Annotated in this window: 58 protein-coding genes and 1 CRISPR repeat array; of the genes, 36 read left to right on the top strand and 22 right to left on the bottom strand. The window is 41.5% G+C overall.

Going from position 1 to position 57,463, the window contains the following annotated elements; genetic code table 11:
- Positions 1-9: 9 nt before the first annotated feature.
- Positions 10-741 (top strand): hypothetical protein, encoded by a 732-nt coding sequence (locus H6G32_RS04770; protein ID WP_190455540.1) that lies wholly within the window; start codon positions 10-12, stop codon positions 739-741.
- A 73-nt stretch (positions 742-814) separates the two neighbouring features.
- On the top strand, positions 815-2,890 hold the full coding sequence (locus H6G32_RS04765) for a S9 family peptidase (protein WP_190455538.1): 2,076 nt from the start codon (positions 815-817) through the stop codon (positions 2,888-2,890).
- A 305-nt stretch (positions 2,891-3,195) separates the two neighbouring features.
- Here H6G32_RS04765 and H6G32_RS04760 read toward each other — a convergent pair whose 3' ends face one another.
- Positions 3,196-4,488 carry an ABC transporter substrate-binding protein gene (locus H6G32_RS04760; RefSeq protein ID WP_190455536.1) on the bottom strand — a complete coding sequence of 431 codons (1,293 nt, stop codon included), beginning with the start codon at positions 4,486-4,488 and terminating at the stop codon, positions 3,196-3,198.
- A gap of 9 nt (positions 4,489-4,497) precedes the next feature.
- Positions 4,498-5,160 (bottom strand): glycosyltransferase family 2 protein, encoded by a 663-nt coding sequence (locus H6G32_RS04755; protein WP_190455815.1) that lies wholly within the window; start codon positions 5,158-5,160, stop codon positions 4,498-4,500.
- A gap of 353 nt (positions 5,161-5,513) precedes the next feature.
- Here H6G32_RS04755 and H6G32_RS04750 point away from each other — a divergent pair, with 353 nt between their 5' ends.
- On the top strand, positions 5,514-6,797 hold the full coding sequence (locus H6G32_RS04750) for a glycosyltransferase (protein ID WP_190455533.1): 1,284 nt from the start codon (positions 5,514-5,516) through the stop codon (positions 6,795-6,797).
- Here H6G32_RS04750 and H6G32_RS04745 read toward each other — a convergent pair.
- Complete coding sequence (locus H6G32_RS04745) at positions 6,784-7,707, bottom strand: S66 peptidase family protein (RefSeq protein WP_190455530.1); 924 nt, start codon at positions 7,705-7,707, stop codon at positions 6,784-6,786. The genes H6G32_RS04750 and H6G32_RS04745 overlap by 14 nt on opposite strands.
- Positions 7,708-7,797: 90 nt before the next feature.
- On the opposite strand from H6G32_RS04745, the gene H6G32_RS04740 reads away from it, so the two are divergent.
- Positions 7,798-8,541 carry a class I SAM-dependent methyltransferase gene (locus H6G32_RS04740; RefSeq protein ID WP_190455527.1) on the top strand — a complete coding sequence of 248 codons (744 nt, stop codon included), beginning with the start codon at positions 7,798-7,800 and terminating at the stop codon, positions 8,539-8,541.
- Positions 8,542-8,548: 7 nt separating this feature from the next.
- Here H6G32_RS04740 and H6G32_RS04735 read toward each other — a convergent pair whose 3' ends face one another.
- Complete coding sequence (locus tag H6G32_RS04735) at positions 8,549-9,742, bottom strand: peptidoglycan-binding protein (protein ID WP_242046496.1); 1,194 nt, start codon at positions 9,740-9,742, stop codon at positions 8,549-8,551.
- Between the two features lie 67 nt (positions 9,743-9,809).
- Complete coding sequence (locus H6G32_RS04730; protein WP_190455524.1) at positions 9,810-10,883, bottom strand: DMT family transporter; 1,074 nt, start codon at positions 10,881-10,883, stop codon at positions 9,810-9,812.
- Between the two features lie 230 nt (positions 10,884-11,113).
- Here H6G32_RS04730 and H6G32_RS04725 point away from each other — a divergent pair, with 230 nt between their 5' ends.
- From H6G32_RS04725 to H6G32_RS04710, 4 genes are all read left to right on the top strand, one after another.
- Positions 11,114-12,346 (top strand): cytochrome P450, encoded by a 1,233-nt coding sequence (locus H6G32_RS04725; protein WP_190455521.1) that lies wholly within the window; start codon positions 11,114-11,116, stop codon positions 12,344-12,346.
- A 426-nt stretch (positions 12,347-12,772) separates the two neighbouring features.
- Complete coding sequence (locus H6G32_RS04720) at positions 12,773-13,429, top strand: vWA domain-containing protein (RefSeq protein ID WP_190455517.1); 657 nt, start codon at positions 12,773-12,775, stop codon at positions 13,427-13,429.
- A gap of 16 nt (positions 13,430-13,445) precedes the next feature.
- Entirely contained in the window at positions 13,446-14,234 is a 789-nt protein-coding gene (locus H6G32_RS04715; RefSeq protein WP_190455515.1) for a PP2C family serine/threonine-protein phosphatase, read from the top strand.
- Between the two features lie 6 nt (positions 14,235-14,240).
- Positions 14,241-16,448 carry a protein kinase domain-containing protein gene (locus H6G32_RS04710; RefSeq protein ID WP_190455513.1) on the top strand — a complete coding sequence of 736 codons (2,208 nt, stop codon included), beginning with the start codon at positions 14,241-14,243 and terminating at the stop codon, positions 16,446-16,448.
- 183 nt (positions 16,449-16,631) lie between these two features.
- Here H6G32_RS04710 and H6G32_RS04705 read toward each other — a convergent pair whose 3' ends face one another.
- The 3 genes from H6G32_RS04705 to H6G32_RS04695 all read right to left on the bottom strand — a co-directional run bounded on the left by H6G32_RS04705 (position 16,632) and on the right by H6G32_RS04695 (position 19,281).
- A complete protein-coding gene (locus tag H6G32_RS04705; RefSeq protein ID WP_190455511.1) occupies positions 16,632-17,048 on the bottom strand; it encodes a type II toxin-antitoxin system VapC family toxin in 417 nt (138 codons plus the stop codon).
- Complete coding sequence (locus tag H6G32_RS04700) at positions 17,045-17,434, bottom strand: hypothetical protein (protein ID WP_190455510.1); 390 nt, start codon at positions 17,432-17,434, stop codon at positions 17,045-17,047. Before H6G32_RS04700 ends, H6G32_RS04705 begins: the two co-directional genes overlap by 4 nt.
- Positions 17,435-17,628: 194 nt before the next feature.
- Positions 17,629-19,281: a Ppx/GppA phosphatase family protein gene (locus H6G32_RS04695; RefSeq protein ID WP_190455508.1), complete on the bottom strand. Its 1,653-nt coding sequence runs from the start codon at positions 19,279-19,281 to the stop codon at positions 17,629-17,631.
- 359 nt (positions 19,282-19,640) lie between these two features.
- Here H6G32_RS04695 and H6G32_RS04690 point away from each other — a divergent pair, with 359 nt between their 5' ends.
- Positions 19,641-20,522 (top strand): 4-hydroxybenzoate solanesyltransferase, encoded by an 882-nt coding sequence (locus H6G32_RS04690; RefSeq protein ID WP_190455506.1) that lies wholly within the window; start codon positions 19,641-19,643, stop codon positions 20,520-20,522.
- Positions 20,523-20,556: 34 nt separating this feature from the next.
- Here the strand turns inward: H6G32_RS04690 and H6G32_RS04685 are convergent, their stop codons facing one another.
- Positions 20,557-22,362: a sensor histidine kinase gene (locus H6G32_RS04685; protein WP_190455504.1), complete on the bottom strand. Its 1,806-nt coding sequence runs from the start codon at positions 22,360-22,362 to the stop codon at positions 20,557-20,559.
- Between the two features lie 16 nt (positions 22,363-22,378).
- The gene (gene phnD, locus H6G32_RS04680; protein ID WP_190455502.1) at positions 22,379-23,272 is read right to left on the bottom strand and encodes a phosphate/phosphite/phosphonate ABC transporter substrate-binding protein; all 894 of its coding nucleotides are present in this window, start codon (positions 23,270-23,272) and stop codon (positions 22,379-22,381) included.
- Between the two features lie 1,030 nt (positions 23,273-24,302).
- Between phnD and H6G32_RS04675 the strand changes: the two genes are divergently transcribed.
- The 11 genes from H6G32_RS04675 (at position 24,303) to H6G32_RS04625 (ending at position 31,872) form a co-directional block, all read left to right on the top strand.
- Positions 24,303-24,881: a hypothetical protein gene (locus tag H6G32_RS04675; protein ID WP_190455499.1), complete on the top strand. Its 579-nt coding sequence runs from the start codon at positions 24,303-24,305 to the stop codon at positions 24,879-24,881.
- Positions 24,882-25,438: 557 nt separating this feature from the next.
- Positions 25,439-25,639, top strand: a complete 201-nt coding sequence (locus tag H6G32_RS04670; protein WP_190455496.1) for a hypothetical protein — start codon at positions 25,439-25,441, stop codon at positions 25,637-25,639.
- 31 nt (positions 25,640-25,670) lie between these two features.
- A complete protein-coding gene (locus H6G32_RS04665; protein ID WP_190455493.1) occupies positions 25,671-25,865 on the top strand; it encodes a hypothetical protein in 195 nt (64 codons plus the stop codon).
- The gene (locus H6G32_RS04660) at positions 25,862-27,103 is read left to right on the top strand and encodes a GNAT family N-acetyltransferase (RefSeq protein WP_190455490.1); all 1,242 of its coding nucleotides are present in this window, start codon (positions 25,862-25,864) and stop codon (positions 27,101-27,103) included. Before H6G32_RS04665 ends, H6G32_RS04660 begins: the two co-directional genes overlap by 4 nt.
- Positions 27,104-27,580 carry a Holliday junction resolvase RuvX gene (ruvX, locus tag H6G32_RS04655; protein ID WP_190455487.1) on the top strand — a complete coding sequence of 159 codons (477 nt, stop codon included), beginning with the start codon at positions 27,104-27,106 and terminating at the stop codon, positions 27,578-27,580.
- 138 nt (positions 27,581-27,718) lie between these two features.
- The gene (locus tag H6G32_RS04650; RefSeq protein ID WP_190455485.1) at positions 27,719-28,291 is read left to right on the top strand and encodes a DUF3727 domain-containing protein; all 573 of its coding nucleotides are present in this window, start codon (positions 27,719-27,721) and stop codon (positions 28,289-28,291) included.
- Positions 28,292-28,463: 172 nt separating this feature from the next.
- On the top strand, positions 28,464-29,003 hold the full coding sequence (locus H6G32_RS04645; RefSeq protein WP_190455482.1) for a YqeG family HAD IIIA-type phosphatase: 540 nt from the start codon (positions 28,464-28,466) through the stop codon (positions 29,001-29,003).
- Between the two features lie 237 nt (positions 29,004-29,240).
- Positions 29,241-30,350, top strand: coding sequence for a glutamate 5-kinase (proB, locus tag H6G32_RS04640; RefSeq protein WP_190455479.1), 1,110 nt, complete (start codon positions 29,241-29,243; stop codon positions 30,348-30,350).
- Between the two features lie 45 nt (positions 30,351-30,395).
- Positions 30,396-30,980, top strand: a complete 585-nt coding sequence (locus H6G32_RS04635) for a Uma2 family endonuclease (RefSeq protein ID WP_190455476.1) — start codon at positions 30,396-30,398, stop codon at positions 30,978-30,980.
- Between the two features lie 79 nt (positions 30,981-31,059).
- Positions 31,060-31,422 carry a papain fold toxin domain-containing protein gene (locus tag H6G32_RS04630; protein WP_190455471.1) on the top strand — a complete coding sequence of 121 codons (363 nt, stop codon included), beginning with the start codon at positions 31,060-31,062 and terminating at the stop codon, positions 31,420-31,422.
- Positions 31,423-31,455: 33 nt separating this feature from the next.
- Positions 31,456-31,872 carry a hypothetical protein gene (locus H6G32_RS04625; protein ID WP_190455468.1) on the top strand — a complete coding sequence of 139 codons (417 nt, stop codon included), beginning with the start codon at positions 31,456-31,458 and terminating at the stop codon, positions 31,870-31,872.
- Positions 31,873-32,027: 155 nt separating this feature from the next.
- Here the strand turns inward: H6G32_RS04625 and lysS are convergent, their stop codons facing one another.
- The 4 genes from lysS to H6G32_RS04605 form a co-directional block, all read right to left on the bottom strand.
- Positions 32,028-33,638: a lysine--tRNA ligase gene (gene lysS / locus H6G32_RS04620; RefSeq protein ID WP_190455465.1), complete on the bottom strand. Its 1,611-nt coding sequence runs from the start codon at positions 33,636-33,638 to the stop codon at positions 32,028-32,030.
- A 40-nt stretch (positions 33,639-33,678) separates the two neighbouring features.
- Positions 33,679-34,551, bottom strand: a complete 873-nt coding sequence (locus tag H6G32_RS04615) for an MBL fold metallo-hydrolase (protein ID WP_190455461.1) — start codon at positions 34,549-34,551, stop codon at positions 33,679-33,681.
- 161 nt (positions 34,552-34,712) lie between these two features.
- Positions 34,713-35,078: a DUF5615 family PIN-like protein gene (locus tag H6G32_RS04610; protein ID WP_190455457.1), complete on the bottom strand. Its 366-nt coding sequence runs from the start codon at positions 35,076-35,078 to the stop codon at positions 34,713-34,715.
- An 11-nt stretch (positions 35,079-35,089) separates the two neighbouring features.
- Positions 35,090-35,377: a DUF433 domain-containing protein gene (locus H6G32_RS04605; RefSeq protein WP_190455454.1), complete on the bottom strand. Its 288-nt coding sequence runs from the start codon at positions 35,375-35,377 to the stop codon at positions 35,090-35,092.
- Between the two features lie 595 nt (positions 35,378-35,972).
- Here H6G32_RS04605 and H6G32_RS04600 point away from each other — a divergent pair.
- The 3 genes from H6G32_RS04600 (at position 35,973) to H6G32_RS04590 (ending at position 36,710) form a co-directional block, all read left to right on the top strand.
- Entirely contained in the window at positions 35,973-36,176 is a 204-nt protein-coding gene (locus H6G32_RS04600; protein WP_190455451.1) for a type II toxin-antitoxin system HicB family antitoxin, read from the top strand.
- A complete protein-coding gene (locus H6G32_RS04595; protein ID WP_190455447.1) occupies positions 36,173-36,397 on the top strand; it encodes a type II toxin-antitoxin system HicA family toxin in 225 nt (74 codons plus the stop codon). Before H6G32_RS04600 ends, H6G32_RS04595 begins: the two co-directional genes overlap by 4 nt.
- 157 nt (positions 36,398-36,554) lie before the next feature.
- On the top strand, positions 36,555-36,710 hold the full coding sequence (locus tag H6G32_RS04590) for a DUF433 domain-containing protein (RefSeq protein ID WP_190455444.1): 156 nt from the start codon (positions 36,555-36,557) through the stop codon (positions 36,708-36,710).
- An 11-nt stretch (positions 36,711-36,721) separates the two neighbouring features.
- Here H6G32_RS04590 and H6G32_RS04585 read toward each other — a convergent pair whose 3' ends face one another.
- Complete coding sequence (locus H6G32_RS04585) at positions 36,722-36,946, bottom strand: type II toxin-antitoxin system HicB family antitoxin (RefSeq protein WP_190455441.1); 225 nt, start codon at positions 36,944-36,946, stop codon at positions 36,722-36,724.
- Positions 36,947-37,059: 113 nt separating this feature from the next.
- Here H6G32_RS04585 and H6G32_RS04580 point away from each other — a divergent pair, with 113 nt between their 5' ends.
- Positions 37,060-37,242, top strand: a complete 183-nt coding sequence (locus H6G32_RS04580) for a type II toxin-antitoxin system HicB family antitoxin (RefSeq protein ID WP_190455438.1) — start codon at positions 37,060-37,062, stop codon at positions 37,240-37,242.
- Position 37,243: 1 nt separating this feature from the next.
- Here the strand turns inward: H6G32_RS04580 and H6G32_RS04575 are convergent, their stop codons facing one another.
- The 4 genes from H6G32_RS04575 to H6G32_RS04560 all read right to left on the bottom strand — a co-directional run bounded on the left by H6G32_RS04575 (position 37,244) and on the right by H6G32_RS04560 (position 40,431).
- Positions 37,244-37,687: a type II toxin-antitoxin system VapC family toxin gene (locus tag H6G32_RS04575; RefSeq protein ID WP_190455436.1), complete on the bottom strand. Its 444-nt coding sequence runs from the start codon at positions 37,685-37,687 to the stop codon at positions 37,244-37,246.
- Positions 37,688-37,689: 2 nt separating this feature from the next.
- The gene (locus tag H6G32_RS04570; RefSeq protein WP_190455433.1) at positions 37,690-37,947 is read right to left on the bottom strand and encodes a DUF2281 domain-containing protein; all 258 of its coding nucleotides are present in this window, start codon (positions 37,945-37,947) and stop codon (positions 37,690-37,692) included.
- 194 nt (positions 37,948-38,141) lie between these two features.
- Positions 38,142-39,095 (bottom strand): heme o synthase, encoded by a 954-nt coding sequence (locus H6G32_RS04565; RefSeq protein ID WP_190455430.1) that lies wholly within the window; start codon positions 39,093-39,095, stop codon positions 38,142-38,144.
- A gap of 352 nt (positions 39,096-39,447) precedes the next feature.
- Entirely contained in the window at positions 39,448-40,431 is a 984-nt protein-coding gene (locus H6G32_RS04560; protein WP_190455426.1) for a COX15/CtaA family protein, read from the bottom strand.
- A 403-nt stretch (positions 40,432-40,834) separates the two neighbouring features.
- Here H6G32_RS04560 and H6G32_RS04555 point away from each other — a divergent pair, with 403 nt between their 5' ends.
- From H6G32_RS04555 to H6G32_RS04540, 4 genes are all read left to right on the top strand, one after another.
- The gene (locus tag H6G32_RS04555; protein ID WP_190455423.1) at positions 40,835-41,917 is read left to right on the top strand and encodes a cytochrome c oxidase subunit II; all 1,083 of its coding nucleotides are present in this window, start codon (positions 40,835-40,837) and stop codon (positions 41,915-41,917) included.
- A gap of 64 nt (positions 41,918-41,981) precedes the next feature.
- Positions 41,982-43,718, top strand: coding sequence for a cytochrome c oxidase subunit I (gene ctaD / locus H6G32_RS04550; RefSeq protein ID WP_190455421.1), 1,737 nt, complete (start codon positions 41,982-41,984; stop codon positions 43,716-43,718).
- 142 nt (positions 43,719-43,860) lie between these two features.
- Positions 43,861-44,487, top strand: a complete 627-nt coding sequence (locus H6G32_RS04545) for a cytochrome c oxidase subunit 3 (RefSeq protein ID WP_190455418.1) — start codon at positions 43,861-43,863, stop codon at positions 44,485-44,487.
- A gap of 157 nt (positions 44,488-44,644) precedes the next feature.
- Positions 44,645-45,391 (top strand): Uma2 family endonuclease, encoded by a 747-nt coding sequence (locus H6G32_RS04540; RefSeq protein ID WP_190455416.1) that lies wholly within the window; start codon positions 44,645-44,647, stop codon positions 45,389-45,391.
- Between the two features lie 28 nt (positions 45,392-45,419).
- Here H6G32_RS04540 and H6G32_RS04535 read toward each other — a convergent pair whose 3' ends face one another.
- The 3 genes from H6G32_RS04535 to H6G32_RS04525 form a co-directional block, all read right to left on the bottom strand.
- Complete coding sequence (locus H6G32_RS04535) at positions 45,420-46,478, bottom strand: WD40 repeat domain-containing protein (protein WP_190455413.1); 1,059 nt, start codon at positions 46,476-46,478, stop codon at positions 45,420-45,422.
- Between the two features lie 46 nt (positions 46,479-46,524).
- A complete protein-coding gene (locus H6G32_RS04530; RefSeq protein WP_190455410.1) occupies positions 46,525-46,821 on the bottom strand; it encodes a hypothetical protein in 297 nt (98 codons plus the stop codon).
- A 325-nt stretch (positions 46,822-47,146) separates the two neighbouring features.
- Positions 47,147-47,317, bottom strand: coding sequence for a chlorophyll a/b-binding protein (locus tag H6G32_RS04525; protein ID WP_190455407.1), 171 nt, complete (start codon positions 47,315-47,317; stop codon positions 47,147-47,149).
- Between the two features lie 320 nt (positions 47,318-47,637).
- On the opposite strand from H6G32_RS04525, the gene ald reads away from it, so the two are divergent.
- From ald to H6G32_RS04485, 8 genes are all read left to right on the top strand, one after another.
- Positions 47,638-48,729 (top strand): alanine dehydrogenase, encoded by a 1,092-nt coding sequence (gene ald, locus H6G32_RS04520; protein ID WP_190455405.1) that lies wholly within the window; start codon positions 47,638-47,640, stop codon positions 48,727-48,729.
- A 184-nt stretch (positions 48,730-48,913) separates the two neighbouring features.
- Entirely contained in the window at positions 48,914-49,054 is a 141-nt protein-coding gene (locus H6G32_RS04515; protein ID WP_190455402.1) for a hypothetical protein, read from the top strand.
- 62 nt (positions 49,055-49,116) lie between these two features.
- A CRISPR array of direct repeats spans positions 49,117-50,745; the repeat unit is 37 nt; unit sequence CTTGCAAAACATCAAAATCCCTATTAGGGATTGAAAC.
- A gap of 154 nt (positions 50,746-50,899) precedes the next feature.
- Positions 50,900-51,343, top strand: coding sequence for a hypothetical protein (locus tag H6G32_RS04510; protein WP_190455399.1), 444 nt, complete (start codon positions 50,900-50,902; stop codon positions 51,341-51,343).
- 521 nt (positions 51,344-51,864) lie between these two features.
- Positions 51,865-53,310, top strand: coding sequence for a cytochrome ubiquinol oxidase subunit I (locus H6G32_RS04505; RefSeq protein WP_190455396.1), 1,446 nt, complete (start codon positions 51,865-51,867; stop codon positions 53,308-53,310).
- Between the two features lie 291 nt (positions 53,311-53,601).
- Entirely contained in the window at positions 53,602-54,615 is a 1,014-nt protein-coding gene (locus H6G32_RS04500) for a cytochrome d ubiquinol oxidase subunit II (RefSeq protein ID WP_190455394.1), read from the top strand.
- A gap of 202 nt (positions 54,616-54,817) precedes the next feature.
- Positions 54,818-55,837: an ABC transporter ATP-binding protein gene (locus tag H6G32_RS04495; protein ID WP_190455391.1), complete on the top strand. Its 1,020-nt coding sequence runs from the start codon at positions 54,818-54,820 to the stop codon at positions 55,835-55,837.
- Between the two features lie 204 nt (positions 55,838-56,041).
- Complete coding sequence (locus H6G32_RS04490; protein ID WP_190455810.1) at positions 56,042-56,929, top strand: ABC transporter permease; 888 nt, start codon at positions 56,042-56,044, stop codon at positions 56,927-56,929.
- Positions 56,930-56,937: 8 nt separating this feature from the next.
- A complete protein-coding gene (locus tag H6G32_RS04485) occupies positions 56,938-57,327 on the top strand; it encodes a hypothetical protein (RefSeq protein WP_190455388.1) in 390 nt (129 codons plus the stop codon).
- Positions 57,328-57,463 lie beyond the last annotated feature (136 nt).

The following is a 57,463-nucleotide window of genomic DNA, read 5'->3' as shown; positions in this document are numbered from 1 at the left end:
ACTTAATATATGTCAACCGACTCCAACAGTTCCTCAACCGTCACCGATGACCAAAACCAACCCAATACAGGCAGGTTATTCATCCCGCGCTCCCAGCGCCGACGGTTCTTGATCCAGTTTACCTTGATCACTGTCCTGGGATGGGTCATAGGTGGAATTGCTAGTCTAGCTTTAGAAAACATCATTCTTGCCAACTTCCCCCCACCTAGTTCTGCCCAGTCGGCAATCTTGATTGGATATCTCAGCAACATTGTGTTTGCAGTGATTTTCGCCGCCAATCAAGCCCTGATTCTCCGCCGATATCTATCTGGTTGGTTGTGGTTACTGGCCACCAGTGTTGGTTGGCTGATTGCCAACACCATTTCTACAGCCTGGATTAACTATATTTTATCCATTGCTGCATCTTTAAATGAAAATTTATCTCCTCAGGCAAACATCATTTTTGGATTTTTCTCAACCATTTCATATATTCTGGCCGGAATTTGGTTAGGGCTTTGCCAATGGTTAGTGCTGCGGCGTTACACAATAAGAGCTTGGCGGTGGAATTTTTTACCATCCATTTCCTTTTGCTGCATTAGTCTCGTGATTTGGTCACTTTCTCTCATCCAAAATATTATTCCCCAACCCAATCGGACGCCGATATTCTATGGAATTGAACAAGGACTGACAGCAGTTATTTTAGGAATCATTCCAGCCATTGGTTTGTGTACCTTGAAGAAAAAACTCACACCGCAAAACTGAGATTTTCAGTTGCTAATATATCACAACAAGACTCAATCACCACACATCACAATCAAGGTGAAAAAATAAAATTATGAAACAAGATAACATTGTCCGAAATATTGTTAACGCACCCGTTGCCGACAAACAACCCCAGATTTTAGAGTTACATGGCGATCAGCGAGTAGACAACTACTTTTGGCTGCGCGATATTGACAACCCAGAAGCGATCGCCTATCTGGAAGCCGAAAACACCTATACAGCATCTATGATGCAGCATACAGAACAACTCCAAACAAAGCTCTATAAAGAAATGCTGGCACGGATTAAAGAAACCGACCTGTCAGTGCCATACCGCAAAGACGACTATTACTATTATACCCGAACAGAAGCAGGAAAAGATTATCCCATCTACTGCCGTAAATATGGAAGTTTAGATGCTGAAGAAGAAATTTTACTAGATGAAAATGTCCTAGCAAATGGGCATGATTTTTTTGAATTAGGAGTATTATCAATTAGCCCCAATCATCAAATCTTAGCTTATTCAGTTGATACCAACGGTTCAGAAGAATTCACGCTTTTTTTCCTAGATTTGACCACACATCAGTTATACGCCGAAAAAATTCCTGAGACTGATTGTTCTTTTGGTTGGGCTAACGATAACCAAACCACTTTTTACACCAAAGTAGATGATGCTAGCCGACCTTATCAACTATTTAGGCACACTTTAGGCACGCCAATTGACGAAGATGTACTACTTTATGAAGAACCAGATGATACCTACTCTTTATATGTAGACAAAACCTGTAGTCAAGCATATATATTAATAGCCTTGCAAAGCAACATCACTACAGAAATATACTATTTAGATGCTAATGCTCCCTATGGAGATTTGCAGTTAATTCACCCACGAACTACGGGGGTAGAATACGATGTTGAACACCATACTGATTACTTTTACATCGTTACTAATGACGCAGCAACCAACTTTAAACTAATGAAAACCCCCATAGCTGCGCCAACAAAAGAAAATTGGCAAACTGTAATTCCCCATAGAGATGATGTGATGCTATCAGGCATTAGTCTCTTTGCTAATTACTTAGTAATTTATGAAAGAAAAGAGGGGCTGGAAACGGCCAGGGTAAAAAACCTCACAACAAATGCAGAACATAGTCTTACCTTTCCTGAGCCTACTTATGCATTTTCTGAAGGTAATAACCCAGAATTTAATACTAATATTTTACGTTTTCATTACACATCATTCATCACACCGCCATCAGTTTTCGATTACAATATGGAAACCAATCAACGGGAATTGAAAAAAGAAACAGAAGTTTTAGGAGGATACGATAGAACTCAATATCAAAGTGAGTGGCTAATGGCTACTGCTAAAGATGGAACCAAAGTTCCCATATCGATTGTTTACAAACAAGGAATTAAAAAAGATGGCAAAAATCCCTTACTAATTACAGGATATGGTGCTTATGGTCAAGCCTATTTTGCATCTTTTTCATCAACTCAACTGACACTATTAGATCGGGGAATCGTGTTTGCTATTGCTCATATTCGCGGTGGCGAAGAAATGGGGCGCAAGTGGTATGAATCAGGCAAATTTTTGCATAAAAAGAACACTTTCACCGATTTTATCGCCTGTGCTGAATATTTGATTACCGAGGGTTGGACAGCAAGCGATCGCCTAGTAATTACCGGCGGTAGTGCAGGTGGTTTATTGATGGGAGCAGTCATCAATCTACGTCCCGACTTATTTAAAGCAGTAGTTGCCCAAGTGCCATTTGTAGATATAGTGACTACAATACTGGATACTTCCTTACCCCTCTCAGTCATGGAATGGGAAGAATGGGGAAATCCCAACGACAAACTTTATTACGACTACATCAAATCTTATTCACCCTACGATAACGTCGAAGCAAAAAATTACCCAGATATGCTGATTACTGCCGGCTTAAATGATTCTCGCGTCAAATATTGGGAACCAGCCAAGTGGACAGCCAAACTCCGAGAACTCAAAACAGATAACAATATTCTCCTGCTAAAAACCAACATGGATGCCGGACACGGTGGTGCATCTGGTCGTTATGAAAGTTTGCGAGAATTGGCTTTTGAATATGCCTTTATTTTAGATAGGTTAGGATCAGGATTAGAAGATTAGAGGATTAACAGGATTTATTTGAGAATAATTAATATTAATCCTCATCTGAATCCTCATCTGAATCCTCATCATCCTTTCATCCTTAAATCCTGATTGGGATTTATATAAGAATTATTAATATTAATCCTCATCATCCTTTCATCCTTAAATCCTGATTGGGATTTATATAAGAATTATTAGGATTAATCCTCATCATCCTTTCATCCTTAAATCCTGATTGGGATTTATTTGAGAATAATTAATATTAATCCTCATCATCCTTTCATCCTTAAATCCTGATGAGGATTAACAGGATTTTTATTGTCTTACCAAATCAGGTCTAAACGATCCTGAGCTTCTTTGAGAGCTTTTTCTGCGGAAGATTTACCCAATAATGTAGATTCAATCGCTCGACCAAGACTATCAGATAGACGACTATATCCAGCAATAATCGGTCTAGCACGTGCCACAGAAATTTGCTCTAGAAACACTTTTAAAACTGGTTTCTTACTGATGAATTGCTGAAAAGCGTCACTTTGAGCAGCTTTGATATTAACCGGCAAAAAGCCCGTACCGACACTCCATGTTTTTTGGAATTCTTCACTCAAAGCATACTCCAAAAATTTAAGTGCAGCTTGCTCTCTTGCTGGCTGAGTCTTCATCAGATATATAATTCCCGTACCTGTTACAGTAGCACGATCAACATTTGCAGGTATGGGGAAAACATCATAATCAACGTTAGACTTCAGAATGTAAGTCCAAGGGCCTGTGAGTTGCATAGCAACACGACCAGCAATAAAGTCGTCTTCTTCATAACCTCGTTCTGGAAGCGAAAGTTTTGCTGAACCATCTTTAATTAAGTCTTCCCAGAATTTTAAGGCAGCTAGAGCACCAGGATTAGTCAAATTTGGTCGGTTATTGGTGACAACCTCTCCCCCAGCGCTGAATAAAAAGGGGAACCAAGTAAAAACAGTCCATTCTTGCTTACCTAAAGGAAGCAACATTCCATACTGTTCCGGTCGCTTGTCGCCATTTTTGTCTATAGTCAATTTTTTGGCAACTTGCCTCAACTCTTCCCAAGTCTTCGGTAATTCCGTGATTCCCGCAGCTTTAAAAAGCTTAGGTCGGTAAAAAATCCCAATATTGCTGGTATACAGTGGAATTGACCAAATGTGACCGTTTAACTGCATATCCTCAAATAGACTGGGGACAATTTCCGACTTCAGCGGTAATTTTTCTAGCCAATCTTCTAAAGGTTTAATTGCCCCTAATTCTACAAACTGACCTGTAATTTGCGGGTCAAATAACAGAATATCTGGAGGTGCATTGCCAACGATGGCTGTTAATACCTTTGGTAATCCTTCTGCGTAGATAGATTCCACTTGAATATCAGGATGAGCCTGATTAAATTTATCTACCAGTTTTTGAAAAACATCTCGATTTGCTGGAGGATTAATTGCTTGCCAGAGTGTCAGATGAATTACCCCGTTGTCTTTCTGTGCTGAACCCTGACAACCAGATAAAAATATGAGACAGAAACTCAAGATAATTGCCAGAAGTGACGGCTGCCAAGCAGAATTAATAAATTTGATTGGGGATGTAAAAATGGTATTTTTCATACCAAAGAATTAGTTAGATGAGGAAACATTCTGAGAAAAATCCTTACTAACACTGGTTTCTGCTCTGGTATAAAGATAAGTTTGTGGTGCCGATATATTTTCGATGTTAAATATTTTTTCTGCCCGCTCCCACAAATCTGTATCTTCTCCATAAACCATGTGCTTAAATCCCTGCAACTCAAAAAATACGTGTCTTTTGCCAAAAAATGTTGGCCCGACAACGCAATCTTGAATATTAATTTTTTCGCCAGGCTTAAAATAATCTGCCACCCAAATTTCTTCTTCAGTGGCAAATCCCCCTTGAATCAAATCAACTTCTGGATGCGCTTTCATATATTCAAGTCTCGACTCCAGGTGATTTGGTTTATAGGCATCATCGCTGTCAAGAAAGGTGATGTATTTGCCAAATGATCCCTGGATTCCGGCATTTTTAGCATGACATTGTTTTTTATTTTTATGTTTAAAGTAGCGAATATTATTAAACTTCTCTACATAAGGATTGACAATTTCAAAAGTATTGTCTTGGCTACCGTCATCAACTATGACGAGTTCCCAATCTTTAAACGTTTGATTTATAACGCTATTAATTCCATTATTTAAGTATTTGCCTCGGTTATAAGTACATATAACAATTGATATTTCGGGAATTAAGTCAAAAATTACACTGCTCATCATGAATTGGTTTGAGTTGTTGTTAAAAATCGCCATGCCAATGCTAAGTTTCTCACCTTGATTAACAGACCAGAAACAGCATATATAAGCTGAGAATAATGCCCAAAACCCATAGATGTCAAGGTATAGCGCTAGTTAAGTTAGATAACAGCTTTTGCGTAGGATCACAAGTAAGGCTTGATTAATTTAGCACAAAAACTTATAGTAAAATTAGAGACTCTGGTTTGATTAGCCAGCTAGTTGCAAAGTTCAATGTACAAGAATTTATCCATTTAGATTCGGAGTGAGAAACAGAGAACAAACAACTCCTAGAGTCATCCCACCAAATATAATTACTCAGGCTTGTACATTTTATGACTCATTTTGGTACTATTTGCCCTACAGCAACCGGACACCTGAACACGATGACTACTTTAGGGCGCGAACTCAAGAAGCGTGGTCATCGTGTTACAGTTCTAGGTATGTGTGATGCAGAACCTAATGCCAAAGCTGCTGGTTTAGAATTCCGGGCTATTTCTGCGTCTGAGTTTCCTTTGGGCACAACAGCTAAATTTTATGAGCATCTGGGAAAACTTAATGGGCTGGCAGCATTACAATATACAACTAGTTTATCCGAGAAAACAACGGCTTTATTTTTGCAGGATGCGCCACAAGTAATTAAAGAAGCTGGTATAGAAGCACTGATAATTGATGAATGTATATTTGGGGGAAGTACTGTTGCAGAAATTTTAAATATCCCGTTTGTTACGGCTTGTTCTGCTTTAGTTAACGGTTTTGACGATGCTATTCCACCGTATTTCACAACTTGGAAATATAACCCTGCTTGGTGGGCGCGGTTGCGTAACCGTGCTGGTTATGGATTAACGCTGATTTTTTCCAAATCTATCCGGCAGGTAATTTCACAGTACCGCCGTCAGTGGAAGCTACCTCCCTGCACTAGCATCAATGATTTTTACTCTGTTTCAAAATTAGCACTTGTTAGCCAACAAACTGAAGAGTTTGAATATCCAAGACCAAATTTAGCTGGGTTACTTCACTTTACTGGCACTCACTTTGATGCTACTGCTAGAAAACCTGTTGATTTCCCCTTTGAAAAATTGAATGGGAAACCCCTAATTTATGCTTCGATGGGGACATTACAAAATCGGTTGAATCAAATTTTTTATTATATTGCCGAAGCTTGTGTGGGGTTGGATGCTCAATTAGTTATTGCTTTGGGGGGTGGGCTTGAAGCTAATTTGCTGCCAAACTTACCAGGAAACCCTTTGGTAGTCAAATATGCGCCGCAATTAGAATTGCTGCAAAAAGCTAGTCTGACTCTTTGCCATGCAGGAACAAATACGGTGTTGGAATCTTTAGCTTATGGTGTGCCTTTGGTGGGTATTCCTATTACTAATGACCAACCGGGGGTAGCAGCGCGTATTGCTTGGACTGGTGTGGGAAAATTTATTCCTACTTCACGTTTGAGTAGTAATAGGTTACGTCAGGCTATTCAAGAAGTGCTGACGGAACCATCTTACAAGCAAAATGCTCTCAGGTTGCAAACTGCTATTAGCCAAGCAGGAGGAGTCCAGCGTGCTGTGGATATTATTGAGCAGGTAGTATCGACAAATCAGCCGATGATTAATTTTGTTTGATGGACAATATTCCCAGATTCCCATCTAAAGTTACTTCCATACCCACGGGTAAGGCGGCATTGGGGCTATCATGACCAAAAGGCAGGTCAGAAACAATTGGAATACCCAAATCACCCAAGCGATCGCGCAATACTGATTCTACAGTCAAGCTGGGAACGTTTTTCGGGGATTCACACTGAGTAAAGCCCCCCAAAGCAATACCGCAGACTTTTGACAAAAGACCGCTTAAACGCCACTGGGTTAACATCCTGTCAATTCGATAGGGTGCTTCTGTGACATCTTCCCAAGCCAGAATTACACCTGCAAAATCTGGTTGTAATGCCGTAGCTAAAAGATGGGTAGCCACCGTGAGATTACCAGGTAGCAATATTCCAGTAGCCATACCACCACCCCAGCCACAACCTTTGAGAGGGGAGAGGGGACGACCTTCTACACAATCGAATAAGCGCTTAATTGACCAATCTGGCTCATCTGCAAGGGTGGTTAATACGGGGGCATGAACGCCAGAAATACCTGCTATATAAAGGCTCCACAGTAGGGCGGTGATGTCAGAAAAGCCAATTAGCCACTTTGCGGCTGTTGTGTTTTTTTGCCAATTCCAATCTTCGAGGATGCGGGTGCTACCAAAACCACCTCTAGCACAAAGGATACCGCGACAATCGGGATCTTGCCAGGCATCTGCTAGCTGGTGGCGACGATTTTCGTCTGTTCCCGCCAGATATCCCCATCTATCATCTATGTGAGGGGTAACTTCTACTTGATAGCCATGCGATCGCCAAATTTCCACCCCTCGCTCAAACTTATCTAGTTCTCGCAGAGCACCACTAGGGGCGATTACTCGTAGTAAGTCACCCGGTTTTAAGGGTGGTGGGACAATTTTTGCTTGAGGATTTTCAATTGGGAATTTCATTAATTCTTCAAACCAAGGATTTAGAAAAATAATAAATACAGATGATTAATTCAGTTTAAAATATTGAAGTTAATCACAGTGGCTCTACTTATGAATAAAATATCAATTCCGCCTTACTTAAACAGTTATTTTCCCGACTCATTTAACTTAAAACAGCATCTACAGGAATTTTTGCATGTAGATTCCGAAACACTAAATATCAAGTTAGAGGCTGGTCAGGGACAGATGGCTGAGTTAGGCCATAAAGATTTTGATTGGGAAGAAGCAACAGCTTTTTATCGTGAAAAGGTAGGAGAGGCTTACTTATTTGATTTGGGAGCATGGCATCTAGCAAGTCATGAATATATTGAAGATACGCTGTTGTTAATTACAGACCATGCCCAAGGTCGAGTGTTAGATTTTGGCGGTGGGATTGGAACTCATACGATTGCTACTGCCCTTTGCCCCCAAGTTGAGCAAGTAATCTACTGTGATATTAATCCTATTAGTCGTGACTTTGTTCATCATCGAGCCGAACAACTAGGGCTGAGTCAAAAAATCCTATTTTGTCAAGAAATTCCTCCACAAGAGACTTTTGAGACAATCATTTCTTTTGATGTTTTAGAACATTTGCCCGATCCCAGTCAGCAGCTGCTACAATTTCATCAAATTCTCCAACCTACGGGCAAGATAATTCTTAACTGGTGTTTCTTTAAAGGTGTTAATCAAGAGCATCCCTTTCACCTTGATGAGCCTCAAGCAGTAGATAATTTTTTCAAAACGATTCAGAGCAAATTCTTAGAAGTTTTTCACCCTTACAACATTACAGCCCGTTGTTACCGTAAATGGAGTTGAGTTGATCTTAATCTTGACGCGGTTCTTCCTCTAAATTTTCCGCCCGTTCCTCTTGTTTAGGCAACCCACGTATTCGATTTAGACTATTCAAAGCATATCGTGCTGTTGCCTGCACTTGAGGATCAGTATCTTCTGCCGCATGGCGTAATATCTGACTCATTTGCGCCATCATGTCATAAACGCGAGTTAGGTCACGGATAGCATTTTGCCGCACCTCTGGACTTTCATCTTGCATTGAGACTGCTAAGGCACGGTTCATTGGTTTCAGGGTGCGGATGCCAATTTCCGCCAAAGCTGCCAAAATTAAACCGTGTTGTTGGGAATCTGCATCAATCATCAGGTCTACCAATGGGGGAATTGCCCGCGAGTCTCCCTGCTGTCCTAAATCCCAAATGGCCTTACTCCGCTTCATTGGGTCAGGACTGTGTAAGTCTTTAATCAATTCATCAATAATATTCAGTTTAGCCAGACGGGAAGTTTTTTCTGGTGATAGTAATTTTGTCGCAGGTCGTGCTGTTGTTTGTTGAATAGTTTCAGATGCTGTATTATCTTCCGACTCTGGTAAAGGTGGTGTCACAGGGTCTTGATTAGCTGCACTCAATGTTTCTGGTTCTGAGGTTTCTGACTCTTGGATTTGTGGACTCCAACTAAACCTTCTGATGAGGTAGACAATTGCGCCAATAGTTCCCAGAAGTCCCAGTCCCAATAGTGACCACCAGATGAAACCTCGTCGAGTTGGTTGAGGTTTGGGGGTGGGTTTGGGGGTGGGTTTGGGGGTGGGTTTGGGGGTGGAGACAACTGAATTTTTGGCGGTGATTGCTGCTTGCAAGCTTTCCCTAGTCGTTTTTCCGGCAATACCGTCTGCTATCAAGCCTTTTGCTTCCTGAAATTTAGCTACAGCGATTTCGGTACTTTCGCTGTAGTCTCCATCTACCTTACCCTTGTAGTAACCTAACTCTTTTAATTGGGTTTGTAGTACCTGCACATCCGACCCTTGTGTACCGGAACTGAGTTCATCTGGTGAGGGGGGTACTGTAGAACTGGCTTGTGCAAGTTCTAAAATTTTAGGTGCTGGGTTAGGCGTAACTGTGCTGGCGTAATTTGGGTAAAAACCTAGGCAAGAAAAACAGGTGAATATCAAGATTGAGGAAGGCCATAGCCTCATATTCCAAGTTTCAGCCTGAACGTGCTTGTTAGTCATTAGTCATTAGTCATTTAGTCTTTCAGGACTGTTCTCCATCTCCTGCACTCCGCCCTCTGACTGTTATTTACGGTAAAAATTCTGGTTCCGATTCTCTCATGGTTACGGTGACAGGGTTAAGGTTTTTAGCGGCAGATGCTTCTAAAAGTGGTTGTGGCTGTGCAGTAGTTTTTTCACTAACAGTAACTATATTATTTTTCCCTGCTAAGGTATCGCGCTGATTGATGAGATAGATACTGATTAAAGTCAGAAAGACTCCTAGCAACTGCAATGGGCTAAGAACTTCTGAGAGGAAAATATAGCCAAATATCAGGGCAAAGACGGGTGTAAGGAAGGTGAGGGAACTAAGGCTGGTGAGATTACCACTCTTAGCAAAGTAGAAAAACAACCCATAGGCGATCGCACTACCAAATACTGTGGCATAACCTAAAGCTATCCACTCAGATGCTACAAGATTTTCCCACTGTTGGGACTCAACAACTGAAGAAATTCCCCATAAAGGCAACCCACCCAAAAACAAATGCCATCCTGTAGCGCTTACTGGGTCAGCATAGCGACACACATACCGAATCATCACCGTACCTATTGCCATTGACAATGCCGCCAGCAGCATCAACCACTCACCACTGGCAAACAAATCTTGCCAATTGCCAATTGTAATATCTGCGCCTGCACCTAGAAGATTAAATATCCACTCATCGGGCAAGCCGATTAAACTAATACCTGTGACTCCTAAACCTAACCCCAACCATCCCCATAAACCTATATGTTCTTGAAATAGCCACAAGGACAGCAAAGCCACAACTAAGGGTTGAGAGTCAATCATCACTGAACCTAAGCCAGCGCTGGTTCTGACCAATCCTTCTGCTAAAAAGCCTTGAAATAGCGTCCCATCCACTAGGGCAAATAAGCTAATCCACAGCCATGCAGCCCAACCTTGAGGCTGGGGTCTACCCATAACGACTGCGGCTATGAGAATTAATACCCCCGCAGGTAGCGATCGCACTCCCGCCATAAATAGGGGTGTGGTGTGGGGTATGACGCCTTTCATTGCCACCATTGCCGTACCCCAGAGGAAAAAAGGGGCAATTAACAACAGGGGAGGGAAGGAAGATGTAGATGCACTGAGTTTCAGTTGCATGGGTTTGCTGAAGCCTTTGGTTAACAAGCGCAAAAATTGCTTTACCCAATTTTACCTAATTATGTCTTTTTGTGAAGTAATTAATACTTATTAGTAGTAAATATTACAATAACCTAATTGCTACCTGCTTTAACTACAAGTACAGAATATAAGAATAAATTGAAGTTTCAACTCTCGTAGTCGCTGATGAAACTATCACCAACTTAGATATTGAAGAGGAACAATAGCATATGACAACCTTCCAAAAAGGTCAGACAAATTACGATTTATTCGCTCCAGAATTTTTGTTTAATCCCTATCCATTGTACAAACAGATTCGCTGTGAAGACCCTGTTTATTTTTATGAAAAAGGGGGTTTATGGCTTTTAACCAGATACCAAGATGTAGAAGCTGCATTTCAAGATCAGCGATTAAGTTCCAATCGTAGTCCTTTATTTGCTAGGCAATTACATGATTTAGATTTCAGCATAATTCAGAACTTCACTTTTCTGATGGCAAATATGATGCTGGAATCAGATCAACCTCAACATACAGCGTTACGGAAAATAGCACTTCCCGGATTTGCTGCGCGGGCTTTAGAAAGTTGGCGTTCAATCATTCAAGAAACAACAGATAGCTTACTTGATCAAGTAGAAGCGCAGCACACTATGGATATTGTCGCTGATCTATCTTTACAACTCCCGTCTCTGGTCATTACGAAAATCTTTGGTGTACCAGAAGAATACAGACAAGACTTTATTCAATGGGGAAAAGATATAGCTAATTTCTGGGGGGTGTCAGGTAGTGATAATATTGAGGCAATAGCTCGTAATGCTGACACAGCAGCAGCATCTTTTACCACCGCTATCAAAAACCTCATTGCGGAACGACAACAGCAGCCAGGAACTGATATGATTAGTTTGCTGATTGCGGCTTATTCAGATAATGAAATGAGTCTGGATGTACTGCCGTCTTTATGCATAGATATATTAGTTGGTGGTTATGTCGGCATTACTGACTTAATACCCAATGGTGTGAATGCACTTCTCAATCACCCGCAAGAATTACAACGACTTAAAGAAAATCCCGAACTAATTAATTCCGCAGTAGAAGAAATAATTCGTTTTGATACACCTGGGACACAATCATTACGAATCGCTAAAGAAAATTTGACTATTGGTGGTAAGGAAATTCCAGCAGGTAGTGTTGTGGCTCTAGTCATTGCAGCAGCTAATTATGATCCAGAAAAATTTGATAATCCAGAAGTTTTCAACATTACACGCTCACCAAATGAACATTTAGGTTTTGGTAAAGGTGCCCACTTTTGTATAGGAGCAGTTTTAGCTCGTATGGAGTTAACAATTTGCTTTTCTACATTGCTTAGAAGAATGCCAAATCTCACATTTGACCCTAATTCTGCCCCTATTCCGAGACGTAGTACCTTAGCATTTAAAGGTTTTGAATCATTGAGAGTGACATTTTAAGGGATTGTCTTTTTAATCAATTTATAGGTGCGTTACACTCCATTAACGCACCCTACAGGTAGGATGCATTCCCTAACGCCTCAAAAAAGCCTAAAAAGAGCGTAAATTTCTACGGTGCATAAGTCCTAGTTAGTCTACCTAGGTTGGGTAGAGGAACGAAACTCAACATCTAAAAAGAGGGTAAATTTCTACGGTGCATAAGTCCTAGCTAGTCTACGTAGGTTGGGTAGAGGAACGAAACCCAACATCTCCGCGACTTTGTTAGGTTGCACTTGGTTCTACCCAAGCTACAATTTTCTTAATTGAATTGTATTGGCTTAAAATCAGGTAATTATTAGCTTACTTTAAGTAAAAACACTATTACTAACGTAGTATGTTAAAAATAATATAAGTAATATATTTGTCAGATAAATCAGGAGTATTTGGATGCCTGTAGGACTGCCTGAATTTGTTGAAAATCCAGAAAATCGTTGCCCTGTAATTCTCTTAGTTGATACTTCTGGCTCCATGTCAGGTCAGCCTATACAGGAGTTAAATCGAGGTTTGGCAGCTTTTCAAGAAGATGTCATGAGAGATGCTCAAGCTTCCCTGAGTGTGGAAGTTGCTATTGTCACCTTTGGCCCCGTGCGACTGACCCAAGATTTTGTCACCATAGACCAATTTACAGCGCCTAAGCTAGAAGCAGATGGTGCCACACCAATGGGTGAAGCCATAGAGTACGCTTTGGATTTGTTGGAAAACCGGAAACAGACTTATAAAGATAACGGTATTCTCTATTATCGTCCTTGGGTATTTTTAATTACCGACGGGTCGCCAACAGATTATTGGGAAGGTGCAGCGCAAAGAGTGAGAGAAGCAGAAGCACAGCGCCGAATGTTGTTTTTTACTGTTGGTGTCCAGGGTGCAGATATTAACAAACTCAAACAAATTGCTCCCCCTGAACGTCCACCAGTGACCCTGAATGGCTTAGATTTTCGCTCTTTATTTGTTTGGCTTTCCACTTCCATGAAACGGGTTTCCAGTGGCAAAGTAGGGGAAGCAGTGGCATTACCACCTGTGGGATGGGGTCAAATTAATACTTAGATTTTGAGGATTTATTGTGGGTTGGAAAGCAATTGCCCGTTCGGCGACGGGAACGAGTCATCAAGAGCAAAAAATACCTTGTCAAGATTTTGGGCATTATCGCATTTTTAATGATGTGATTGTAGGCGCAGTTGCTGACGGTGCTGGTAGTGCTAAATATTCTGAAATTGGTTCTCAGTTGGCGGTAGAAACAGTACTCAAATACCTTTGTAAAATCAATGAATATCTTCAGAAGCGAAAAGGATTTTGGCAAAGATTTTCTCAACCACTTTCCGAAATAGAAGCAAAAAAGTTATTTACTAAAACTGTAAACAAAGTTATTGCAGAATTACACAAACAAGCAAATAAACAAGGCTATTCTTTTAATGAATTAGCTTGTACCCTTTTGGTTTTTGTAGCAACTCCTGACTGGGTTGCAGCCATGCAAATTGGGGATGGATTTATGGTGGTACGTTCCCAAGATTCAGAATATCAATTGTTGTTTGAACCAGACAAGGGAGAATTTTTCAACGAAACGACTTTTATCACTTCTGGTAAGGCGTTGGAAGAAATGCAGGTGCAGGTTATTTCAGGAAAGCAAGAGTTTATTTGTGCTTCTACTGATGGACTAGAAAAAGTTGCAATTCGCTTGAGTGACTGGAAACCCTTCCCGCCATTTTTTAAACCTTTTGACGAATACTTGCAAGAAACAGCTAATCCAGACGAAGAAGATAAATATATTATTGATTTCCTCAACTCTGAAAGGCTAAATTCTCGCACTGACGATGACAAAACTTTGCTTTTGTGCAACTTTGAGAAAGAGTAAAATTTGATGACAGTTATCACCTGTTCCAGTACGGGGAAATCAATTACTCTGTTGGGTAAACCAATAGATAGTGGTGAAGCCAAAGTTTGGCGAACTAATATAGATGGTTATTTAGCCAAAATTTACCATTCCCCAACTCCTGAACGTGTGCAAAAGTTAGCGGTGATGATAGCGCACCCGCCCACAGAGCCAAATTCCCACCTCAATCATATTTCTTTTGCTTGGCCTAAGTCAGCGCTGAAAAATGATCAGGGTGATTGTGTGGGCTTTTTGATGCCAGAAGTTAAGAATGCAAGACAACTTATTGATATTTATAATCCTCAGCGTTGTAAGAGGCTAAAGCTTGGTATTCATTGGCGTTTTTTGCATATAACGGCGTTGAATATTGCCTCATTTATTGCTGCACTTCACGATTCTGGCTATGTATTGGGTGACATCAAACCGCAAAATATTCTGGTTAATAATCGGGCTTTACCTTCAATTATTGATACAGATTCTTTTCAGGTTAAAAATCCTAAAAATGCTAAAGTTTATCGTTGTTTAGTTGGTTCAGAGGGATATACACCACCGGAACTGATTGGTAAAGATATTTCTAGCATTGAGCAAACGGAACTACATGATCGGTTTCGGTTAGCAGTAATTATCTATCAATTGTTATTTGGTGGTAATAGTCCTTTTCAGGGAAAGTGGACAGGTGCGGGGGAGACTCCAGAAATAAACGAACTGATCCGTCGAGGTTTATGGCTGTATGCACCAAATAGTTTTATTCAACCTGTAGAGAGAACAATTTCCCTTGATATTGTTCATCCAGAGGTGAAAAAATGTTTTCTCAAATGCTTTAATGACGGCCATCAAAATCCTAACTTACGCCCAACGGCTAAGGAGTGGATGCAGGCGTTAAAAATCGCTAGCAATGGACTAATTCTATGTGGAACGGTAAATAGTCACTACTTTAGCCGAACTTATGGTAAATGCTATTGGTGCGATCGCGCTACAAAACTTGGTGTTGATATATTTGGGGTTGATAAACAAAAGGAACAACCAGCTATCCATGCCACAACAGTAGAAGGAATCCTCACTATCACTGGACATTCCAACTCCGTTAATGCTATATTATACAGTCCAAATGGCAGTACTCTTGCTACTGCCGGCCGTGACAAAGTTATCAAACTATGGAATGCGTCTACAGGAGGGGTAATACACATTCTGACTGGCCATTCTGACTGGGTTAATTCCCTAGCATACAGTCCAGATGGCAAAGTTCTTGTCAGTGGTAGCCGTGATAAAACTATCAAGCTGTGGAATGTATCTACAGGTAAGGAAATACGCATTTTCGCGGCTCAGTCTAACTCGGTTTGTTCCCTCAGCTACAGTCCAGATGGTAATACTCTTGCTAGTGGTAGTGCTGACAAAACTATCAAACTATGGAATGTGTCCACAGGAAGGGTAATTTTTACACTCGAAGGACATTCCGACTCGGTTCTTTCCCTAGCCTATAGTCCAGATGGTAAAATTCTTGCCAGTGGCAGTTCTGATAACACTATCAAATTGTGGAATGTGTCCACCGGTAAGGTAATTCTCACATTGGTAGGACATTGCAACTGGGTTCGTTCTTTAGCTTATAGTCCAGATGGTAAAATTCTTGCCAGTGGCAGTTCTGATAGCACTATCAAATTGTGGAATGTGTCCACTGGTAGAGTCATCTTCACCCTTACAGGACATTCAGATTCTGTTCCTGCTTTAGCTTATAGTCCAGATGGCAAAATTCTTGCTAGTGGGAGTGCTGATAAAACTATCAAACTGTGGAATGTGTCTACAGGATGGGAAATAAGCACTTTGAGAGGGCATTTTAACTCTGTGCGTTCTTTAGCTTATAGTCCAGATGGTAAAACTGTTGCTAGTGGGAGTGCTGATAACAGTATTAAGATTTGGCCGATACTAGCACAAACAATTCACTCACCTGTATCTACTCCTGTATCTAAACCAATTCGCTCCCGTGCATCTACTCCTGTATCTAAACCAATTCGCTCCCGTGCATCTACTCCTGTATCGCAAGTAATTTTCAACCCTACTGTGCCAGCAGTAAATCAGCAAAAACATCAGGGATTATGGGGTGTTATTCTTTTATTTTGCTTACTAGGATTTTCATATTTTATTACTGTTACAAACAACGATTCTCAGACACCCAATGTTCATATTAAATCAGCACCATAAGGGAGTATATAGCAATTCTCGTTTCCCTGAGGTACAACTGTGCCATCTGGTTGATTTTCTATCAGCACCTTATCAGATGATTTACGTTTTCTATTTTTGTTACTTTTTATAGATAAAATCATGATATTTTTACCTTTCAACTTTTATATTAATTATAACCCTAAGCAAAAATGTTTGTAAAATTTAATTTTCCCGTAATAAAGCTACAAAACCTGCTTGAACAAAATGGATATCAGCCGTTACTGCATAAATTAACCCCTGTTCTTGCATAACAATAAATGAGATGCAGTCTGTCAAACCCCAACTTTTATCTTGACGACTGTGATAAAGTTCCAGCGCACGCATGAGAAGCGGTGTATCTACACTGATAACCTTAATATTATCTGTTTGATAACACTGATTAATAAACTGAACTGCTGCTGTCCGTTTAACTGCACTTAACGCATTACCAACTTCTATCAATACAGCTTCTGTCACCCATACTTCAGCCGCATTTTTCACTCTTGGTAATAATGCTTTGGCTTGATTGTGGTATTGATGATTCTTGTTTAGTAGAGCTTGAATAAATACGGTATCTAAAAATAGTTTTTCTTGATTCATTCTATAATCTCATCTGGATGTTTAGGCGTACTATACAAATAGTAATCATGTTGACTTGACCAATCACTTGGCGCTTCAATTGTTCCTGTTAATGTCTCTAGTAAATCCCAAGCGTTACCCTCATCCTTGATGATTCCTGCAAATTTAATCCGAGGATGTTCTGTTTTAGGTGGTTCGATTTCTAAAGTAACTATTTCTGGTTTTCGTGCTTGGAAAAGCTGAATGAGATTATTTAATGCTTCTTCTTTACTCGCACCTGAGCTTTTAACATCCGGTAAGCTGAGTAATGTTGCTTGAACTGTACCATCTTGTTGAGTTTCAATCAGCACGTCATAAGATAATTTAGGTACAGTTGTCGGAGGGGAAGTTTTTACAGATAAAATCATGATATTTTTAACTTCTCGATTTATTTCTGATGATAACATTATCAAATAACTAGGCACTAATTTTTATTGAGAATTTTTTCCTGTCTGGTTATTGTGGTTGTGGACGTCTGACAGAGGTATGATCTTATTCCTGATTATAAATCCTACTAAAATAAATGTTGTGTGGCGGTGCGTTAGGGAACGCACCCTACTTTTTAGGAAATATTGGTAATGGTAGAGTTTTCTAAACTAGCTACTAATTTCACCCCAAATTCTTCCTCGAATACTCCTTTTTTGTAATCTAAACTCCAGAGTTCTAAGGCGCAATCATCACCTAGCTGGGAGGGAAAAATTAGTAGTTTAAATTCCTGGCGATCAGGATGATAATTAGATTGAATTCGGGCTATGGCTCCAATTTGCCGCCGATCTAGAGCAACTGCTAATCTCAAGATGGCACTCAGTTGACTGACCATTTGCCGATGCTCTTTAGTTAAGAGATTGCGGTAATTTTCATGCTTTTTCTTGGGGGGCGATTTGCGATGATAACGGGCTAAATTGGCAATGATTTCAATTTCTGTTTCGGTGTAACCGAGTAATTCACCATTGCGAATTAGGTAGTAGGAATGCTTGTGGTGTGCTGAATGGCTGATGTAGTGACCACAATTATGTAATATGGCAGCTGCCCAGAGTAGTTGCCGATCGCCTTCGTGGCAGTTGTGGAAGGTGCCATAAGTCTGGTCAAATAAGCTCAGGGCGAATACTGCGACGCGATCGCCATATTCTAAGTTGGTCTGGTATTTCTTAGCAGTTTTCAGCACACTCCGCTGACGCACTGACCCTTGGTAACGCAGTCGGTCTTCAATTAAACCATGTGCCAACATCCAGTCTACAATCACCCCTTCCCGCAAGGAACGCTCACATACTGTTAGCGACTCAGCCCCCAAAAGGGTCATGGCTTCCTGTAAGATCACTGCACCAGCCAGTATTACTTCTGACCGCTTATCGGGCATTCCCGGAATTACGGCTCTTTCAACATTCGACAATCTCCGCAAGCGATTTACTAACTCCCGCAAGTCTTGGAGAGGGAATTGATAGCCATTGAGGGTGGAAGGGACATAACCCAGCTTTTCCCGTGCGTGGATTGTCGCTAAGGTTTCAATCGTGCCAGAAGTGCCTACCAACCGGGGAGATTCACCAAAATTGAGATTTGCCAACACCTCATCTACAGAACGTTCTAACATCCCCCGTGCATAAGCTTGCAGGTACTGAAACTCAATATTGCTAATGGGGTCAGTGGTGATTAACTCGCCGGTGAGTCGCACTGCACCAACTTTGGTACTGGTGAGACTGCGCGGTTCATGGCTATCTCCCAAAATTAATTCTGTGGAACCGCCGCCAATATCAATCATAATATGGGGCTGGTTGTGAAATTCCATCCCCGATAACACACCTAGGTAAATACGTCGTGCTTCTTCTTGTCCAGAAATTAAGTCAACGCTTAAACCTAACTCGGTTTCTATCCTGTGCAAAAAATCTTTACCGTTGGGGGCTTCCCGTACGGCGCTAGTTGCAACAGCCACGATGGTTTCTGCGTTGAACATTTTGGCAACTTCTTGGAAGCGTCCCAAAGCGGCGATCGCCTTTTTCATGATCTCCGGTTTTAGATTCCCAGTAGCAAGATCGCGATCGCCTAATCTCACAGTTTCCTTTTCTTTAGCGATCATGCTAAAAGATGGTAATGTCGGCTCAATTTGCACCACTACCATGTGTACAGAATTTGTGCCGATATCAATCGCTGCAATAATCCGGTGTTGCTTCACTGGCTGAGTTGGTATACTCGAGCAGTTAGCTGAAACTAAACTCAGCATCTAATTTTCTCTCTCTTCAAAAAGGATAGTTAGCAATTCAAAATTTAAAGTACATTCCCTGGAATCATCACGGGTATCTCGTCCCTCATCTGGATGCTTTCTTAAAAACGCGACAGCTTGAAAGCTGGTATTTCGGGGCAATTGGTACTAAATATTACTTGAAATAAATGTATTTCTCAGGTTGACTATTTGACGGTGCTGCCTGATGAATAAAATTCAACCTGCAACTGACAACCAAAGGAGCTATTTTGTATTCAAAGCAGCCATTTGAGGTTGTGTTTCAACAAATAGCAAATAACGATATTCTATAGATGTAAAGAAGTGTGTATTCATCTAGTTCCAGTTATTTCTTGAGTTCTATGCTAAAGACGCCAGAGAGCAACCAAAAACCCCTGTGGCTGGTGATTGTCCGCCTTTTGCGGTGGCATAAACCAGAAGGACGGTTAATTTTGATGATTCCTGCCCTGTGGGCTGTGTTTTTGGCGGCTGCTGGTAAACCACCTTTACCCCTGGTGGGGGTGATTGTGTTGGGTACTCTGGCCACAAGTGCTGCTGGGTGTGTTGTCAATGATTTGTGGGATCGGAATATTGATCCACAGGTAGAGAGAACACGCGATCGCCCCCTTGCATCCCGCGCTCTTTCGATTAAAGTTGGCATTGTAGTGGCGATCGTGTCAATGGCCTGTGCCGCAGTACTTGCCTTTTATCTTAACCCCCTCAGTTTCTGGTTATCTGTAGCAGCAGTACCCGTAATTCTGCTTTATCCAGGGGCAAAGCGGGTGTTTCCCATACCCCAACTGGTACTTTCCATCGCTTGGGGTTTTGCCGTGTTAATTAGCTGGAGTGCAGTCACACAAACCCTTTCCCTACCCACTTGGCTACTTTGGGGCGCAACTGTACTGTGGACATTGGGATTTGATACTGTTTATGCAATGAGCGATCGCGAAGATGATCGACGTATTGGTATCAATTCTAGCGCCCTCTTTTTTGGAAAATATGCTCCTGTGGCGATCGCCATTTTCTTTGCTGGCACAATTTTATTACTTACTTGGATCGGTGTCTTGCTTCAGCTTCACCAAGTCTTCTGGATTACCTTACTAATTGCATCTATAGCCTGGATTTGGCAATCTCTGCGCTTAAGACAGCCACAACTACCTAACCCCGTTTATGGTGAGATGTTCCGCCAAAATGTCTGGATTGGTTTTATTTTACTTGCGGGCATGATTGCTGGATGTTTGTGACATACTCCACTCTTGCCTCTTGCTTCTTACCTCATTAGTTAATTTTTGTTGTTGTAATTGGCAACAAGATTACAAACTCTGTCCCTTGATTAACTTCCGAAAATACCTCTATTTTACCCTTATGCTTTTCAATAATCTGGTAAGATATACTCAATCCTAAACCAGTACCTTTACCTACAGGTTTAGTTGTGAAGAAAGGGTCAAATAGCTTATTTAAAATCTCTGGTGGAATCCCATTCCCATTATCTTTAATTATTACTTTGATATGATTATCATCTACCATTGATGTATCTATCACAATTTGCTTACTGTCTTTAGTGCTGTCGTCTAGCAGTGCATCTAGCCCATTACTTAGTATATTCATAAATACCTGGTTGAGTTGCGCTGGATAACAATCAACTAAAGGTAAATGTCCATAATTTTTAATAATCTCCACCTTTTCCTGAAATCGGTGATTTAGAATTAATAGAGTGTTATCAATTCCTTCATGAATATCTACCTCTTTCTTATCACCTTCATCTAAACGAGAGAAGTTCCGCAATGACAACACGATTTGTTTGATGCGCTGAGTACCCATTTTCATAGATAACAGGATTTTTAACAAATCTTCACTGAGAAATTCCAAATCTATTGCTTCTATTTTTTCTGTAATTTCCAAGTTTGCATCGGGGTACTTTTGTTGATATAGCTTTATTAACTCAAGTAACTCTTCAATATAGTTATTAGCATATTCAATATTCCCATGAATAAAATTAACAGGGTTATTAATTTCATGAGCTATCCCTGCTACCATTTGTCCAAGGGAAGACATTTTTTCTGTTTGAATTAATTGCCCTTGAGTGTCTTTTAAATCTTGCAGTGCTTGTTGAAGTTCCTGAGTTCTTTCTTCTACCCGTTGTTCTAAAGTTTTGCGAGCTAACTCTAGTTGCTTAGTATATTGTCCTACCCATTCCACCAACCTATTCAGAGAGGTTGCTAAAACCCCTACTTCATCATTGCCTGTGATATTAGCTCTGAGATCAAAATTTGATTCTTGAGTAATTTTTCGGGCAACCTTAGTAACTGCTTCTAGAGGATGGGCGATGAGATGACTAGTATACACCGCTAGCACCGTTGCAATCACAGATGACAGCATGACACTGGCAATAATTATTTTTATTCGTAGTGATTGAGCGTTATTGAAATTCAAATTTGCTTGCTGTTTTTGAACCTCAGCACGTCCTATAATTACAACTAGCTCATCTGAAAGCTTCTCGAATTTTACATTTAGATTAACAGTTTCCTCCTCTTTGAGTAAAACTATTAGCTTCTGCTGGTGAGATTCTTTTGTTTTTGCTGACAAACTACCTGAGTCGATATAGCCCCAAAACTTTTTGACTATCTGAGTGTATAATACCGTATTATTATAGTAATTTTTTAATAAATTAGTGTAGTTTACACTATCTACTGCTAAATCATTAGGATGAGCTTTTACAAAATCTTCCAGATTAGATAAATGCTTATTAACCTGATTAACATTATTCAAAAAATTGTTTTTTTCAAATTGCAACCAAATAGAATCTTCTAATACAGTAACTAATCGTTGTGGATGCAGTCTTGTCGTTATTACTGCATTATCTAAATCTTTTAAAAGAAATTGTTGCTGATAAGATAGAAGCAATTGTTTTTGGGCAATATTTTCATAGTAATTACCTATTAGCAACCCACTAGCTGTGCCGAGAAAAGCAATACCAATTGTCAGAGTGTAGCCATAACTAATCTTTTTGGCTATGCTCCAGCTATGACTTAAATCACTGAGTCCAGTAAAAATACTTAATTTGTTTTTCAGAGTACCTATCATTCATTTAGTAACAATTTTATTGTAAGAATTTTCCCTGTCCTATTTTTTGATAAACTTCACGAATCATGTTGTAATCCGTATCACTAACCGGAATTAGTTTGGCTCCTTGATACTTTTGGTTGGCTTTAGCAACTAGAAGACTTTGAATGAGTTTTTCCTGATTCTCCAGCAGCCGCGATCGCATATCTGCTACAAAGCTAGATGATATCTGGCTACTAGCAACAAATAAATCACCAGGGAGTGTGTCCCCAGTGGAAATTACATAAAAATCCTCCTCAGATAAGCCTTCAGTGTCTAGGATCGTTTTATATGTATCAGATGAAATAGTCCAAGCATCTACCTCACCTTTCTTTAAAGCTTGTACTCCTTTAGCCCCCAACATGACAATTTTTACGTCAGTATTCGGATCTAATCCTGCATCTATCAGCATCTTTGTAGGTGCAATGTGAGCAGAGGTTGAGCCATTTTCTTTCATGGCAATTGTTTTACCTTTCAATTGAGCTAGGGATCTAATTTTGCTATCTGCACGGACGACGAAGGTGGTATGGTAGTTATTACGCCTGATGGCAATAATCGGAATAGCTTTTGCCCTAGCATTTAAAATTACGTATTCTGACGGCCCAGCGAATACGATATCTAACTGTCCTGATAGTAAAGCTGGTGCTGCTTCTGTCCTGTCTTTCACCGGATAAAATTCAATCTTTACGCCTAATATTTCTTCTAATGTAGTGCGAAAAGCACCAAAATTTTCCTGTAATTTTTCAATGCCAATAGCATCTGTAACTGCAAATTTCAGCTTTTTGGGCGCAGTTATTGCCAATTTATCTGAGTTACTTTTAGCAGTGTTTACTTCAGCCGTACAACCAACAGCAAACAGTGACGAATACCAAATAAAATTACGCCGTTTCATAAATTTAAATGAGCGCAGGATGAATTTGAATGCAGGATGAATTGACAAAGTAGCTTCTATATGAATTACCAGAGTTTCAGTAAAATACATATTTTACTGACCCGGCAGCAACTAAACCAATCCCTTCTAGTAAGTTATCAGAGCTTACTTAAGTATTTATGCAAATTCAAAAAAATTTAGAGGCAATACTAAATTTATAACAATAAGGCTCACTGATTTTTGTCATCGGCAAACCAGATAATTCCATCCTCCTCAAAGATTTGAAGGTAATTTATAAAATATGGCTTATCTACCCCTCCTTCAAATTAAGGTTGTATTAAAGGAACTGAAACGACAAAAAATGAGGCTATTTTATGGACAATATTATGGTTAATTTGTAAAGTGCCTAAATCCTAGGTTATTTAAAATAGCAATTTTTTTAGATTTTCTTTTAATTGGTTATGATTTATTTAACATAATATTGTATTTAATTATTAATATCTTCCGTGATATTACTAGTATTATTTATGTAATCAGTATTATACTTATGTAATATACGTAGCTAATTTTTTTCCCATTTTAAATGCATTTCAGGATTTGTTTAGCTTACTCTCTTTTTGCTAAATAGTGATATTACTTAATATTGCCAGCTTTTTACTTTAAAATATACAAAAATATATAATTCACCACACATAGCAGCTTTTGGTTAATTAGACCACTCTAGAAACGTTGCATACAACATCTCTACACGGGGAAAGAGCTTGTATTCTGTGGTTCATTTACCTGAAAATAGCTGTAATACGGCAGCGAACTACCTTTGACACTTTGAAAAGATATATTAAAAATTATTTAAAGACTTGAATTTCCAGTAATTTTAGACGGAATCTTTGCCAATAGGCAAACACAATATTATCTTAAAATTTTCATCTATTGCCTTCATGATAACTTTACAATTACTCGCTATTTTTAAATAATAGGCAAAGTTTTCCGAAATATTACGACAGTTTAGTAGTTGGATATATGCCTATAAAATTTAGACGTAGCCAACTCGATGAAGCAATCATATCTTCTTAAAATCGCCACGATAATTTTATTATCCCTTGGCAGCATGGGTATAGTTGCAGGAAGTTTTTTATTCAGAAATACTTTTAGCCGTGCAGGTGAAACCCAGATAATCACCGATACATCACGCTATCGAGAAATTCGTACTCAACTGTGGTCTGATATCCACGAAATCGAGCATTTTCCTTTAGATATTCCTGCTGAGGCTCAAGGTGTAAATATGGCTTACTCTCCTGGCTTAATGCAAGCAAGTAGTTTTTTCCAAATTCGCCTGAAACAACCACCAGAAAAAATTCAAAAATTACTTTCTCACTACAAAAATATTTCTCAGCATCAATATAGAGGTGGTGACACAAACGACCATACGAACCAACCGAATGGTGTGCCAACAACCTTTTTTTATACTAGTAATTCTGCTGGTGAATCCTTTCCAGCCACCTATGAAATATTGGTATTGAATGCCCAGAATCGTGGCAATCCAGGATTCAAGTGGAATCACGGCGATAGCTATGGTGTCGCAATTGATAGTTCAGCCTCAGAAATTGTCTATTGGGCGGAAAAGTGGTAGATTCAAAACTCAAACAGGACTTACCCAACTGGCACATTAGTAGGGTGCCTCAGATGTCAAAAATCTGTTTATCTGCCAGATATATCGAGTCTGACGCACCCTACAATAGATGTTTATTGTGATACGCAGCTTTAGTCCTATCAAAATTAAAATTCAGAAATACCTTTATTTACAAGCAACCTTGCTAATGTAGTCGATGATCATCGGCAGTAAAATATCTGATGCCGTCACATTAGCTTGTTCTGAATTTGTCAAGTACTAGGGTATCCGGCGAAAACAAGATGAAAAATATCGTGAGTGACGACCTACGGCAGAATAGATACATTGCGTCTAGGAACGTCATCTAGCTCAGGACTGATATTCAGCGGCTTCAGGTTGTTGACCTGGGAAAAACATAAAATATAACTGCTTCACAGGCCTGTCGATGCTGATCTGTGGACTATTGCCAACAACCGTTAAACTTCATTGCGAATTAACAAGGTAAGTAAAACAACGTGATAAGTTTTGATGATGTCAAGAAACGGCGCAAAACTAATCATAAGGAGAATCAAGTGGCAATGGAATCCAATTTACTAACGGGCGCAGGTGTAGAGCATGAAGATTTTAGTGAATACGTTGCCCACCTACAGCTGCACATGACTCTGCAAGCTCGCAATCTGGTTCCAACCCTACAGCAAACAGTGCAAGATAGTCGCCAGCAATTACTCCATCAAACCCAAGCCAACTTTGAAAAACTAGTTTCTCGACAAGGGCTATAGTATACAGAATTTTCAACCAAATTCCCATAAAATGAAAGCAGAAGTTGTCAGGGTAACGCCGAAGGCGCATTCAGGAGCTTCTGCTTTTTCTGTTTTTTTAAGTATTGAGTTAAGAAAATCACTCTTTTGGAGCAATAGCCAGGAGCGGAAAGCCGTTAAGATTATTGCAGCACTACTTCACCAAGAGCAATTAGTAAAGGCTAAATGGCGGCTTGAATCAAAATGACTTCACTACTCCCTCGAAATCTCAGCGTAGTAATCCGACCAGTCCAATACCGGGATCTGGATGGCATTGAACGCCTAACTCAAGAGTCATTCGCAGCCGGCTCAGACAAGGGAAGCTATGCAGCTATAGACAAAATGCAATGGCTGCGTAGCTGGTACGGGTTACTCAAATGTTTGAGTTGGTTCCCCAACCCGCTCAAGTATCGCTTCTGTAGCTATGTAGCAGAACAAGGGCGGATGCTTCTAGGGATGATTCAAGTGTCGCCGTTTAACCGGACACGAAGCACTTGGCGGATTGATCAGGTAATGCTTGATCGTGCTGCTGATAAGCAAGGAATTGGCTCGCAACTTTTGCGCCATTGTTTTGAATCGATTTTAGAAGCGCGCACTTGGGTACTGGAAGTTAACGTCAATGATATAGAGGCGCTGGCACTCTATCGGCAAAATGGATTTCAGCGGCTGGCAGAAATGACCTACTGGGAAATTGGCCCAGAGTTGCTAGCTGAATTGGCACAAGCAGAGCCAGATTTGCCCAACCTCCTACCAGTGAGTAATGCCGATGCCCAATTGCTATATCAATTAGATACAGCATCAATGCCACCTTTGGTGCGTCAGGTCTTTGACCGCAACACGCGGGATTTTAAAACCAGCTTGTTCGGTGTTTTAACTGATGCTGTGAAGCAGTGGGCAAGCAAAACAGAAGTAGTCAGTGGCTATGTGTTTGAACCCCAGCGCAAAGCTGCTATTGGCTATTTTCAGGTGCAACTTACCCGCAAGGGTGAAGCGCCTCATGTAGCAACGCTGACAGTTCACCCGGCTTATACTTGGTTGTATCCAGAATTGCTGTCCCAACTGGCTCGCATTGCTCAAGATTTTCCTCAGCAAGGGTTGCAACTAGCATCCTCCGATTATCAACCAGAACGAGAAGAGTATTTAGAGCAAATCGGGGCAACGCGCATAGAGCATACTCTGATTATGTCGCGCTCAGTTTGGCACAAGCTGAGGGAGTCTAAATTTGTCTCCTTAGAGGGAATTCAGTGGACTGAGGTGCTGCAAGGTCTGCAACCAGCACGCAAACCGATCCCCGGTGGTATGTCGTGGGTACAACAAGGGCAGCAGCCAAAGTTAGACCGACCAGTGCCAAGTAAGTCAGAACCTATTCCTTTTAGTAGCCCAAACTTTAACATAGATTCACCTGGGGCGGCTGAGTCAGCAGATTCACAGCAGGAGACGAAGTAGGTGAGCCATCAGGAGCAACCAAAGTTGTTGATATCAGCTTTGGGTTTGGATGTCGGTAGCAAGCGTATTGGCGTGGCGGGGTGCGACGGTACTGGATTGATTGCTACTGGCATCACCACCATTGAGCGCCGGTCTTTTAAGCAAGATGTGGAGCAGTTTCAACAAATAGTGTGCGATCGCCAAGTGCAAGTTCTAGTAATTGGTCTACCATATTCAATGGACGGCTCCTTGGGCTTTCAGGCGCGTTATGTCCAGAAATTTGCCACCAGACTGGCTCAAGCTCTCAACCTGCCTGTAGAATATGTGGATGAGCGTTTAACTTCCTTTCAAGCAGAACAGCTGCTCATAGCTGAAAACCGCTCCCCGTCACGTAATAAAGGTTTAATTGACCGCAAAGCGGCTGCTTTGATTTTGCAACAATGGCTGGATACCAAGCGCAGCCTCTCTGGCAGATCAGTGGCTGCTGTTCAGGATTGATACCTTTTAACATGATATTCTGAAGCTTATTACCCAACTGTTGTATCTACGTCTCCAGCTTTTTGGTTGACATCTGTCATTAAACAGTTAAGCGTTTTCCTCAGTTGCTAATATTTATTAAAGTTCGATAACTCGGTTATGTTTTCCTCAGAATTTCCCGAAGAAAATGATCACGCTCATGCGGGTTCTATCACTCTGACAGACGACAAAGAGCGATCGCTTGAATGTTACATTGAGCATTCGCTCTCAGTGAATGGACAAGAATATGTTTTACTTCTTCCTGTTGACTCACCTGTAGAAATTTTTGCTTGGCAAGGTGAAGGCGAAGATGAAGAAGCCATTCTGGTAGAAGATGATGATACAATTGACGAAATTTTTGCCACTGCCCAAGCCGTTCTTGCTGAACAAAACCTGATAGTTAAGAATACTGCCTATGCTTTGACAGTGGCTGGTGAGTTACCCCCTGTAGAAGATTCGGAACTCTTCACTTTAGAAATTGAAGACGAAGAGGAAGATTTAGAGCCAGAGCAACTACAGCTACTCGCTAGTTTTTATCATCAAGAACAAGAGTACGCAATTTATACACCCCTCGATCCACTGCTGTTTTTTGCCCGGATCACAAAAACGGGTAAGCCTGAATTGCTCTCTCCAGAAGAGTTCCGTCAAGTTCAACCCCTGTTAGAAGAACATCTGTTTAATCAAGTTGAATAATCAAAATTGAAAATTAAAAACTAAGAATTAAAAACGGAAATTTTTAATTGCAAATTTTTAATTTTTAATAGTTATGAGTTATTTATTATGAGTTTTAACTCTTAACTCTTCATTCTTACCTGGGGGTAAATCTCCAGGTTATGCTTGTTTATCTGACGCTTGAATCTTGACTATGACTTGGAACAATCTCTTACAGCCTGACTTAATTTTGTCAGGTTCCGTGTTGACTCTGACACCAAATATTATCCAACAGTACGGCTTGAAAGGGCTGGTATTGGATGTAGATGAAACTTTGGTACCGATTTCAGTCGGGATGGCTTCCCTGGAGCTACGAGAGTGGGTAGAACAAATTCGCGCCAGCACTGCACTATGCTTAGTCAGCAATAATTTGAGTGAAGCACGAATCGGTGGAATTGCCCGCTCTCTCAACCTACCCTATTACCTGGGTGCAGCCAAGCCCTCACGGCGCAAAATCAGAGCAGCACTCCGAGGGATGGATTTACCTAAGCATCAAGTGGGTATGGTAGGCGATCGCCTATTTACCGATGTCTTAGCGGGTAATCGCCTGGGGATGTTTACTATTTTAGTAGAACCCATTATCCACGCCGATACCGCCCTCCGTTCTCATCCGATCCGTAACTTTGAAGTTTGGGTATCGGAAATATTGGGAGCCTCGATTATTCCCAAGCACAAAAAAATCCCCAAAGACTGAAAAACCATCAGGAAAGTAAATCTAAAGAAATGCTTAAGAATTCTTTGGAAAATCCAAAAATCGGAGATTATAAATATCGATAACATCGGGGTCAGCCAAAAAAGACCCTAGCCGATAACAGATAAATATAACCCCGTAAAGCGTCAGCCTTCACTATAGAAGGATTGGCGCTTTATAATTTTTAGTCATTTGTCAATGACCAATGACTAATGACTAATGACCAATGACTAATGACCAATGACTAAAACGATTGTTGTCAAAATTGGCACTTCTAGCCTCACCCAACCAGAAACGGGACAATTAGCCCTTTCAACTATTGCGACTTTGACGGAAACTCTCTGCTGTTTGAGAAACCAAGGTCATCGCGTAATTTTAGTTTCCTCTGGCGCTGTCGGAGTGGGCTGTGCACGGCTGGGCTTAACCGAACGTCCCAAAGCGATCGCACTCAAACAGGCAGTGGCAGCAGTCGGACAAGGTAGGCTAATGCGCGTTTACGATGATTTATTTAGCATCCTTCAACAACCCATCGCTCAAGTGTTGCTGACTCGCGCTGATTTAGTGCAACGCAGCCGCTACCTTAATGCTTATAACACCTTTCAGGAACTGTTGGGGCTAGGGGTGATACCCGTAGTTAACGAGAATGATACGGTGGCTGTGGAGGAGTTGAAATTTGGCGATAATGACACCCTTTCGGCATTGGTTGCTAGCTTAGTAGAAGCGGATTGGCTATTTTTGCTCACTGATGTTGATAGATTGTACTCAGCTGATCCCCGTTCTGTACCAGATGCCCGTCCCATCGCTTTGGTAAGTAGTATGAAGGAGTTGGCAGAGTTACAGATCCAAACAGGGGGACAGGGTTCTGGGTGGGGTACTGGGGGGATGGTGACCAAAATTTCCGCAGCCAGAATTGCGATCGCCGCTGGAGTGCGAACTGTAATTACTCAAGGGCGTTTTCCTCGCAATATTGAGAAAATTATCCAAGGGGAACCGATAGGGACGCACTTTGAACCGCAACCAGAACCAACTTCAGCCCGAAAACGCTGGATAGCTTATGGTTTAGTGCCTGCGGGTAAATTATATTTAGATGAAGGTGCATTAAACGCCATTTTGCAGGCGGGAAAATCTTTGTTAGCTGCGGGAATTCAGACAGTAGAAGGGGAGTTCGATACCCAAGCAGCTGTGCAATTGTGCGATCGCACCGGTAGCGAAATTGCTAGAGGACTTGTGAACTACAGCAGCGATGAACTGCAAAAAATACGCGGATGTCATTCACGGGATATTTCCACAATTTTGGGTTATGCGGGTGCGGAAACTGTAGTTCACCGGGATAATTTGGTTTTGACTTAGTATAGAAATAAGCTCAAATTTGTAACTAGGGAGAGTAAGAAATATATGACTCAAGCCTTAGAAAGTTCTATTGGTTTACCAGAAGAAGAACAACGTTTCTACCGTCGGGGAGTAAGTTGGGAAAGATTTCAAGCGATTCAAAACAGTTTTGAACATCTACCAGGGGTGCGTTTATTTTATTGTGAGGGAGTTTTAGAAATTGTGGGTATTGGTAAAGCACATGAATTGATTAGTGGTTTAATTGCTGGACTGCTAATCATATACTTTGAAATTAAGGAAATTGAATTTTTCCCCAGTGGCAGTTTTAACCAAGTTATTCCCGGTGTAGTTGATTATCAAGCAGACTTATCTTATTGCTTTGAAACAGATAAACCTAGACCAGACCTTTGCATTGAAGTGGTTATTACTAGCGGTAGTCCCATCAAGTTACAAAAGTACAAATTAATGCAAGTCCCGGAAGTTTGGTTTTGGGAAGATGGAACTCTTGAGGTTTACTGTTTACGAGAACAGGAATATGAGAAAGTTGTTCAAAGCGAGTTACTACCAGATTTAGATTTATCTTTATTGAATCGTTGTCTTTTGTTATCTTCACCCCTAGAAGCGATTAGAGAATTCCGTCGGGGGGTTTAAATTCTTTCTGTTAACAGATTTTAGCTTTTTTGGAGGAATTCGGATAGTGTAATTAATTAGCGGAAAGTTGGAGGGTTGGGTGAGTACATTATCTCACAAAGAGATTTTTCAGGAACTTGGTAAAATCATTCAGAATTTTGAGCTTTATCAATGTGATGATTGTGCTAGGGCTATCTATCAATGGTTGAAAGACAATAAGATTAAAGGAAAGATCCTCAAATTAAAAACAACAAATCCGAAAGATGAATATATTTTGAGTTGGCGCTTAGAACGTCAAGATATTACTGAGTCAATTACAAATAATGGAACTCATTATGCAGTAGAAGTTTTGGGCAGAGTTTTTGATAATCTTTCAGTGGAGGGAATGACGCGAGAAGATTGGCTGAATGATTTTGACTGTCCCAGTCATCAATTTACTGTCACTGAGATAGATTCGTTATAGTAAAAGAAGCAGCGCCACAGCTAGGAGGTAGAGATGGGAGGAATTTATGAAGTTTTGCAAACAATAAAAGACAGACCAGGGATGTATATTGGTAAGTCTTCCATTACTATTTTAGGTCATTTTTTAGTGGGATATCAATTTGCACGGAGTGAATTAGGGTTAGAATTAAGTCAGGAAGATGCTGATTTCTTTAAGAATTTCCATCCTTGGATACAAAGACATTTTAATGTGCGGACTTCTAACTCTTGGGCAAATATTATTCTGTTATTTACCCGTGATGAAAAGGATGCGTTAAACAGTTTTTTTAGGTTACTGGATGAGTTTAAGCAGCGGGATAGAACTCTGGATGCAGAAGGTGAGAATGTCGTCACCAGTTATTCGGTAAAAGCTGGGAAGCAAGTTGGTGAGATATTGCAAGAGGAAAGGTTACACTCTGTTTCAGAAATATAAGTAGAAGTCTTTTGTTATTTCTAGTTTTCTCGTTCCCAGGTTCTACCTGGGAATGCAATCAATAAGGCTCTGCCTTCTGCTAACATTATATAGGAGGCAGAGCCTCTTAAACTGTATTCCCTGTCAGAGACAGGGAACAAGGAATTTCTATTTATCTAAACCTGCACTTTAGCTGCATTCAACTCTACCACATCTTGCAGACGCGAAATTACAAAAGACTTTTCCAAATAAGACAACAAACCACCTGCGCCTGGCCCCCGTTCTTTATTTAAAAAGGATAAGTACAAGGCTTTAAAAGCATTTGCTTGTTGAATCTGCAAGTCCAAAGCATTTGCTTGTTGAGTCTGCAACTCCTTAGTAGTAGAAAATATCAGAGTTTGTAATTCTTGAGCCTCCCAATTAGAAATATTCTGCAAATTCTCTGCCAGCTTTTGCAAATAAGCAACTTGTTCCGCAGTCAATTCGTTAGCTTTTTCTGGCACTTCTTCCAAATATAAAACTAACTTTTCTTCCTCATCTGCATAGTCTTTTAACCACCTTTGAGCCGCAGCAATTCTTTGATTAACAATTTGCTGATCATACTCATTTAAAGGCTGTTTACTGCGTTGTACTACCTCTTCCTGAATATTCAATCGAGGAATTTGCAACAGGGAAATCAAGGTTCTGAAATCAAACGGATAGAAAGATTTAATTTCATCCCCTAACTGCGCGTAAAATAACGGCATCAATTCTTCAGTCAATTCTGCACCATAAGCTTGATACTTGTTAATTAAAGTATCGTAGTCCCGGAAAAGTCGGGTAACTGTTTCATAATTCGGCGCAAAACTGATTACAGACTTCGGCTGAGTTCGCAACATTAAAAAGCGCAGTAATTCTGGCGGTAATAAAGCAGCAATTTCTTGAGCGCTAGAACCCACACCCTTAGAAGAACTCATTTTTGTACCGTTTACAAGAATAAATTCATAAGGAGAATGGAAAGGTGGTTGCTTTTGCAAAACCTTACGAGAGATAGCATTTGCCACATCTCTAGAACCACCCTTTTGAGAGTGGTCTTTACCTGCCATTTCGATGGTTACACCCAACACATCCCACTTAGCAACCCACTCAACTTTCCAAGGTAATTTACCATTACCATCAAAAGGAGAAACCCAACCAGAATGACCGCAACCTTTTACGTAATCTGTTGCATCTGGTTTGCAAGTGTAAAAAACTTCTGAGCCGTTATAATCTGTAGTTACAGTTGTGGCGATTTTGCCGCAATTCTCACAAATAACTTGAAAAGGATACCAATTACTTGGTCGGTCTGCTTTACTTACCTCTTTGTAAGCTTCTCTGACAAGGTGAGCATTTTTGAGAAAAGTATCGATGTAAGAATTCAGTTTACCAGTGCGATACAAATCTCGCAAAAAATAAGTTTCTGGTTTGATTCCTAAATACTCGAAAGTTTCAAAAAATTCCCCAATAAAATACTTAGCGTAATCACTCGCTGTATCTTCTGGAGAGGGTACGTTGCACAGAGGAAAACCAAGATAGGGAGTAAATTTTTCCTGGTCTAGGTATTTAGGAACGGTATCCAGGGCGTCGTAGTCGTCAACACCGTACAAAAACTTAACGGGCTTACCTGCGTGTTTCAAGGCACGGTAAATAACGTCATGGATAACCACACCCCGCAATGACCCTACGTGTACCCTGCCGGAGGGAGTCTTAGAATCATTAACTACCTGGTAGCCTTGTGCATCAGCAGCGATTTTATCAGCCCAAAACATTTTGACATCTATTTTTTTACGATGCCTTATATTTTAACTCTTACAAGCTTTTGATCAACTCAAGACACTTGTGCATCTGCTGGTGCATCGTTTGGGTATCAGCATGAAAGCGTCTACCGTGACCTGGTAACACCCACTCAAAGGAGTAATTAGCCAATTTCGCCATTGATTTAATTTGTTCTGTCCAGGAATACCAGCAGAAATCGTGAAACGCCGCTAGTTGATGAAGGTCTTCTGACCATGCGAGATGGTCGCCGGTGAAGAGAAACTTATTTTTATAGAGTAAAACGGTATGTCCTTTGGTGTGACCGGGAACGGGGATAATTAATAAATCGGGAGTTAACTGAAATGGTTCTGAACCAGTTAGCTGTATTTCTACATTCCGCGTACCTGTAGAAATATCATCTTGATGGAGGATGCGCTGACAATGAAAATGTTCAGCAAATTTTTGATGGTCTGCTACATCATCTTTGTGAGTTAGGTACATATAACGAATCTGTCCAAACTCTTCGAGACGCTTAACTAATGGTGGAGTAAAGCGGGGAGAATCTACTAAAATGTTACCTTCGGGAAGTTGAATTAAATAACTAGCAGCACCATAGGAACTTTCGGAATGATAGCCGCAATGGTAAACATTTTCGTCTACTAAAATCGGGAACCTTTGTTGAGCAACTTTGATATCTTTGGGTTTTTCAACTGTACCAATGGAACTAGTAGGACAAGCTAGAAGTGCTTGGAGTGCGGCTAATCTTTCGGCTTCGTTTGTTGGTTGGTGAAAAACTGCCGATTGTTCATCTACTCGATGGAATACTTCGGGTGTCATCCAGCGACAGGTATCGCAATCAATGCAGGTGGTATCTACATAAAAATCGCCGTTGATGTTTTGGGTGCGACGCTGATTTAAATGAGCCATGTAAAAACCTCTGGCTAGAGATAAATCTTATATTTCTAATTTAGCAAACATGAACTAATTTTGGGGAAATTAGATTAAAGCCCAGCGAGAATCTGTCTTCAGCTTCATTGAATAGTTACAAGAGGATTTACCTGGAAAAGCAGTTAGTGAAATCCTTGAGTTTATGAAATCCAATTACTCAAAAATTCTACTTGTCCCTGCATTTGTTCTGCTGATTTGGTGTTAATCAGCCGCAAAACTCCGCGCATCAATTCACCAATTCCGTATCGTTGCTGTGGAGCCAGAATAATCCCCGCATGGGATAATCCCTGTTCAATGAGAATAGTATGAAGTTGGTAGAAGTCTCTGACGTTGAAGCTGAAGATAATTCGGTTATTTTCTCTAGCCCAAGCTAGTTGTTCTTCATCCGAACGATAGAGCATTTCCACATCTGCTACTGTTAACACATCGACATTGCGGGATTTCAAAGCTTGTACGAAATCCTCATCCATTGAGTCTTCGTCAATATATAGAAGTATCTTGCTCATCACCAACCCTGTTAATCTTGCTTGGTGTGCAATGCTGCAAGTCTCCAATATTCCGCATCTGCTTCCGCTAAATCTGCCTCAATTTGGTCACGGTTAGCATGGTAATAAGCCAAAGCAGCATAAACTTGGGCTAGGTTTAGGTGACTCATGCGACGGGCAATTTCTTCAGCATTTGCACCTTGTTTATAAAGAACAACCACGCGACTTATAGAGGTTCTAGTCCCTGCAATCATTGGACGACCATTATTAATATCTGGAGAATGGGTTACTAGTGTACCGATGTTAGTAGCTGTCGGCATAGTTTACAAAGTTCTAAGTTAAGGTTCCTCAAGGCTAGTCTATCACTAGGATCACCTAGCCGAATATCTCTGGTAGATATACAGTATTGTATTGTATAATACTTATAGGCAATCTACCTATTGTGAATTGCAAAGGTGTATATCTAGAAATAGCTAGTTTAGTTTTCATAAAAAATCAGGAGGACATAAAATGTTAGAAAAAGTATTTTTATCATTAGTAGGTGGTAGAAGTGCAACTCCGACAATTATGGGTTCGCTTCAATTCCTTGAAGAATTTGACAGAATAAAATTTTTACTTTGCGAACATCCAACAAATCAATGCTATCAAGCTAGGTGGTAATTATTGTGTTCGGCTGTTTATTACAAATTCTCAAAAACTTGATGATGAATTTATAAATAAAGCAAAAAATAGACGAATTTTAGTTGTGGGTGGAGATCAATTAAAAGATATTGGTACTATTTTAAAAAAACAAATGAATGAGCCTGATTTTCAGAGAAGCTAAGTTTAAAAAAGCTTTAAATATTAGATCATGAGGCAGATTTTTGTTTGAACGCAATTTCTGTTTTACAATAATTCTATCCCAGAGGATTAGCTATGAAATGGCGCGTGATTCTTGAACAAGATCCAGAAACAGATGATTGGGCTGTATGGTGTCCAGAGTTACCAGGTTGCAGTTCAGCCGGAGAAACTGAAGCAGAAGCCTTGGAAAATATTAAGGAAGCTATTCAATTGTATTTACAGCCGGAATCGATTAAGTTAGCCCCTGGTGCGATCGCCCGAGAGATTACCGTCTTATGAGCGATCGCGTTCGTCGCATGACAGCTAGGCAGGTAGAAACTATTCTAAAACAATATGGATTTCAACTAATTTCTCAAAAAGGTAGCCACCGCAAATGGAGAAACGAAGATTTGGGGCTACAAGTAATTGTCCCTGAACACAAAGGGCGTACTTTACCTATTGGCACATTACTGAGCATCCTTCAGGGGGCAAAAATTCCTGAGTCCGAGTGGAGAGGTTGATGTAATCCTCCAAACTAGAAAACCCCCCTTTAAAACCTCAGCGATACTCCGCGCTAACCTCAGCGTTAAAAAAAATGCGATGCTGAAACGCCTGTCAAAGGCGATCGCACTTTCCGGTTTACAATAAAGTCATACCAGAGGATTTAGTCAGAAACCGATGCAAACCCTCACAAATATTGCCACTTTGATTGTTAGCACCGAAGGTAATTGTGGTGGTCGTCCCCGAATTACTGACACTCGCATCACTGTTCAGTATATTGTCAATGAAACTAGTTTAAGTCGAGATGAATTACTTATACTGCTTTTTCCATAAATATTAAAAAACTAATTAAGGTCAATACGATTAAGTATCGGTAGAGTATGACCCAAACGCAAACCTAAAATAATCCATCCTTCTAGCGCATCTTGCAATTCTTCCCGACAAGCTTCTAGAGTTTCAGCATTTGCCAATACACCTGGACATTCTGGAATTTCGCCATAAAAACTTTCATCTTCAAGCAACTCATAAGTTGCTTTATGCATTGCTGCATGGATGTAATTGATTAACATTTCTATTGTATTACAGATCGACTCTGCATTTAAAAAACCGATTTTTTTCAAAATATGGTAATGCCGTTGCAATTTCCATTTTACAATAATTTCATAGCCAAAAAATATTAGCTATGACTGAAATTGTATTTCTCATTGAAGACGATCCCGATGGTGGTTATACAGCAAAAGCATTAGGTGAATCAATTTTTACTCAGGCTGATGATATCGAAACACTGCGAGAAATGGTTCGTGATGCTGTTCAATGCCATTTTCCTGATAAACAAAAATATCCTAAAGTGGTGATGTTAATTTAAGTTATGCCCAATTTTCTAACGGAAATTCTTTTACCTGGCGCATTCGTTCAAAATCGCTATCACAAGAAACAATTATAAGTGAATGACGTATTGCGGTTGCAGCTATCCATAAGTCATTCTCACTAATACCAATATCTGTTAATTTAGTAGTTTTACGTTTACGCTTTTCCTTGGGGCCTAATTGCCTGATAATTTCTGATTTTAAATCTCCGTAAATTTCAGCAGTTTGATGATCAATTGCGTAAATATCAATCCGTTCTAAAAATGCCTGAATTTTAATGATATTAGCTATTTTTTGTTGGGAATTTTGCGCCATGAATCTCAATTCACCTACAACTATAGCACTCGTGGCTATGCTCACTTCACTTCTTTCTCGGAAGTTATTGACAACTTTTGCTTCACCTTCAATCAAGAAAGAACAATGATTAGTATCAAGCAAGTACATATTTATGGTTGCAGAGGCATACGGCTATCATGGACAAGTTGAAGGCATTCTCTAATATCATCTCCTGACCAAGAGCCTGCAAATTCTAGCAAATCCTTGGCTTTTGAACCCTTTAGTTTATCTGCACTCAAATTTGGTGCGGCTGGCGAATTTCTTTGGAGGTGACTAGCTTTAATGAAGCGAATAAAATCTAGTGCTTCAGTTAATAACTCTGGCGGTAAAGACTCTATTTCTTTAACTAATAATTCTTTATTTGTCATCTGGCAATAACCTTAAATATTTTTTCTATCAAGGCGAAAAGTAATTCTAATTATCTAATATCTCAACTACAAAACGATTTTCTTACATTTTAACAACTCAGCGCTCCTGGAGTGTTAAAAAGAAGCGATGGCACGGAGTGCCCGCCGGAAGCGATCGCACTATCCTCAGATAAAGCGATCGCAAATCCTTCCCTCTAGCTGATAAAATGCAGCTGATTAATCGCCGCAGTGATCAAACTATGGGTAATCGGCAAACTATCCACCACCATCCCTAGACACAACAGCATCATGTAGGAGATGGAATAAAGGAACAACTCTCTCGCTACAGTGCGATCCTCCGGGTTCTGCAACAACCGCCAAGACTTGTGAATAAAGAATCCACCCAAACTCAAGGCGATCGCCGCGTACAAGATTCCACTCGCCCCCAAAGGATAAAACAGCAGCACTGTGGCAGCTACTGTAATTAGGGTGTAATACCAAATTTGCCGCACCGTGGCCTTATCCCCTGCTACCACTGGCAGCATGGGGATACCAACTTTAGCGTATTCATCCCGAATCATCAAAGCCAGCGCCCAGAAATGGGGAGGAGTCCACAAAAAGACGATCGCAAAAATTAGCCATGCAGCCCAGCTTAAAGTATCAGTGACAGCAGCCCAACCGACTAATGCCGGGATTGCTCCTGCTGCGCCACCAATGACGATATTTTGAACGCTGTGGCGTTTTAGCCAGTGGGTATAGACCAATATATAAAAAACGATGCCAGAGAAGGCTAACAGCGCCGCTAGGAGATTAGCAAATACTGTTAGTAATGTGAAGGAACCCACTGCCAGTGCGATCGCAAAAATCAAAGCATCACGGGGCTGTACCCTACCCGAAGGCATCGGACGATGGCGCGTCCGCTCCATTTCATAATCTATATCCCGATCATAGATACAGTTAATCGTCTGGGCGCTAGCAGCCGCCATTGTGCCACCAATCAGTGTAACTAGCAACAGCAATGGGTCTACTTCACCCTTAGCAGCGATCCACATACTCCCAGCGGTGGTAATTAAAAGCAACGGAATAATCCGTGGCTTTGTTAGCTGGTAGTAGCTTTGAATCACTTGCAGAAAAGTTTCGTGGTGGCGAGAGACATTAGTCTCAATCATCTTGGCTCTAGTTCCTTATTTTTCAACAACTTATTCGCAACCCCTGCTCAGTCTCCCTTCTCTGAAATCGCCGACAACAACCCGCGCGGTTGCAACTTCCATGAAAGAGTGCTACTCAGAACTTTGTTTGTAGAGTCAGTTCATTACTCGTTACTCATTACTCAGCACTGTTTTGGGTGCAGGCGCGGATCATTGTTTTGTATCGTTCCACCACTTCTAGGTGCTAGGGGTTGATGCTAGATGTGATGTCAAGTTAGTTTCATCGCTAATTACTAAATGGCTAACGGCTAATTGCCATTAGCCATCAGTAAAAATGGCATTAGCAATATTGGGCAAACCAACTTGATTCGTGTTATTGATTTGATCCATTGGCTGGTGAGTTTGTCCCAGTGACTGTGAAACCAACGGGGTAAGAGCCGATTTCCCGGCTAGCAGCCCAATCCCGCAGTGCCAGAACCGTGAAAACCACCAAAGTACCCAGCAAAGAAGCTCCTACGGCTTGGTGAGAAACGGTGAGTGGCTCAACTTGCAGATGTAATCGGAAAGTAGCAACTCCCAACACAAGTTGTAAAATCAACAGTCCACCAGCCATATTTGCCAGTCGCCGCAAAGCTGGATGCAGTGCTGGTGTCCACCAGGAAATCAAGACTATTGCCAAAGTGGCTACCGTTGGCGGCACCAAGCCAATAATATGGCCATACATGACTCCACACAGTTGAGAATCACCAAAGCATTGGTGCAGCGCCCAGCGAGAACCGACTACAGCACCTAGTAAACTTTGTAGATAAACCAAAACAGTGGCAATTAAACCCACCCAAGGCAACTTACCAACAGTTCCCGTTCCCTGATAAGGGGTGAGTGCCGTGCCGACGATGAGGAGGGTAGAGAAAAACAATAGCGCCGTTCCCAAATGGGCGGTAACGATATCAAACCGCAACAGTTCGGTGACGGTGAGTCCCCCCAAGATACCTTGGAAGACGATTAAAAACAGGGCAAAAGTAGATGCCCAAGGCAGCCAGTTAGGTAAGGCACGACGATGCCACCAGGACAAACCGCAAAGCGCGATCGCGCTCAAGCCAATCAAAGCTGCATCGAGTCTGTGAAACCACTCCAAGAACACCTGGAGATTCATTTGTTTAGCTGGCAGCAGTTCCCCGTAGCACAAAGGCCAGTCTGGGCAAGCAAGTCCAGCATTCATCACGCGGGTGGCACTGCCTATTGCCATCAAAATCAAGGTGGCTATGCAAATTTTCCACACCAAGCGACGAATCAATTCCTTGGGCTTTTGCTGCACAAGTGCCGCTTCATTTTGTTGTTTTAGGACAATTTCGTTCATTAACGATACCTTCTGCCCGCTCTTGATTTAGCTCTCAAAATTCTCTATTTGTTAGTACAGACCTATCTCCACCCTAGCGTATAGGCCAGAATTTATAGATTGGCTTGCACTTATACTTTGAATCACTCTAGCTACTTTTAGCCGGAAGCTTTAGGTATTTTTTAAGATGTGAATACTTGATTTATGGCAATTAATTTAATCTTTCTAAAGTTTTCCTTAAATTTTCCCGCTTTTTGACATTTACTCTGGGAAATCTCCTATAAATCCCTTTTACTCAATATTAGTAACATAGTCAAAAAAATTAATAAAAATTTCAGACCATTAGACCCCATATCCCACAGCCTAGACTACCGTAGTAAGTGAGCAGTTTTGAAATAACGTAGTAAATTCATTTAAGTAAGTAGTGAAAATTCCAAGTTCGATCTGGACATTACTGATTGGCATTGTGCTCACCCTAGCCAGCCTTTGGTACGGTCAAAATCACGGTCTGCTGCCTACAGCCGCCACAGATGAAGCCACATTGGTAGATGGTCTGTTCAACACGATGATGATCGTCTCTACAGGTATTTTTCTGCTTGTAGAAGGTGTTTTAATTTACTGTGCATTTAGATATCGTCAGCGTCCTGGTGACAATGAAGACGGGCCACCAATTGAGGGTAATGTGCCTCTAGAAATACTCTGGACGGCGATCCCAGCAATTATCGTTCTCGGTATTTCTGTTTATAGCTTTGAAGTCTACAACGACATCGGCGGCTTCGATCCCCATAGCATTCATGAAGCCCCAATGACTCAGGAATCGATGACTATGCCTGGGACAGCCATCGCAGCAACTTTAAGCGATACACCGCCTAGCACAGAACCCAACTTAAATCAAGAAAAATCTGACGAGGCAATGCAAGACCCTGCTACCGCAGCAGTCCGCAATAGTGACCAAATTCCCCAACTGCGGAATGCCCCTGGTGTAGGTAGCGTGGCTCCCACCCTAGGAGCAAGTCCCGAAAATAAAGGTAAAGCACCCCAAATGGTGATCAACGTCACCGGTCTCCAGTACGCCTGGATTTTCACTTATCCAGAAACTGGCGTGACTACAGGTGAAATGCACATTCCCGTCGGGCGGGAAGTGCGCCTGAATATGACAGCTAACGATGTCATTCATGCCTTCTGGGTACCAGAGTTCCGCCTAAAACAGGATGTTATCCCCGGTAGACAGAGCGAGATTCGCTTTACCCCCAGAATTGCAGGTGCTTATTCCCTCATTTGTGCTGAACTTTGCGGCCCCTACCACGGTGCGATGAATACACAAGTGGTGGTGGAAACACAAGAAGCTTATGACCAATGGATGCAAGAGCAGCTAGTTGCTAGCCGTGAAACTCTGAATCAAGCCGTTGCGGTTAATCCTGCGGGTTTATCCCCAGATGAATTTCTTGCTCCTTACACTAAGGAAATGGGAATTCATCCAAAAATGCTTCATCAAGTCCACCATTAATCAATGCTGATTTAGTCAACTGCTGACTAATGACCCATGACTAATGACCCATGACTAATTGACAATGACACAAGCTACATTGCAAGAAACTGCTAATATCCCCCCCCTAAATGAAGAATCAGGGGAAAGACACTGGCGAGACTTTTTTGGCTTCAGCACCGACCATAAGGTAATTGGGATTCAATACCTAGTCACTTCGTTTATTTTCTACTGCATCGGCGGCGTCATGGCTGACTTGGTGCGGACAGAATTACGCACGCCAGAAGTAGATTTTGTCACGCCAGAAGTCTATAACAGCCTGTTCACACTGCACGCCACAATCATGATTTTCTTGTGGATTGTGCCAGCCGGCGCCGGATTTGCCAACTATCTGATTCCCCTGATGATTGGGGCTAGGGATATGGCATTCCCCCGGCTGAATGCTGTGGCCTTTTGGATGATTCCCCCGGCTGGTATTTTGCTCATCGCCAGTTTGGTATTGGGTGATGCACCGGATGCAGGTTGGACTTCTTACCCTCCCCTCAGCTTGGTAACAGGTCAAGTGGGTGAGGAAATTTGGATTATGAGTGTCCTGCTGCTGGGTACGTCATCGATTTTAGGATCGATTAATTTTGTCGTTACCTTGCTGAAGATGCGTGTCCCCAGTATGGGAATCCATCAAATGCCCTTGTTTTGTTGGGCAATGTTTGCCACTTCGGCCCTGGTGCTGATATCGACGCCAGTGCTTGCAGGGGCGCTAATTCTGCTTTCTTTTGATTTGTTAGCAGGGACAACATTTTTTAACCCGACTGGCGGTGGTGACCCGGTAGTTTACCAGCATATGTTCTGGTTTTACTCCCACCCAGCGGTTTACATCATGATTTTGCCTTTCTTTGGGGCAATTTCTGAGATTATCCCCGTTCATTCGCGCAAGCCGATTTTCGGCTATAAAGCGATCGCCTATTCTAGTCTAGCTATCAGCTTTTTGGGGCTAATAGTTTGGGCACACCACATGTTTACCAGCGGTATTCCTGGTTGGTTGCGGATGTTCTTTATGATCACCACGATGATCATTGCCGTACCCACGGGAATTAAAATATTCAGCTGGTTGGCAACTATGTGGGGCGGCAAAATTCGCCTCAACAGCGCCATGATTTTCGCCATTAGCTTTGTGGGTACTTTTGTGATTGGTGGTATTAGCGGCGTCATGTTGGCGGCTGTACCCTTTGATATTCACGTCCACGATACCTATTTTGTCGTTGCTCACTTGCACTACGTCCTCTTTGGCGGTAGCGTTTTGGGGATTTTTGCGGCAATCTACCACTGGTTCCCGAAAATGACGGGACGGATGATCAATGAATTTTGGGGTAAGGTTCACGCTATCTTGACTGTTGTCGGTCTAAACATGACCTTCTTACCCATGCACAAGCTGGGTCTGATGGGCATGAATCGCCGGATTGCTCAATATGATCCCAAATTTACCTCACTGAATGAAATCTGCACCTATGGGTCTTATATACTAGCGATTTCAACATTACCCTTTATTATCAATGCGATTTGGAGTTGGTTGTACGGGCCGAAAGCTGGTAATAATCCCTGGAATGCCCTCACTTTAGAGTGGATGACTACCTCACCACCAGCAATTGAGAATTTTGACAAACTCCCAGTATTAACGACTGGGCCATACGACTATGGCTTGTCTAAGGCTAAAGAAGGTGTACCCTTAGACGACCCCAATCCAGTTTTATCTGCTGGGCCAAACTCAGTTTTAAGAGCAAACCCTGATCCTGCGGTTGCTGCTAAGTCTGAAGATAGCAAATAGGAGATTGGGGACTGGGGACTCTTTACTGGGCACTGGGGACTGGGTGATCGTTATTAGTTTTCCCAATTACCCATTACCCATTACCCATTACCCATTACCCATTACCCATTACCCATTACCCATTACCCAATAATTAAGATTCATGCAAAGTCAAATAATTGACCCAGCTAAAACTGAACTGAATCATCACCACGCAGCGATAGCGGTAGATACTCATCACGAAGCACATCCTGACCATCGTTTATTTGGGCTAGTTGTCTTCCTGATAGCTGAAGGGATGATTTTTGTAGGGATGTTCGGAGCTTATCTGGCTTTCCGTTCTACTTTACCTGTATGGCCTCCAGTAGGCACACCAGATTTAGAATTATTACTACCCGGAGTCAACACGGTCAACTTGATTGCTAGCAGTTTTGTGATGCACAATGCTGATGTTGCTATCAAAAAGAATGATGCGCGGGGAATGCGGATTTGGTTGGCAATTACTGCCGCAATGGGCGCTATTTTCTTGGTAGGGCAGGTGTATGAATACACCCATCTGGAATTTGGTCTAACTACTAATTTATTTGCCAGTGCCTTTTATGTGTTGACTGGCTTCCACGGGTTGCACGTGACTATTGGTGTTGTGGCAATTTTGGCGGTGTTGTGGCGATCGCGCGTTCAGGGTCACTACAGTAACGAAAAGCACTTCGGTATCGAAGCTGCCGAAATTTATTGGCACTTTGTGGACGTAATTTGGATTATTTTGTTCGGATTACTGTATCTGCTCTGAGTATTAATTATGAGTTGTTCACTCCACTCGAATAACTTATCCGCCCCCTCTTGGGGGTTTTTTTATTGGTCGTACCTCTTTTCTGCGTGTCAATAACAGGCTTTTAGCTTAGACTTTCAATCTGTAATAGAATTATATATATGTAGAATATAATCTTATGTTTAACTACAATCCTTTAGCTTGCCTACCTTCTTCCGAAGAGTTACCAAGTTCTGATGATACTCCTGTGGATAATGAACTACAAATTTTAATTCCCAATTTATTGTTAGCTGTCTTAGCTACTATCTGGGAAAACCGGGATGATTGGTTTTTTGGCGTTAATATGGGGGTTTATTATACTGTTAATAAACCTGCCATTGTTCCTGATGCTTTTTTGAGTTTGGGTGTAGAACGTTTTGTTGGAGAACAAGGACGTTTAAGTTATGTTTTTTGGGAAGAAGACGGGATTCCCCCAATTTTAACTTTAGAAATCGTTTCCCAAACTTACAATTATGAGTATGAACAAAAGAAGTTAGATTATGCACAGTTAGGTATTTTATATTATGTAATCTATGCACCAACTCGTCTACGGAAGAGACGCCAACGATTAGAAGTTTATCGTTTAGTTAATGGTGAATATGTTTTACTACCAGGTGATCAAATATGGATGCCAGAAATTGGTTTAGGTATTGGTCGGGAACGGGGAAAATATCAAGGCATTACGCGAGAATGGCTCTATTGGTATGATGAAGATGGTAATAGATACCTAACACCAGAAGAAGTAAAATTTCAAAGTCAACAAGAATTAGCAGAAAGTCAACAAGAATTAGCAGAAAGTCAACAAGAATTAGCACGAAGTCAGGCACAATTAGAGGAACTGTTAATTAAGTTGCAACAGAGGGGAATCGACCCTAACACCCTTTAAGTTTTTTAATGCTTCGCCGTATCCCTGCTCAATTACTGCGCCAGATATTAATTTTCCGGTCAAATCCGCCACTGGCTAGATATTGCCCGTCGGGACTAAATGCGATCGCACTCACCCAGTCAGAATGACCGGCAAGTGTAGTTAATAACTCACCTGTAGTTAAATTCCACAATTTAACTCCATCTTTGCCAGCGCTGGCCAGAGTTTGGCCATCGGGGTTAATAGCGATCGCATTTACCCAGTTATTATGTCCGGTGAGGGTGAGGGTTTCTGTACCCTTGTTGACATTCCAAAGTTTAATCGTGCGATCGCGGCTAGCACTAACTAAGGTTTCCCCATTGGGTGTAAAAGCTACAGCCGTAACTATCTGCGAATGAGCCGCAACTCGACGGATTAATTTACCAGTACTCAAGTTCCATAACTTAATTACACCCTTGTGATCACCACTAGCTAAAGTCTGACCATCAGGACTCATGGCCAAGGTATAGATTAAATTATCAAAGCGTACCAAGGTAGCCAGTGGGCGCTGTTGTTGCAAATCCCACAGTCGAATCCCGTCTAAAGCACCACTGACAAGAACTTTACTATTAGGAGATACCGCTAAAGACAATACAGTAGTGGTATGAGCCACAAAAGAACGGCTAAATTCTTTATTTTGCAGATTCCAAAGGTTAATTCTGCTGTCACTACTACAGCTGGCAAGAGTTTTACCATCTGGCGTAATCACGATAGATTCCACTGCTGTTTGGTGTGCTCTGCCGATAGTCCCCAGGTTTCTGCCTGTTTGAGAATTCCACAATTGAATTATGCCTTCATTATCTGCGCCACCACTAACCAAGATTTTGCTATTTGGACTAAAGGTTAGAGATTTAACAGTTCCAGAATGTGCAATGAAGGAGCGAAGCAACCGAGGATTAGTAAAGCTTTTGTTAGCCGTGAAGTCTAGTATAACTTTGTTAGCAGCATGGGCAACATGAATATCAAGCCCTTGCCAGATGGTCACAGGTAGGGCAACAGCTGCCATAAATGCCAGGACAATAACAGGGCGAAAGACAGCATTACCCCCACCTCTTCCCTCACTCTTCACCGCTTTTCCTCACGAATTGAATAGGTAGGCATTAAAAATCAACAACTCACGATTGGCGGGGCTTTTTCTTAGAAACTGTCAATATTGGTAAAGCTGAACTAGAGGAGCGAGAAGGCAGGTAATGTTGAACTACAGGCTCTTCTGGCAAAGGGGGACGCTGCTGCATCCGCCACAACTTAAAAGCAAGAGCTATCCCTGCTGTTCCTAAGCCAAAAGCGAATAACGACCAGCTATCATCCAATCCACCAATTAGGGCATCCACCACACCCATAGTCATTAATGCACTAATTAATGGTTCTTTCCGGTAGGCTGACTTCAAAAAACGAGGTAATACAGCGTTCATCACAGCTTAGTTAGTTCCAGTTAAGTTTTTCTATAAATCTACCCAGAGTAACCCACCAGCAATTTGCCATTATCATCAAAGGCAAATCAAGACACACAACATTATAATTTCCTGGAGTAGAAGAGCAAGTGTCGTAATTCACCCCGTTGTCTTTAGTAATGTCCGGCTGAGGATGTCACCGATCATCTTATCTACTTTATAGCCATAAACGGCAAGTTGTGCGAAGTTGTTGGCTTTAAAGCCAAAACCAGCTGGTTGTTCCAGCTGGTTAGAACTCTTCTAATTAATAGCTTACAACTTGTTTTTCAGGTGCTTTCATTTAGCACTACTTCAAACCGAGCCATGTTAGCACGCCTTGATTGGTGGCGTATTCAATTACCACCATTAAGATGAAGCCAATCATAGCAGCTCGACCATTCAAGCGCTCGGCATATTCATTAAAGCCAAACTTGGGTTCTTCTAATTTGGGATTAACGGTTGGTTGTGACTGTGTCATGATCAAAAATTCCTCTCTCTCTTGTCGGCAAACGAAACTTTACATTGGGTTTTGAGCTAATTGCAGTGCTTGAGTGCCAAGGTAGCTTGAGAAATCCAGCAGCCGCTTCCGGGAAGGAGCTTTGCAAATGCTTTGTTTACAATTTTTAATTATTCTTGATCTATTGTAAGAATACTGGGGCATTAGTCAAGAGTAAGAGTGAGCTTCCTCCCCAGAGGTAGTTGAGTTAGGTTGGAACAAAAGTTGCTATCCCTAATGCAGAAGTAGCGGGTTGGAGATTGGCAAGCTAAAGTGAAACAAAAAATAATTAGAGGCTGTAAATGGAAATCGGCGTTCCCAAGGAAACTAAAGATCAAGAGTTTCGGGTAGGGTTGAGTCCTTCTAGCGTGCGGGTGCTGCGGGAAAATGGTCATAACATCTTTGTCCAGACTCAGGCAGGTACTGGTGCTGGATTTACAGATGATGACTACAGCAGCGCTGGGGCGGAAATTGTCTCGACACTAGAAGCAGCTTGGAACCGGGAGCTAGTAGTCAAGGTGAAAGAACCACTGAGAACTGAGTATAAATTTCTGCAAAAAGGACAAATTTTATTTACTTATCTGCATTTAGCAGCTGATCGCAAATTAACCGAGCATTTAATTGATTGTGGCACTTGTGCGATCGCTTATGAAACCGTAGAACAATCAGGACAAAACAGACTCCCCCTGCTCACCCCCATGAGCATCATTGCTGGTCGGTTGGCGGTACAATTTGGGGCGAGGTTCCTAGAACGCCAGCAAGGGGGCAAAGGTGTACTTTTAGGCGGTGTACCTGGTGTTAAAGCAGGCATTGTTGTCATTTTAGGCGGTGGCGTTGTCGGCACAGAAGCGGCTAGAATTGCTGTAGGCATGGGTGCGATCGTGCAAATTTTAGATGTCAACGTTGAGCGCTTATCCTATTTAGAAACTTTATTTGGCTCTAGAGTTGAATTGATTCACAGCAACTCTGCTCATATTGAAGCCGCTGTTAAAGAAGCCGATTTACTCATTGGTGCAGTTTTAATCCCCGGACGCCGAGCACCAATATTAGTATCCCGCGATTTGGTTAAACAAATGCATCCCGGTTCTGTGATTGTGGATGTAGCCGTTGACCAAGGCGGTTGTGTGGAAACCTTACACGCCACATCTCACACTAGCCCAGTATATATTGATGAGGGAGTGGTGCATTATGGCGTTCCCAATATGCCAGGGGCTGTACCTTGGACGGCAACCCAAGCACTGAACAACAGTACATTACCTTATGTTGTGCAGTTGGCGAATTTGGGAATTAAGGCTTTGGATGTTAACCCAGCTTTAGCTAAGGGTTTGAATGTCCAAAATCATCGCTTGGTGCATCCGGCTGTGCAAGAGGTTTTTCCTGATTTGGTGAGTTAACTATATATAATGTAGGGGCAATTGATCAATTGCCCCCAGGGTAAATCAAGGCTTTTACGTCATTTTTGCGTAAGTTTTGGGTATGTGGTTAACTATTCGCTAGTAACTAACTCTTTTTGACGGTGGTAGTGGTCTAAAATCAATCTAGTAGTCTGTTGGTTGCGCGGATGGGTAGGTGTAGAAAATGAGGGGTGAAAAAAAATGGCTGTATCTCTTTCTGTGCAAAGCTTTGAGGGCTATCGGACTGAAAATCGATCCGCGCACCTTATGGGGACTGGGTTTCAGCGTTTTTTATGTTGTGCGATCGCTCTGGAATGTGGTATGATTTACCCATCCGCGCAAATGAACCTTGAAAACCAAATACAATCAGGCTTCCAGACCCCAGCCCTTGCAAAACATCAAAATCCCTATTAGGGATTGAAACGGCACGCCGACGGGTTTGTAAGAAATTCTGAAGTAACTTGCAAAACATCAAAATCCCTATTAGGGATTGAAACACTACACCAAAAGCAACAAGAGAAGTTAGCTAGCTTCTTGCAAAACATCAAAATCCCTATTAGGGATTGAAACAACTGGATGAACAAACTACCTGGTATAGCTTTGATCTCCTTGCAAAACATCAAAATCCCTATTAGGGATTGAAACCAAGCATCTCATGTTGTGGATGCGAAAGATAAAAGTCTTGCAAAACATCAAAATCCCTATTAGGGATTGAAACCTAGCAAATGTTACATGATCAGATAGAAAAAACTTGCAAAACATCAAAATCCCTATTAGGGATTGAAACGTACGACAATACACGTATACATCCAATCAAGGTACAGCCTTGCAAAACATCAAAATCCCTATTAGGGATTGAAACAACAAAGTAAGCTTTTGCTTCCTTGCTAGCGTTGATCCTTGCAAAACATCAAAATCCCTATTAGGGATTGAAACCCTTGGACTCCAAGACTGGCAACTAACTTTTTACTGCTTGCAAAACATCAAAATCCCTATTAGGGATTGAAACTTATCCAATCCTTTCAATTTCAATGCATCTATGCTTGCAAAACATCAAAATCCCTATTAGGGATTGAAACGAACTTCTCCCAGAAATGCCGCCAGAGCTAGAGCACTTGCAAAACATCAAAATCCCTATTAGGGATTGAAACGGATGCGATCGCCCACCAACAAAGCTTCTAATGCTTGCAAAACATCAAAATCCCTATTAGGGATTGAAACTCTGCATTCAGTAAAATAGAAAGTGTAATTTCACTTGCAAAACATCAAAATCCCTATTAGGGATTGAAATAATTCTTCACAAAGCTGGTAGGTGGCTTTCTCTACTTGCAAAACATCAAAATCCCTATTAGGGATTGAAACATCATAGACCCGTCTGTAGGTGTTGGGCACGGCAGTGAAATCTTGCAAAACATCAAAATCCCTATTAGGGATTGAAACATTATAATAGCTAGGTTTTAAAGAAAACTTATGGGGCTTGCAAAACATCAAAATCCCTATTAGGGATTGAAACGGACATTAGCTCGGCATGAGTTTGTGATACACAAACTTGCAAAACATCAAAATCCCTATTAGGGATTGAAACCCAGCCACCTTTGAAGTTATTGTCTCGATCAAACTTGCAAAACATCAAAATCCCTATTAGGGATTGAAACGCTAGCACAACTTCTCTTGCTACTGTTTCTGGTACTACTTGCAAAACATCAAAATCCCTATTAGGGATTGAAACTTTGATTGCCAAAATTGCATTGGGAACATAGAAACTTGCAAAACATCAAAATCCCTATTAGGGATTGAAACATATTTTATAGGCGCAGGTAACTCACCTTTAGCATCTTGCAAAACATCAAAATCCCTATTAGGGATTGAAACAAAATAGAGGTCTTCTAGGCTGTAGTTAGGCGGCCTTGCAAAACACTAAAATCCTTATTAGGCATTGAAACCCTTTAAACTCTATCCAAAGGTGGGTTAATGGATGACTTGCAAAACACTAAAATCCCTACTAGGGATTGAAACTGTAATGTATTAACTGTCCTTGCGTCTCTTTCAACAGCGCACCAGCACAGCGGAACATTGTTAAAATCATCCCTTAAGTTTTTTAACTTTCCTTGTGTCTCTTTCTCATTCGTGATAACTTACTTACGTAATTTATACCTACATAGAGAAAAATATGATGGCAATTGGAAAACGATTGATATCAGGATTTTTGGTACTGGTTGTAAGTAGCTTGATGTTCTTGACATCTCCAGCTATTGCTGCTACCTCATCAGATGTGCTAACGCTTACTCCAGAAAATTTTGAAACTGAAGTAGTGAAATCCGACAAGCCTGTAGTTGTAATTTTGATATCTGACACAACACGTGAAGCCTTAGAAGTTTCCTTAGACAAGGTAAAATCAGAAGCTCAAACCACTTTTGGTGATAAATACAAAATAGTTTTGGGCACCGTTGAAGCTAATCCAGAAACTTACTATCAAACCCCTGTTCCACGAATATATCCGCCTATTTCTACGGCTTCTATTTATGAAAAAGGTACAAAGATAGCAAGCGGATTTTTTATTAATCCAAATGATCCCAGACAAGAATTTGAATCAATAAAAGACTTCAATTATTGATGCCTTAAGCTACAGTAAAGACTTACTCATGAAAGAGTGAAGAAAGCACTAAAGATTTTAACTAACTTAGGACTAAAGCTGCGTGTCACAATAAACATCTATTGTAGGGTGCGTCAGACTCGATAAATCTGGCAAATAAACAGATTTTTGACATCTGACGCACCCTACTAATGTGCAAGTTGCGTAAGTCCTGTAACTTAAAAATCTTTAGTGCTTTTTCTATTATTTAAGCATTCTGCATAATGCTAGGAATTACCAATTGTCAAAAAATGGTAAATATGTTTATTGGTTTTATTCATTACAAGTCCTATAAATTGTGCGTTAGGGAACGCACACTACGTGTAGGATGCGTCTATTTACGCATCGAAAAAGCCTGAAAAGAGGGTAAATTTATACGGTGCGTAAGTCGTAAATGCATATTTAATTTTCACGGCTATGTCGATTAATTCACCCTTTGGTGTATTTCCATCAAAAGCGAAACAGATATCCTAAATAGTACAGCTTGCTAATGGGGAAAATTCGTGGAATTTTTATCCGATTCAGTTGTGCTATCAAGGATGCAATTTGCCCTAACGGCGATATTCCATATACTTTGGCCCGTCTTAACTACAGGGATGGGAATCTATCTCGTTATTATTGAGGCAATTTGGCTCAAAACGCAGAACCCAGATTATTATCTCCATGCCCGTTTTTGGGCTAAATTCTACGTGCTGAATTTTGGAATAGGTGTAGCAACTGGTATCCCAATGGAATTTCAATTTGGCACTAATTGGGCACCATTCTCAGAAGCAGTTGGTAACTTTTTTGGCAGCGTTATTGGCTTTGAGGCTTCTTGGGCATTTATGCTAGAAGCTGCCTTTTTAGGAATTATGTTATTTGGCTGGGAGCGTGTCAATCCCACAATTCACTTTCTCTCAACAATTTTAGTTGCAGTTGGGGCTAACCTCTCAACCCTGTGGATTTTAACAGCTAATTCTTGGATGCAAACCCCCGCAGGAGGGGAATTAGTCAATGGCAAATTTGTTGTCCATGATTACTTTCAGGCAATTTTAAATCCCTTCATGATTAACAGTGTTCTCCACATGTTCTTTGCCACATTGGAAACATCTCTATTTGTGATTGGGGGAATTAGCGCTTGGTATATTCTCCAAAGACGACACCCCGCTTTTTTTGCACAGTCCTTGAAAATAGTTTTAGCAGCTGCGATCGCAGTTGCCCCACTACAAATCTACATCGGACACCTCAGCGGTGAACAAGTTTATCACTATCAACCCACAAAACTCGCCGCAATGGAAGCCCAGTGGGAATCATCACCGGCTGGAAAACCTGCTGACTGGAGTTTGCTAGCCATACCCAACGAAACAGCCGAGAAAAACAACTGGGAAATTACCATCCCTAACGGCTTGGGATACATTCTGGAATTCAAAAAAAATCTTTCTGAACCATTACGCGGTTTAAAAGAGTGGAAACCAGAAGATCGTCCGCGAATGGTAGCTTTAATTTATTATGCCTTCCGCGTCATGATTGCGATCGCATTTTTTCTCGCTGGACTGATGTTGTTAAGCACTCTGCAATGGTTACGGGGTAAACTCTCAGCCGAAAACATTACCCAGCAACGGTTGCTAATGCTGGCTTGGGTATTCGCCGCACCTCTAGGATACATCGCCGTTGAGTCAGGTTGGATAGTCCGGTGTGTAGGACGACAACCTTGGACGCTTTACGGACAAATTCGCACAGTTGATGCTGCTTCTCGTCTCCCTGCAAGTAATGTCTTAGCCTCACTCGCCACCTTTGCTACAGTCTACACCGTGCTATTTATCGCCGTTTTGTACTTTGGTAGCCGCATTATTCGCAGAGGGCCAAATCTCGATTTACCCATACCAGGTATGGAGATTACTAAACCTGCTATCGATACCACTCCAGGGGAATTTGTCCCCGATGAACGTCCTGTAGAAGCGCAGCAGTGAAATTTAATGTCACGAAATTGAAACCAGAGTTACAGCGATTTTCAGGTAAATAGACCACACGGTAGGGGCACAGCACTGCTGTGCCCTTAGGACAGATGTGGTTCAAATAGATAAAAACTGCTGTAAATACAGATAAATACAACATTTTTAATCTGTGATTTTGTCTTCTTTGCAATACATTTTGACCTCTCTCCTAAAAGGAGAAAGGCTTTGAATCTTACTCCCCTTTCCTAATAGGGAAGATGTTGGGGGTGAGGTCGATATTTTTGCCCCAGTCTAACAGGAGTTTCTATGGAGACGCTAAAGTATTTTCTCCCCCAAGTTTGGTTTGTGATTTTAGCCCTCTTCCTTTTCCTTTACGTGATGCTAGATGGGTTTGATTTAGGGGTGGGGATATTATCTATTACTTCCTCTGATGAAAAACGCCGGGGAATTTTGATGACTAGCTTAAGTAATATTTGGGATGCTAATGAAACTTGGCTGGTGCTGATGGCGGGGGGCTTGTTTGGCGCATTTCCCCTGGCTTACGGCACGATTTTAACTGCTTTGTATATCCCAATTTTTCTCATGGTGTTTGGGTTCACCTTTCGGGGTGTGGCTTTTGAGTTTCGCGAACTTTCTAACCGCAAAATCTTTTGGAATTTAGCTTTTGGTATCGGTAGTTTTACGGCTGCACTCGGTCAAGGTTTTGCCTTGGGTGCAGTGCTAGAGGGGATTAGGGTTGATGAGGCGGGACATTTTATCGGTACTACTTGGGACTGGCTGAGTATTCCTGCTGTGCTGGTGGCTTTGACGTTGATTCAGGGATATGTGCTAATTGGTTCAACTTATCTCGTGTGGAAAACCACCGGAGAATTACAACAGACTCACTATAAAACAGCCAAAATTGCGGCTTGGACAACGCTGCTAGGGGCGATTTTCATCACGATTAGCACCCCGATATTTTATGAAAGTGTGCGATCGCGTTTGTTCCAGCAACCCCTAGTTTACATCTTTGCCGTCATTCCTGTGTTGGGAATTTGGTTAATTTGGCAACTCTTAAACAGTCTCAACCGCAAAGAAGAACGCGCACCCTTTGTTTGGACAATTCTTTTGTTTTTACTGACATTCATTGGTTTAGGCTTAATTGTCTTCCCTTACATCATTCCCACCCAAATTACCATTTATCAAGCCGCTGCTGATCCTAGTTCTTTGGTGATTATGCTCATTTTTATCGGTTTTCTCATCCCGGTGATGTTGTTTTATAACCTTTACCAGTACATTGTTTTTCAAGGTAAAGTCACTGGTGGTGAATATGGGGAGTGATTAAAAAATAACAAATAATCAAATCAAGATCCCCGACTTCTTAAAGAAGTCGAGGATCTCTAGGAAAGGGGAAATAGACTGGAGTTTCTGCTTAACCAGCCTTTTATCAAGAAAAGTAAGTTTCAATTCATCACTCCTCACGCACAACTCGTACAATAGAGAAAGATATTGTTGAGATTTGTATAGTTAGGGATAAGCTGTCATGGCGCCCGCCGTTTTAATTCAAAATCTGCAAAAGCGCTACGGCACAGTAGAAGCCGTCAAAGATGTCTCTTTTCAGGTGGAACCTGGGGAAATCTTTGGTTTACTCGGCCCCAATGGCGCGGGTAAAACTACTACTCTGCGTGCCTTGTGTACTCTGACTACGCCGGATGCTGGCAAAATCGAAGTATCCGGAATATCGGTGTTGGATCACCCCAAACTCGCTAGACAAAAGCTGGGTTATGTGGCTCAAGAAGTCGCATTAGATAAGGTGCTGACGGGAAAAGAATTGCTGCAACTGCAAGCGGCACTTTATCACCTCCCTGGTGCAGTAGGGAAACAGCGTATTGAAGCTGTATTAGATTTACTTGGTTTACAAGAATACGCGAATAAAAAAACCGGAACCTACTCTGGCGGTTTACGCAAGCGCCTAGACTTGGCTGCTGGGTTACTCCATGGGCCTGATGTGCTGGTATTGGATGAGCCTACGGTGGGGCTTGACATTGAAAGCCGCTTTGTGGTATGGAACTTTCTCCGCAAGTTAAGGGCATCGGGGACTACGGTATTAATTACCAGCCATTATTTAGAAGAAATTGACGCTTTAGCCGATCGCGTGGCAATTATCGATCGCGGCCTTGTAATTGCCTCAGGTACACCTTCCCAGTTAAAAGATCAAGTGGGAGGCGATCGCATAACTTTGCGAATCCGCGAGTTTTCCCCCATCGAAGAAGCCGAGAAAGCCACCAACCTGCTGCAAGCTTTGCCCTTTGTCCAAGAAGTGATCATCAACAGCGCTCAAGGTAATTCACTCAATTTGGTTGTTAAACCCCAAAATGATGCTCTGATTACCATCCAGCAAACTCTCACTGCTTCTAGCTTACCCATCTTTGGCATTGCTCAATCTCGCCCCAGCCTAGATGATGTCTACCTCGCCGCCACGGGGCGCACCTTAATGGATGCAGAATTAGCAGCAGTCGCCACCCGCGATCCCAAAGCCGAGAAAAAACAAAATATGCGGTAGGGATTGGGTAATGGGTAATGGGTAATGGGTAATGGCTAATGGGTAATGGCTAATGGGTAATGGCTAATGGGTAATGGGTAATAGTTTTTTCAATGACCAATGACCAATGACTAATGACCAATGACCAATGACCAATGACCAATGACCAATGACCAATGACCAATGACCAATGACCAATGACCAATGACTAATGACAAAATTGCTATGAGTGTAACTCCTAAAACTGATATGAATTGGCAGCATATAGCAGCACCTGTTGCAGTTGCTGATACCACCTCCAACTTTTTTGGTGAATTGGTACAAGAGACCCTGGCTTTAACTCGTCGCTTATTTATTCAATTACAACGCCGTCCCTCTAGCTTAGTTGCGGGAATTATTCAGCCGGTGATGTGGTTGGTACTGTTCGGCGCACTATTCCAAAATGCACCCAAAGGCTTATTTGGTAGTACGTCAAATTATGGTCAATTTTTGAGTGCGGGGATAATTGTTTTTACAGCCTTTGCTGGGGCGCTAAATGCTGGTTTACCAGTGATGTTTGACAGGGAATTTGGCTTTTTAAATCGGTTGCTGGTAGCGCCCCTAGCTTCTCGCTTCTCGATAGTCTTTGCTTCGGCAATTTTTATTATCAGCCAAAGTTTGCTGCAAGCTGCGGTAATTGTAGCAGCAGCAGCGTTTTTGGGCGCTGGCTTACCGGATGCAGTGGGTTTAAGTGCGATCGCATTAATTGTCTTCCTCCTCGCTTTGGGAGTGACAGCCATCTCCCTCGGTTTAGCTTTTGCCCTACCTGGACACATTGAACTAATTGCCGTAATTTTTGTTACCAATCTGCCACTGTTGTTTGCCAGTACGGCTTTAGCACCTTTATCCTTCATGCCTCACTGGTTGCAGGTTGTAGCCACCCTCAATCCTCTCAGCTACGCCATTGAACCAATTCGCTATCTCTATTTACATAGTGAGTGGGGATTGGCTAGTGTGGTGATGCAGGCCCCTTGGGGTGAAGTTACCTTTGGGGGAGCGCTGCTGGTGTTAGTGGGCTTTGCGGCGATCGCCTTGCTGAGTATTCAACCCCAACTACGACGGACTCTTGCTTAAGATAAAAGATGAAAAAACCATTTTTACCAATTACCAGACTTTTTCTGGCTACCTTAGCCGGAATTAGCTTTGCTTCCTTGCTTGTGGCTCAACCTAGCTTGGCTCAACTAAACTCGGTGGATACCAACACCAGTAGTGATCCTCTAGGGAATAGCAATCCGTTTGGAAACACTAACTCAGATAATTTCGATATGATGAATTTGATTCATCGGGCAAATTTTGGGCCTATCAACTGGAATGCTGAAGCACAGAATCAACAGTTGGATTCAGCCGCAGATTCGTTTAAAGCTAGACAGCAACAGCTATTTCAAAGTCAACAACAGCCAACCCCAGGTGCAACTTTGACTACACCAGGGGAGACAACACCGCAATCGGTTTCAATTCCTGCAAATAAGTGACCGAAAAAAGCACTGGGCATTCAATCAGGATTTAAGGATAAAAGGATGAGCACTCCTTAATCTTGATCAGGATTTAAGGATAAAAGGATGAGCACTCCTTAATCTTGATCAGGATTTAAGGATAAAAGGATGAGCA

The sequence above is a fragment of the Cylindrospermum sp. FACHB-282 genome, assembly GCF_014697195.1.
In the GTDB taxonomy this organism is placed as follows: Bacteria; Cyanobacteriota; Cyanobacteriia; order Cyanobacteriales; family Nostocaceae; genus Cylindrospermum.
This window is presented reverse-complemented; position numbering and strand designations above follow the sequence as displayed.

Excerpts from the sequence above, each read along its gene's own strand:
- H6G32_RS04770 (WP_190455540.1), top strand. The coding sequence starts at position 10 with ATGTCAACCGACTCCAACAGTTCCTCAACCGTCACCGATGACCAAAAC.
- H6G32_RS04765 (WP_190455538.1), top strand. The coding sequence starts at position 815 with ATGAAACAAGATAACATTGTCCGAAATATTGTTAACGCACCCGTTGCC.
- H6G32_RS04760 (WP_190455536.1), bottom strand. The coding sequence starts at position 4,488 with ATGAAAAATACCATTTTTACATCCCCAATCAAATTTATTAATTCTGCT.
- H6G32_RS04755 (WP_190455815.1), bottom strand. The coding sequence starts at position 5,160 with ATGAGCAGTGTAATTTTTGACTTAATTCCCGAAATATCAATTGTTATA.
- H6G32_RS04750 (WP_190455533.1), top strand. The coding sequence starts at position 5,514 with ATGACTCATTTTGGTACTATTTGCCCTACAGCAACCGGACACCTGAAC.
- H6G32_RS04745 (WP_190455530.1), bottom strand. The coding sequence starts at position 7,707 with ATGAAATTCCCAATTGAAAATCCTCAAGCAAAAATTGTCCCACCACCC.
- H6G32_RS04740 (WP_190455527.1), top strand. The coding sequence starts at position 7,798 with ATGAATAAAATATCAATTCCGCCTTACTTAAACAGTTATTTTCCCGAC.
- H6G32_RS04735 (WP_242046496.1), bottom strand. The coding sequence starts at position 9,742 with ATGACTAACAAGCACGTTCAGGCTGAAACTTGGAATATGAGGCTATGG.
- H6G32_RS04730 (WP_190455524.1), bottom strand. The coding sequence starts at position 10,883 with ATGCAACTGAAACTCAGTGCATCTACATCTTCCTTCCCTCCCCTGTTG.
- H6G32_RS04725 (WP_190455521.1), top strand. The coding sequence starts at position 11,114 with ATGACAACCTTCCAAAAAGGTCAGACAAATTACGATTTATTCGCTCCA.
- H6G32_RS04720 (WP_190455517.1), top strand. The coding sequence starts at position 12,773 with ATGCCTGTAGGACTGCCTGAATTTGTTGAAAATCCAGAAAATCGTTGC.
- H6G32_RS04710 (WP_190455513.1), top strand. The coding sequence starts at position 14,241 with ATGACAGTTATCACCTGTTCCAGTACGGGGAAATCAATTACTCTGTTG.
- H6G32_RS04705 (WP_190455511.1), bottom strand. The coding sequence starts at position 17,048 with ATGAATCAAGAAAAACTATTTTTAGATACCGTATTTATTCAAGCTCTA.
- H6G32_RS04700 (WP_190455510.1), bottom strand. The coding sequence starts at position 17,434 with ATGATTTTATCTGTAAAAACTTCCCCTCCGACAACTGTACCTAAATTA.
- H6G32_RS04695 (WP_190455508.1), bottom strand. The coding sequence starts at position 19,281 with ATGCTGAGTTTAGTTTCAGCTAACTGCTCGAGTATACCAACTCAGCCA.
- H6G32_RS04690 (WP_190455506.1), top strand. The coding sequence starts at position 19,641 with ATGCTAAAGACGCCAGAGAGCAACCAAAAACCCCTGTGGCTGGTGATT.
- H6G32_RS04685 (WP_190455504.1), bottom strand. The coding sequence starts at position 22,362 with ATGATAGGTACTCTGAAAAACAAATTAAGTATTTTTACTGGACTCAGT.
- phnD (WP_190455502.1), bottom strand. The coding sequence starts at position 23,272 with ATGAAACGGCGTAATTTTATTTGGTATTCGTCACTGTTTGCTGTTGGT.
- H6G32_RS04675 (WP_190455499.1), top strand. The coding sequence starts at position 24,303 with ATGAAGCAATCATATCTTCTTAAAATCGCCACGATAATTTTATTATCC.
- H6G32_RS04670 (WP_190455496.1), top strand. The coding sequence starts at position 25,439 with ATGGAATCCAATTTACTAACGGGCGCAGGTGTAGAGCATGAAGATTTT.
- H6G32_RS04665 (WP_190455493.1), top strand. The coding sequence starts at position 25,671 with ATGAAAGCAGAAGTTGTCAGGGTAACGCCGAAGGCGCATTCAGGAGCT.
- H6G32_RS04660 (WP_190455490.1), top strand. The coding sequence starts at position 25,862 with ATGACTTCACTACTCCCTCGAAATCTCAGCGTAGTAATCCGACCAGTC.
- H6G32_RS04650 (WP_190455485.1), top strand. The coding sequence starts at position 27,719 with ATGTTTTCCTCAGAATTTCCCGAAGAAAATGATCACGCTCATGCGGGT.
- H6G32_RS04645 (WP_190455482.1), top strand. The coding sequence starts at position 28,464 with ATGACTTGGAACAATCTCTTACAGCCTGACTTAATTTTGTCAGGTTCC.
- proB (WP_190455479.1), top strand. The coding sequence starts at position 29,241 with ATGACTAAAACGATTGTTGTCAAAATTGGCACTTCTAGCCTCACCCAA.
- H6G32_RS04635 (WP_190455476.1), top strand. The coding sequence starts at position 30,396 with ATGACTCAAGCCTTAGAAAGTTCTATTGGTTTACCAGAAGAAGAACAA.
- H6G32_RS04625 (WP_190455468.1), top strand. The coding sequence starts at position 31,456 with ATGGGAGGAATTTATGAAGTTTTGCAAACAATAAAAGACAGACCAGGG.
- lysS (WP_190455465.1), bottom strand. The coding sequence starts at position 33,638 with ATGTTTTGGGCTGATAAAATCGCTGCTGATGCACAAGGCTACCAGGTA.
- H6G32_RS04615 (WP_190455461.1), bottom strand. The coding sequence starts at position 34,551 with ATGGCTCATTTAAATCAGCGTCGCACCCAAAACATCAACGGCGATTTT.
- H6G32_RS04610 (WP_190455457.1), bottom strand. The coding sequence starts at position 35,078 with ATGAGCAAGATACTTCTATATATTGACGAAGACTCAATGGATGAGGAT.
- H6G32_RS04605 (WP_190455454.1), bottom strand. The coding sequence starts at position 35,377 with ATGCCGACAGCTACTAACATCGGTACACTAGTAACCCATTCTCCAGAT.
- H6G32_RS04600 (WP_190455451.1), top strand. The coding sequence starts at position 35,973 with ATGAAATGGCGCGTGATTCTTGAACAAGATCCAGAAACAGATGATTGG.
- H6G32_RS04595 (WP_190455447.1), top strand. The coding sequence starts at position 36,173 with ATGAGCGATCGCGTTCGTCGCATGACAGCTAGGCAGGTAGAAACTATT.
- H6G32_RS04590 (WP_190455444.1), top strand. The coding sequence starts at position 36,555 with ATGCAAACCCTCACAAATATTGCCACTTTGATTGTTAGCACCGAAGGT.
- H6G32_RS04585 (WP_190455441.1), bottom strand. The coding sequence starts at position 36,946 with ATGTTAATCAATTACATCCATGCAGCAATGCATAAAGCAACTTATGAG.
- H6G32_RS04580 (WP_190455438.1), top strand. The coding sequence starts at position 37,060 with ATGACTGAAATTGTATTTCTCATTGAAGACGATCCCGATGGTGGTTAT.
- H6G32_RS04575 (WP_190455436.1), bottom strand. The coding sequence starts at position 37,687 with ATGTACTTGCTTGATACTAATCATTGTTCTTTCTTGATTGAAGGTGAA.
- H6G32_RS04570 (WP_190455433.1), bottom strand. The coding sequence starts at position 37,947 with ATGACAAATAAAGAATTATTAGTTAAAGAAATAGAGTCTTTACCGCCA.
- H6G32_RS04565 (WP_190455430.1), bottom strand. The coding sequence starts at position 39,095 with ATGATTGAGACTAATGTCTCTCGCCACCACGAAACTTTTCTGCAAGTG.
- H6G32_RS04560 (WP_190455426.1), bottom strand. The coding sequence starts at position 40,431 with ATGAACGAAATTGTCCTAAAACAACAAAATGAAGCGGCACTTGTGCAG.
- ctaD (WP_190455421.1), top strand. The coding sequence starts at position 41,982 with ATGACACAAGCTACATTGCAAGAAACTGCTAATATCCCCCCCCTAAAT.
- H6G32_RS04545 (WP_190455418.1), top strand. The coding sequence starts at position 43,861 with ATGCAAAGTCAAATAATTGACCCAGCTAAAACTGAACTGAATCATCAC.
- H6G32_RS04540 (WP_190455416.1), top strand. The coding sequence starts at position 44,645 with ATGTTTAACTACAATCCTTTAGCTTGCCTACCTTCTTCCGAAGAGTTA.
- H6G32_RS04530 (WP_190455410.1), bottom strand. The coding sequence starts at position 46,821 with ATGAACGCTGTATTACCTCGTTTTTTGAAGTCAGCCTACCGGAAAGAA.
- H6G32_RS04525 (WP_190455407.1), bottom strand. The coding sequence starts at position 47,317 with ATGACACAGTCACAACCAACCGTTAATCCCAAATTAGAAGAACCCAAG.
- ald (WP_190455405.1), top strand. The coding sequence starts at position 47,638 with ATGGAAATCGGCGTTCCCAAGGAAACTAAAGATCAAGAGTTTCGGGTA.
- H6G32_RS04515 (WP_190455402.1), top strand. The coding sequence starts at position 48,914 with ATGAGGGGTGAAAAAAAATGGCTGTATCTCTTTCTGTGCAAAGCTTTG.
- H6G32_RS04510 (WP_190455399.1), top strand. The coding sequence starts at position 50,900 with ATGATGGCAATTGGAAAACGATTGATATCAGGATTTTTGGTACTGGTT.
- H6G32_RS04500 (WP_190455394.1), top strand. The coding sequence starts at position 53,602 with ATGGAGACGCTAAAGTATTTTCTCCCCCAAGTTTGGTTTGTGATTTTA.
- H6G32_RS04495 (WP_190455391.1), top strand. The coding sequence starts at position 54,818 with ATGGCGCCCGCCGTTTTAATTCAAAATCTGCAAAAGCGCTACGGCACA.
- H6G32_RS04490 (WP_190455810.1), top strand. The coding sequence starts at position 56,042 with ATGAGTGTAACTCCTAAAACTGATATGAATTGGCAGCATATAGCAGCA.
- H6G32_RS04485 (WP_190455388.1), top strand. The coding sequence starts at position 56,938 with ATGAAAAAACCATTTTTACCAATTACCAGACTTTTTCTGGCTACCTTA.